The sequence below is a fragment of the Halocatena pleomorpha genome (genome assembly GCF_003862495.1).
In the GTDB taxonomy this organism is placed as follows: Archaea; Halobacteriota; Halobacteria; order Halobacteriales; family Haloarculaceae; genus Halocatena; species Halocatena pleomorpha.
The window spans coordinates 229275-275506 of the sequence record NZ_RRCH01000028.1 but is presented as its reverse complement, the minus strand read 5'-3'; the positions used below and the strand labels follow the sequence as shown (position 1 = coordinate 275506).

Below are 46232 nucleotides of genomic sequence, written 5' to 3'. Positions count from 1 at the left end.
TCGGTCGTCGGCTTCGCGGTGAACAGAACGTGAACGTGGTCTTGCCCGCCGTTGACGCTCTGTATCGAGACGCCGAAGTCCTCCGAGAGGTCGTTCGCTATCTCACCGATACGTTCGCAAATGTCGTCGGTGAGAACGGTTGCGCGGTACTTCGTGACGGTCACAAAGTGATATTGGAGTGCGTAGACCGTGTGCGACCCGGTTTGGAGGTTGTACTTCATTTGGCCTCATCGTATTCAAGGGGACCAATTGTATTAAACGTTACTCCGTGGGGTATTCAGACGGCTTTCGACGTGGTTTGTGGAATGAAGCTTACGCGATTCACGCCCGCCGTGAACGGCGGGATTCTCTCGCTGTTTAAAGATAGGTGAAGAAGAACTCTTTCAAGAGGAATTCGAACAGCGCTAGGAAGACCTTCGCCGGTGAACGCTCCTGCCACCACAATCCGTTCTCCGAGATCTATGTCGTTCCCAGCGTTCGGTGTCAGGGCAAGCGAACGTTCACGAAGAACAGCACTTTTTTCCGTTCTCAAGGACCGTTACGAATCGCCGTTCGTTACTTGCTGTCCAAACTATGGATTGTACGAGTTGTTCCACGTATTACCAGCAACGGCTCCGACAACAGATCCGAGGAAACCAGCGATCATGTCGGCGTGTTCGGGGCTTCGCTTTGGAACCCATTGTTGTATTGAGTTAGTAATAATACCGTAGGTGGTTGAGCCGGTGATTGCAAGAAGTACTGCAGTACGCTCGCCGTGTCGTTCGGTTTCAAGCGCGTTCACAAGTGTCGTTGCAAGACCGACGTGGCCGACAAAGTGAAGAAACTTGTCCGGTCCGAGTCGTCCGAATTCTGAATACCGGGGGAGCGGCAATGGGATCACTGATCCAATCAACAAGAGAACTGCAACAGTCACGACCACGGTCCAACGAGATCCCGATGAGCAGTGCTGTAATTCGTCCATGGGACGTTTACGGACGGCGGTCTCTTGATGCTGTGGTTTACCTGTTGATGACTTCGTAACCGCGGCCACGGAGAGGATGAGACCATTGCGTTCGTCGAATCGTTTGACGAGACGCCGTTTGCGGTGTGGTCATATTCCACAAAGCCAGACACAGGTTCGGGCATTCTCTGGGACTAAAACCATCCTGCGGTCGAATCAGGTGTGTATCAAATGATGATTCCGTTCCAGCATGAGGAATATTAACGGGTAGCGATGCTGTCTGTTTACCCATGGCAGACCAGACCGACGATCTCGTAACGATCCCAGTCGATGGGATCGAACTCGAAGGTGAACTCACCCTTACAGATAGCGCGACCGGTCTCGTCGTATTCGCCCACGGGAGCGGCAGCAGTCGGAAAAGTCCGCGCAACAAGTTCGTCGCGGAGATGCTCGAAACGCATGACCTGGGTACGTTGCTGTTCGACCTGCTCACCGAGAAAGAAGACCGGACGTACGAGACCCGCTTCGATATTGATCGCTTGACCACGAGGCTGCTTGCAACGACGGAGTGGCTTCGTCAGCGCGAGGAAACACGAGCGATGAATCTTGGTTACTTCGGATCAAGCACGGGTGCAGCGGCCGCACTGCGGGCAGCAGCTCGTCGCGGTGATGACATCGGTGCCGTTGTGTCGCGCGGGGGGCGGGTAGACCTCGCATCGGAACAACTGCCAGCGGTGAAGGCTGCTACGCTGTTCATCGTTGGTGGTGCAGATACAGACGTCCTCGACCTCAACCGCGAGGGATTGACCGAACTCACGTGCACGAAAGAACTTGAAGTGATCGAGGATGCTGGCCACCTCTTCGAAGGGCCGGGCGAACTTGAGGAAGTTGCCGACCTCGCCGTGGCGTGGTTCGAACGGGCACTATTAGATTGCGGTTGAACTGAGTGAAGTTTGGCGACAATCGTTCGCTGTCAGCCGGTCAGTTCGAGGTCGTATTGTTTTGGACGATTTGAACGGATTCGTTGTCGTGGATGGTCATGGTTCCGACAACCGTTCCGTTTGGTGCAACACGCTTGACGATCATCGATGGGGGAGCAGTCGACTCTGCGTTATTCTGTTCTCTCGTTTGGTTCGCTGGGACATCGGTGTTTTCGAGGAAGTTCGTCACTGCAGCAGTCGATTCGACCTCCTGCACGTCACTCGTCTCAGCATTGACAAACGCGATGTAGGCAAGTCCGCTGTTATCAGTTGGGACGACCCGAACCTGCCAGTAGAGTTGTTCGTCGATGACGACAGGGAGTGGTTCAGACGGCGTGAACCGATCCCAGTCTGTCTTTCGGGCGGCTTGGCGGACATAATCGGTCGCCTTCCGTGGTCCAAACAGCGATTCGTCCGGCGTATATCGGTGCGGCTGGCCCGTGCGGGCATCAACGAGCCAAATCTCGGTAAGTCCTTGGGCGTCACCGTAGGGTTCAGCAGCCACTGCGTAGATCGGCCCGTCGGTCGTTGACATGAGGAACGGTTGGTCGTTTCCATCCCCAGGGACAGGGGCGAGTTCGATCTCCTCCTCGTGTGAGGTGTAGGTGTTGGAGATGCCATTGCGGTACTTCGTTGCTGTAACCCGTTCACGAGTCAGCTCGAACGGGTAGAGTTTTTGATCTTTCAGTGCTGGATGGTTACGAGCCTCCTCTGGCGAGAGATCGGTGGACTCGCCTGTCTCATTAACGAGCATCACGCCACCCCACTTGGGTGTCGTATGCGGCAGAGGTGTCCAGTGGAACTGGGGTTTCGTATACGGAACAGCGATGTACTGGTGGTTCTCGTGAAGGACCATGAACGGATCTGCATAATCAGCGAGGTATTGCTCGTGTTTGAGAAGATGCCATCGATAATTGTTGTAGAAGGCCGTCCCGATGCCGTTCTTGAGATCTCCCGTAGTCGTCGACACTGTTGCGTTCTGGCTGGTCATATCGATCATGACGGTCCCGTGTTGCTGCCTCGCTAGCTGATTCCAGGTCCCATCCGGCGAGAGTGCATACGACCAGTGGGGTGTTCCGTTGTGGATGGTAATGTCTCCATTGGAGGTCTGATATTTGGGAAAGTTCAGCGTGTTCGAAGCATAGCGACCGGCGACACTTTCGGGGAGGATACGGGGCTGGGTCGGATCCGTGTTGTGGAGTTGATCTATCGATTGACTGTCGGCCATCGTCGCTTGCCCGAGAGTATTGGCGGCGAACGTACCAGAAACGGTGGACAGAGCGAAGAGACCGATGATGCAAATAACAACTATCGATGATGTCGATCCGCTCCCGATCTTGGCTCTGATAGTCACTCCGAATCCGAGACAGATGGGGATACCGAGCCAGAGGAGAGGCGTCGTATACACCCAGTACACGATTCCGTGGAGCCAAGGACGGATGAACCAGATACCCCCACTAAGAAGCAACACAAACCCTATGCCAACGAACAGTGCTGTGCTGGACGTGCTGCCCGAATCATCGGTTGGAGTGGAAGACATCTATGAACACCTTCTCATAGTGTGTGATTCAACGACCAGTCTCTCGGTAACCGAACGAATGAATCTTCTCTCCATAGTTCAGTATGTATATGAATATCAAATAAATCGAGCAGTACATCTGTTTCGGTTGACGGGTCACTCTGATTTTCTACTCGTTCCGGAGAGGGCGGCTCACTGAGCAAGTGAGTGCAAGCGCCACTGACGTTTCTGGGAACAATGCGTTCTCCAGCAACTGTTTGCTCACGAAAGGGTATTTTGCAGGACATACAACCCTTGATCATCGCCCTTCTAATGCTCATCGACCGCGGCTGTATCATCTCCGGTGTCAATACTGGGTGATTCTTTGAGTGAACCCTCCAAGATCCGTCCCGAGATGCTAGTTAACTAATCAGTTCCCAGAGCGTGCAGCATCGATTGCACGCTCTAGATCTGCGACAATACGGGCAGGATCTTCGATCCCCACTGAGAGACGAACGAGATCATCCCTGACGCCGGAGGCCGCTCGTTCAGCCTCAGTAAGTTGTTGATGGGTAGTGCTGGCCGGATGAATAATGAGGGTCTTCGCGTCACCGACATTGGCGAGCAAACTCGCAAGTTCCGTTGACTCAACGACCGTTCGAGCAGCATCATAGCCACCGTCGACGCCAAAGGTAATCATACCGCCGTAGCCGCCGTCCAGATACTCACTCGCCGTTTCGTGTGTCGGATGCGAGGGTAGTCCGGGATAGTTCACCCACGAGATATCGTCATGGGCTTGGAGGTGCTCTGCCACTGCCATCGCATTTGTAGAGTGACGTTCCATCCGGAGAGGGAGCGTTTCCACTCCCTGCAGCGTCTGCCACGCGTCGAACGGTGCTTGTTGGTTACCTAAATCGCGCATGCCACGAGCGATTGCGGCGTACGTGAACGCCGCTTCACCGAACGTCTCTGCGAAATTGACACCGTGATAGGCGGGATTGTCCTGAGCAATCTCAGGATATTTCTCGGCGTGCTCCGCCCACGGGAACGTTCCACCGTCCACGACGACGCCACCGACGGTCGTCCCAGAGCCGTGAAGCCACTTTGTTGTCGAATTCCAGACAAGATCGGCACCGTGTTCGATGGGACGGCAGAGTGCCGGTGTTGCGAACGTATTATCGACGAACAACGGTACCCCATGGTCGTGAGCGATATCAGCGATTCGCTGGATATCCGGTGTGTCGAGTGCTGGATTGCCGATGGTCTCGAAATGAACGTACGCAGTATCCTCATCGATGGCTTCTACAAATGCCTCAGGATCTTCCGGATCAACGAACCGAGTAGTAATCCCTCGGCGCTCGACTGAGTGGGTGAAGTAGGTGTACGTGCCCCCATACAGGGAGGACCCGGTAACGATGTTGTCTCCTGCTGCTGCGAGCAAAAACGTCGTGAGATCGAGAGCGGCCATTCCAGACGCAGTAACGGCCGCTCCGACACCCCCTTCGAGCGTCGCAAGGCGTTCTTGGAGTGTTTCAAGAGTCGGATTCATCAACCGAGAGTAGATGTAGCCCGGTTCTTCAAGGGCGAACTGGGCAGCGGCATCGTCGGCATCATCGAAGACATATGAAGTAGTCTGATAAATCGGCGGTGCGCGAGCACCGGTAGCGGAGTCTGGTTCCTGACCAGCATGCAATGATTCAGTCGCAAGAAAACGGTCGTCGGTATTGTCGGTCATAAACTGTTAACCAAGACAAACCATATGACGATACCCATTCAGGTGAATATTGTGCCAGTGACTACAATGCACTGCCCTTGTAGGTGAGGTGTCGGATGAGAGGTCTCCAAGGAGATCCTGCGCCCTGTTTCGTGTCGTCAATTACAAACATCCAGCCTACCACCAACTGTAGTCGGCTGTCGTTCACGCCAGCGATCACGACCTCCCATCGACGAGAGTCCACCTAAGAATCACTGTTTGTGGTCTATTTGGGTATGAGACAACCTCTAGGGATTCACCGCCGTTCATCGATTCCACTGAGGCTACGTCGGCACCGTTCTCACCTCCTCAGATCTTGGATAAATGACGAACTGCTGTCACGAGCAGATGTCTCACTTTTACCACTAGCCGTCAGTTTATACGTTGAAGTAGTCTAACAAGCGAGCACACTCTCGCGTTTAAGAAGTGGCTTGGTGGTGCTTGGCACCCGACGTAGCGCTTTTATATATTTCACTCTGTATGACGCCACATTTGCATATTCCATAATAATATATAATCTAATATTTACCAAAATTATTTTATATGCATACATCCAATCTATATTTGCATTATACTATGACCTTGGAGGCAAAAGAAGTAAAATTCGATATCAATTCGAAAAAGGAGAAGTATAAAGACACCAAACAGGTTGAATTCGATGGGTACATCAAGGATGATGCTGTTTTCAGCTCGCTCGCGGGATTCGATCTCCACTACGACGGTGGGGACACGTATACTATCAACAAAGTAATGGCTGATACGTCGATCGATGACACGAGACACCAATCGGCCACAGTCAGAGTGACTGCTGATTTTGCCTGGAAAGAGGGGCACCCTGGCCCTGACGATGTGTTCACCGGACAGGTGACGGTCGTTGTGGTGGCTGACACTACCGAGTGATGCGCCGTAGGGGGGAAACTCCCCCTACTAGTCACACAGCAAAACTCCTGAGATTCGACGGGCTAGTTGGTGTTTGTACAACCTACACAATCAAACAGAGAGCGTCTGCTACCCAGACAGCGATCAAGTGGTGCGAAGAAGCAATCTCATTTACCACACAAATCAATTACAAGAAGGAACGCAAGCAGTTGTCAGAACGTTAATCAAAGCCGATTAGCCCGATAAGCGGTCACACGCAATCGTATCCACGGGCGTTTGGAACCCGAAACGTACACCCCACCAACCCCCACAGTGACACAGTTCTCAGGGCAGTCCAAGTAAGTGGTCGCAGTGAGTTAGATTCCGCTGTAGTCCTTTGGAATCGCTTCGCCTGCAGTGACGTTCTGGCCGTCGCTACCCGGAATCGATCGATGTGTCTGATTTTGCTCGATGGTAAAGTGCAGATGCGGACCGGTCGAATTGCCTGTATCGCCCATTCCCCCGATCTTCTGCCCCCTTGAAACGTTCTGTCCTTGTGAAACGTCGAAGCTGTTTAGGTGGCAGTACATCGTCTGATAGCCGTTTTCGTGGCCGATCTTAAGATAGTTGCCGCAGCCTCCCGATTCGAAACTTCTGATGTCTACAACGCCGTCCCGCGCGGCGTAGATCGGCGTTCCAATGATGCCATCGTTGCCGAAGTCGACCGCGTAGTGACCGGGACGAGCACCATACGGAGAGGTGATATACCCGGTGATCGGCCACGTGAAATCCGCCCCACTGCCGCCACCGCCGGCCGGTGTAAGATAGCGTTCGACCGACCAACCCCAAATATTATCCTCCAACCAGTGAATGCCCCACCACGTGTAGCCGTCCTTGTTCTCGGGCCCGTTCATGATCTCACCGACGGTTCCCGGCTCCATCGTGGCGAGGATCTCTGAGTCGACGCCCGGGCGATGGCGTGTATTTAGTCCTGTTGTCGGTTCGACGCGGTCATCCATTGCGAAGGCGCTGGCTGAACCGCTCAAGATTGTTGGGGCTGCTAGCGCTGTCGCCGCGGTACTGAGTAGCTTCCGTCGTGTGAATCTGCGTGTCATCGTTTTTTGCGTTGGATCTATTTCTGATCGGTTCTCATTCTGTGCGTCAACTATGCGCGGGTAAGGTAGCGTTCGACCGACCAGCCCCAGATGTCGTCGTCCAGCCAGTGAACGCCCCACCACGTGTAGCCGTCCTTGTTCTCAGGCCCGTTCATGATCTCACCGACGGTTCCCGGCTCCATCGTGGCGAGGATCTCTGAGTCGACGCCCGGACGGTGACGCGTGTTCAGTCCTGTTGTCGGCTCAACTTGATCGCCGTCGTTGAATCCGCCACCACCGCCGCTACCGTAGCGGTCGCGGTAGACGGCTGCGGTGTCTTTGACGTGGTTGACATAGTTCCAACTGTGATTGTAAGCGTACAATGCGTCGTCCCAGTTATCGGGCGCGCCCGACGCAGTGAGGTAGTTAGCCGCGCTCGGAATCGCGTCTCGATAATCACAGATGTCCGTGTCTCCGTCGCCGTCCCCGTCAACACCGTACGCATCCCACGTCGCCGGCATGAACTGCATTGGTCCGCGTGCGCCCGCTGAGGATTCAGCACAACCGTCCACATACTGACCGTGGTGGGTTTCAACCCACCCGACCCCGGCTAGATACGTCCAGTCAAATCCCCAGTTATCCCCTGTTCGGCGGTATTGATCGAGATAGTGTGACGGAATGTCGCCAGTAGAATCCGCTCTCGAAGGATCGGTCAGTGTCGAAATGAAACCAACTGTCGCGATACCTGTGCTGGCAATACTCTTCAGAACCGTTCGTCGCTTGGGTGTATCGTTCATCGTTGTATCATTGGCATCCTCAGGTGTTGCATATCGTTACTCCCGCCCCACTAATTGACGGAGTTGTTTCAACAGCCACATTTCCGTAGCTGACCGGGCATCGACGCTGACAGCCGTATCGAAGTTGCTCGTGCAACCGCTGGCAACGTAATCCACCCACCTGTGATCAGGATGAATCTGGTGTTTGTGGCGTTCGAGTTTCTGCAGCCGTCTCGATTTTCGAATATCCTCGGAGCTGGAAATTACATCTCGTAATTTCGTCCAGTTCGTCCACAACTTCCGGCGCAAGAGTTGTGTATCGATAGCAGTGGCTGATGGTGTTGATTCACGGTCTGCTGTGTGTCCTCTGGGTTTGCAGCCGAGCGTTAGAACCGCTTGTGGCTCCCTGCCTAGTTGAGGCTGTCTTAGTTGCTTTTGCTCTTCTGCTTCACCCATACCACTTATGATTTCTAATCACTATTAAACCTTAATACTAGTAGTATATTTCTATTATTGGTTTCTATAGATAAAATAATAGTTTCAAGATTCGTTTCGCGGTGGATACCTGATCTCCAGTGAGGTATAGCTCATCGCATCACACTGTCTGTAGCTCATCAAGGCCATCTCGACGCTGCGTGAACCTACTTCGTGGGCCCACTCGGCTGGATTATTGTATCGACGTTTGATCAGCCTTCGTTCATGCCTTGGAATTCTGACGCTCTTTTTGAATGACGAACTCCTGAATCAGTTCTTAATCGACTCGATGATTCCGGATTCCGTTTGCATCGATCTACGAACCAACAACCGCCTACGTCACATGTAGTGAGCATTCCATTGATCAGTCCATGAGTTACGCCGTTGATCCCTGTAAATTATTTGCTAGCTATCCACGACCAAATCGATGATTTCCACCTTCGAAATGCCACTACACAGCTGTAGATATTATTACAGTGACAGGTACTTCTCATCGGTCCATCAGTAGACACCAGTGATGAACGATGCTTCTCTAACAGGAGAGCAACAGAACCCCATCAGCCACAAAATAATATATTAGTAATTTTACACCTTTCTTAATACGAAGTTATAATTTGTAAACTAATTTTTCACAAGAGGAGGTTAAAATATCTAAAGCGAGAATCGATGCGTGGTAAATGATGTCCAGTGATTCACTGTGTGACCGGTGTGGATATAATCCCGATGTTACATTAATACATGAAAACATACCACAAATAACTTGTTATAGGCCAGTCTGGAAGGACCACAATCGTTGTGTTTGGCACGTGAGAGAGGCAGGAAAATCAGCCACCGATCTCAAAGAACTGAAACCGAATCCCGGAGAACATCTTGATGGAGCCTACCTCAAAGGAGCAAAACTTAGAAATATCGATTGGTTCAGAGACGTATCATTGGCCAATGTCGACTTTACTCGTGCAGATGTCAGGGCGACGGACTTCTCGGGGGCACAGTTACGATTCTCGAAGTTTAAATATACAAACGCAATATATGCTGATTTCAGTGGTAGCGACCTCGAAGGAACGATTATGTCGGAGACGGACCTCCGAAGTGCAACACTCGTCGAAACACGTCTGAATGGGGCAATATTTTCAGATGTGTATGTGAATAGAGAGACCGATTTCGGAGAATATTCAGTGTATGAAACGGAGGTGACACCAGAAACCCTGTACGAAACCCACCCGCTTCAAGCCGCTGCATGGGTGTATCGGGAACTTCAGGAGATTTATCGTGATAACTCACTTCCAACGCTGAATCGGCACAGCTATCGACAAGAGAAGGATGCACGCCGCCGTCTGGCATGGCAAAAAGGGGAGTATGGTAATGCAATCAAATATGAACTTTCACGATGGGTAATGTTGTATGGAACGAGCCCTTACCGGATTCTCACAGTATCTATAATGTTGATATTATCGTGTGGTGTTCTATATCCATTGGCTGGAGGGGTTCGGATAACAGGTGACGGAGGACCGACCACGTATACGTTCGAGCGCATACAGACCGCTCCGTTATCATGGACCACAGAAGTTTTGCTTCAAAGCATCTATTTCAGTGTAGTCACCTTTTCTACGCTTGGCTATGGAGATATCAAACCAGTCGGCTACTGGGCACAGCTCTTATCCGGGATTGAGGCGATTCTCGGCACGCTGTTTGCGGCGTTGCTAGTGTTCGTCTTAGCGCGCAGTGCCACATGGTAATACAGAACTCAAATCCAGAGCCAGACAAAGGAACGGTCCTCCGAATTCGGGAGAATACGCTGTCGGATTCATCTCGTCTATTTTCCGGTGTTTAACGCACTCTTGGCCCTGAATGACTTGGAATGAAAACGATTCGATGAATATACTCATCCCGATTTCTTGGGTAGCCGAAGCGCGAGGAGGGTGATGGCTCCAACGAGCACCGCTAACAGGAGGTATCCAGCGTCGAAGAAGCCACGATCGGCTATCGTACCGAAGAGGACCGGACCCGTGGCACCTAACATCGAGGCAATCGATCGTATAACCCCCAGTCCAGTCCCTTCTATCTCACTCGGGATCGTCTCCGAGAGGTACGATTGGGTGATCGCTCCCGAGCCAAGCATGGTACTGATGAGAACTGTGTCAGCGGTGAGTAGCCAGAACCCATCAAGCAGTGGGAGGAGCGCAAATCCAATGACCGCTCCGCTGAGTACGATGGGCAGTGACCGACGAATCCCAACGGTGTCGTAGGCCACACCGGCAAGGGGTTTGGCGACGATACCGACAGCGAAAAACAGGCTGAATAGCCCGCTCGCAACTGTTGGGGAGAACCCCTTGCTGTTGATCAAATACGTGGGATAGAACGCCGAGAACGTCTGTAAAACGCCGATATACGATAGCAGAATGACACCCATACGCACGAGTGTTGGCTGTCGCAATTCCCCCATGACGCGTTTTAGTTGTCGTATCGACAGATCAGACGTGTTATCAGTCGCAGTGTTCACTGGCAGAAACACTTGAAGAGCGACCGCGAGTATAACAAGCAGAGGAACGACGAAGACGAGTCCAACCTGCCACGCAATCACCACCAGTACGCCCGCACTCAGTGGAAGAAGCGTCTGGCCAGTATCACCGGTCGCCATGGTCACACCCAAGACACGCCCGATCCGGTCGGGATACAGATCCGACAGGAGCGTGATCCGTGCGACTGGATACAAGGAGAGCCCGAGCCCAACGAATCCAGTTGCAGCGAACAATGCTGCTGGCGTTGCGGCAAGAACAACTACGACCAACGCGCACGCGACAGTCGTTACGCTCGCCGTCAACAGTTGGCGTTCCCCGTATCGATCGGCAAGGACACCACTGGGGAACTGACCGATCGCGTAGCCCACCCAAATGAGAGTTACTAACAGTCCGGCGGTGGTGTGGGTGAGATTGAACTCCGTACTGAGAGACGGAAGCAAGACTGGATAGATCATTCGCGTCCCGTTCAGTACGCCCCATCCGAGTGCGATCACGGCCAGCGCTTTCCCTTTGCCCCCCGCCCACAATGCGCTCAGTTCGTGACGCACGGTGCTCACATATTCCATCTAGTCAGTACAGGACAAGGGACTGCTCCGGTGAAGAAGGCTTTCGTCCAGATCGCCACGGAAGCCAAAGCCTTCCCATAGCGGTAATCAACGGGGTTCAAACCACCGTTGGACACAGCGCGACCAAGCACGGATCTGGATACACTCACGACTGACGACGGCGTCAAGGTCCGTTTATCTCGTCTTAGAGATGGGAAAGCAGCGATATCATAAGACAGATTTATGTCGTGCTGGAGCAACTAATTCAACAGTTATGACAGGTTCTCCTGGTGAGTTTGCGGGGTATGGTGGGCGTCACGTTCCTGAGGCCCTGAAGGGCGCACTCGAACAATTGGCGAACGACTACGACGAGATCAGCCAAACGGACGCGTTTCGGGATGAATACCGTACCCTTCTTGAAGAATACGCAGGTCGACCGACGCCGCTGTACTTCGCTGAGAATCTCAGTGATCGGTATGGCGCTGATATCTACCTCAAGCACGAAGACTTACTCCACGGTGGCGCTCACAAGATCAACAACACGCTTGGTCAAGGATTACTCGCAAAGAAAGCGGGAAAGGAGCGGCTCATTGCCGAAACGGGCGCTGGCCAGCACGGGACGGCGACAGCGATGGTCGGGGCCTTGCTCAACATAGATACGGAGATATACATGGGGAAGAAAGACGTTGAGCGGCAGAAAATGAACGTCTTCCGGATGCGTCTCATGGGCGCGACGGTTAACGAGGTCACCCAAGGTGGGGAAGGTCTCGCTGATGCGGTTGATGTCGCGCTTGAAGATCTGGCCCAGAACATCGACACCACCCATTATCTCGTCGGATCGGTTGTTGGTCCCGATCCATTCCCTCGCATGGTTCGAGACTTTCAGTCCGTCATCGGTCGAGAGGCTCGTGAACAGATCCTCACAAAGACGGGAGAGCTCCCGGACGCGGCAGTGGCCTGCGTCGGTGGTGGATCGAACGCCATTGGACTGTTCGATGCGTTCCGTGACGACGATGTCGACCTCTATGGGGCCGAAGGCGGTGGCGAGGGCTCTTCATCAAAGCGCCACGCAGCCCCTCTTGCGAGTGGGAAAGACGACGTGATTCACGGGATGAAAACCCGAACGATCGACGACGATGTCGAAGTTCACTCCGTTTCTGCGGGGCTTGACTACCCCGGTGTCGGTCCTGAACACGCTATGTTCCGCTCGATGGGACGGGCTGATTACACAGCCGTTACCGACGAAGAAGCCCTCGCTGCGTTCAAAGAGCTCAGCGAGACCGAAGGGATCGTCCCAGCTCTGGAATCGAGCCACGCGATCGCTCGGGCGCGCCAGATCGCAGAGACAAGCGAGTACGAAACGATTGTTGTGAACCTCTCTGGACGGGGCGACAAGGATATGAAGACTGCAGCAGAGAAATTCGATCTATAACGGAAGATGGCAGTTCAAAGCGGAGCGTTTCCCTCGTGCTGATTGATGCAGGAACTGCAAACCACACGAAAAACGGTAAACGATCGGTACAAGGCACACATGACGGTCAGACAGGGAACTGAACGTGTTGTTACGGTGCTTGCGTTTGTCCCTCAGCGTCAAGCAGTTCTTGGTATCGGTTTCGGATGGTCACTTCACTGATGTCGGCTACCTCGCTGACCTCGCTTTGAGTGATCTGCTCGTTGGTGAGCAGCGGCGCAGCATACACCGCAGCAGCCGCCAGTCCGACGGGACTCTTACCGATGTGGACAAGCTGCTCTTTACCGGTTTCGAGCAACTCGTGAGCACGGCGCTCGGCCTCGTCCGAGAGATCAAGCTCCGAGGCGAACCGGGCGACGTAGCTCTCCGGATCCGCAGGCTCAATCTCAAGTTCAAGTTCGCGAACGATATAGCGGTAGGTCCGCTTGAACTCCATTTCGTCGATTCGGCTGACGTTCACGACCGTGTCGATGCTTCGGGGCGTTCCTGCTTGTCTGGCTGCACCGTATATCGCAGCCGAGGCGACACCCTCGATCGACCGCCCAGGGAGGAGGTCCTCATTGAGTGCACGGCGGTAGATCACTGACGCGGTCTCACGAACGCTTTCTGAGAGTCCGAGCGCACTGCCCATACGCTCAATCTCACCGAGTGCCTGCTTGAGATTGCGCTCTTGAGAGTCACGGGTGCGAAAGCGTTCGTTCCATGTGCGTAGGCGCTGCATCTTCTGGCGCTGACTCGCGTTCAGCGAGTTGCCGTAGGCGTCCTTGTCCTGCCAGCCGATGTTCGTCGACAACCCCTTATCATGCATGAGGTTCGTCGTTGGTGCGCCGACGCGACTCTTCTCGTCTTTTTCCTGCGAGTTGAATGCACGCCACTCAGGACCATGGTCGATGCTCTCATCCTCAACAACGAGTCCACACGCCTCACAAACGGTTTCGCCGTGGACTTCATCAGTAATCAGCGACCCGCCACACTCGGGGCAGACAGTCTCTTCGTGTTCCGTGTCCTCTGTTTTCGAAGTCGTTGCTTGGCTCTGTTCGTCGTTGGTTCGAATGTGTGCTTCTGGCATGGGAATATCACCTGCGAACAAGGCAGGGTGGAGGGCTGCGGCTGCCGGACGGGAGGATCCGAAAAAACCCGGGAGCCACTGAACCTAACATTAGGTAAGGCATACTACCATTTAAATGCTTCGCTAATGCACTCTCTGGTCAGCGTCGAAGGGGGCTAGTAACGCGCGAGGTGGTATACGGCGACAAATCCCACGCATGTTGAATCCTTCGTCGTGTAGTCGCCTATTCATTCATGAAGACACTGTCATGCTCCAGAAAAGTTACTCCCTATGCAGAGTATGGCACGAGCACAATCTTCGTTTCTCCGCCGGTGCAGCCACCGTCATCGATCAACTCAATTTTTTTCATATCGCCATCTGCGTCGACGCTAAGTAAACAGGGATTCAATACACAGGTGGCATGGCGACCAAAATATTCAGCACAGCACCGAACTACGTGCAGGGCCGTGGCGTCACAGCCAACATCGGAGACCACGCCGAACAGTTGGGTGACTCGGCGCTCCTCATTGCCGACGAGATCGTCCTCGATCTCGTTGCGGGAACAGTGACGGAGTCCTTCGAAAGCCGTGGAATCGACGCAACGTCAGTCACGTTTAAGGGGGAAGTATCGACAACCGAAATTGAGCGAATCACCGACGAGGCAACCACCCAGGGTGTCGATACTGTTGTCGGCGCCGGCGGCGGGAAAGCGATCGACACCGCAAAGAGCGTTGCTGACGCGGCGGAGCTAGCGACAGTGTCGATGCCGACGGTCGCCTCAACGGACGCCCCAACAAGCAGTCTGTCAGTCATCTACTCGGAGCAAGGAGAATTCGAAGAATACCAGTTTCACGAATCGCATCCAGAGCTTGTACTAGTTGACACCGAACTGATCGCAGCGGCTCCAACTCACTTTTTCGTTTCCGGTGTGGGTGACGCACTGGCGACGTGGTTCGAAGCCGATGCCGCCTACCAAGCCACCAACGGACAGAATTTCTTTGGTGGGAGACCAACGAGAGCCGGTCACACGTTATCAGAGCTGTGCTACGAGACGATACGTGAGCACGCTCACGCAGCGATCCAAGCCGTCGAACAGAACGCAGTCACTGAGAGTGTTGAGGCAGTCACAGAAGCAAACACGCTGCTGAGTGGACTGGGCTTCGAGAATGGCGGTCTCGCGGCAGCCCACTCGATCCACAATGGACTGACGCAGTTAGAGGAAACACACGACGCGTCTCACGGTGAAAAGGTCAATATCGGGACGATCGCGCAACTCGTACTGGAGGGACGATCCAATGCATTCATCGAGGAAATCATCACGTTTTCCCAGACAGCCGGACTTCCAGTGACTCTCGGGGAGATTGGTCTCGATGATCCAAGCGATGAACAACTCGGCCAGGTCGCCAAAGCCGCGTGTGCTGAGGAAGAGACGATACACAACGAGCCGTTTGCAATCACTCCAGCAGCAGTCGCCGACGCGATCCGGACAGCCGACGCGGTCGGTCACACAGTCTCAGAGTGACATCCCCAAGCCACCCGCGTCCAGCGACACTGTGTGACGAGGAATCGAATGATTCAAGCTGCATAGTAGATGTTAACAATTATTCTAAGTATAATAATTTAATTTATATTATCTATATTATTAATTTCTTATATTGATTTTTATCTATGATATGCGAAAATATTTCCTGGGTAGGTCCCTATGTGTAGCCTCCTCAGCGTTAACCAATGACTGACGACGAGTCGGATTCTCACGGCGGGGACATTACCGCCACGGAGGTCAAGTCGCGGGTATCGCATATTTCGGGCAGGACGATCCTCTGGACGGAGCAGTTCGTGCACATAACAGAGGTAGCGGCAGCAATCGTCTTTGCTACCCTCTTTGCGATCGGCGTCTTTGATCTCGCCCGTCAGATCATACAAGCAACACTCACGGGCCGGATTGCGAAGCCGTTGGTTGTGATCGGATTTCTCGATATTGGCCTATTACTACTGGTCATCATTGAAGTGTATCAGACCGTCATCGCCTACATGAAAGGCAGCGAAACGCGCGAAATCGTTCGGCTTGTCATTTATGCCGGCGTTATAGCAATGGTTCGAAAATCCATCATTTTCCGCACCGGGGCATATGCGACAACACAAAATGCGTTGTTCGCCGCTGCTGCGTACACGGTGATTATCCTCGGGTTAGTTGGATTACTCCACGCTGAGCGTGTGACTGAACAATAAATCAGTTATCCATCGGGATTTAGCTGGATATAGGCGCTGAGTCCCCGTCCTCAAGGAGCAAGTAAGGAAGGGTCGTTCACTGATGAGACTCGGAGAAGGGACGCATCGCACGCCGACTACCGGAGAACCAATGTTCAACGAAATTACAGACAGTTCTGACAGCCAAGCCTCCCAGCACGCATGCTGATCGGGTTCTCTGTCGAGAGTTGCGTGTGACAATTATCACACTGGACTTCGTTGGTTACGCCAGCACCGATCGCGTACGGTGTCCGGACGACAGCAGTTCGATCGCCAGTGCCCACAGAGAATTCGATTTCCCCGCGCTCGTACGTTACGATCGTGAACGTAATGGGTTGGGTGTTCACTTCTATCGCGTGTCGTCGATAGATGTCCCGTCGCTTCTGTGTATATCCTTGCTCTTTTTCGTGCAGAAGTTCCTCCAATTCCGCTTGGAGACCTTCTTTCTTGGTTTTGAGTTCTTGGCGCTTCTCAAGCGCCTCAACTCGTTGTTGCTGGGAGTTTGCGCCGTCAATATCCGTCGAAGCGTTCTGAAGACGGTTCGAAAGTGACGCTAACTCGTTGTGGTAGTCGTTAATTCGTTGTTCCTGAAGCTGCCGGTGTTCTTGAAATTCTGAATCAGCAGCGCGGGACGCCGACCGACGGATCTCATCGATTTTCTCCTGTACGTCCTTCGTCGCTGCTTTCTGTCCAGCAACGATAGCGTCAGTCAGCGTATCGGAAGCGATCGTCTCATCACCCGTGCCACCCCCTTCAGTTACGCCGCCACGCCAATCCGTCGTTGGGCTGAACAATTCATCAACGAGTATTTCTGTCACACCGGGAATTCGATCCTTTGACTTGGTGTCGACCGTCACCGCTTCTAAGAACTGCGTCTGGTACTCGCTGACCGTCTCGATATCGATTCGAACGAACACACAGACAGCTGTCCGGTCGTAGTACGGACTGAACGTCGCGTCGTCGATTTCGATATCGCCTTTCGAAATCCACGGTGGATAGCGATAGTCGCTGTCCGTCAGCGAGTCTGTCAGGGCGAATCGTCCGACAGGAACTGAGACTGACAGCCTCGATGAGTTGAGAGTCCTCGGTGGTGGTATCTCCCAAAGTTCCCTCACCGAAACCAGAGAGATCCAGATGGCCCTGATCTGTGGTGTTGGTTTTGACCGCACTTGGATCGTTGACTAACGAGTCAATCGACAAACCGCTCTTTAGGCTGGGAAAGGTGACTTGAACTGGATAGTGATGTCGATGTTTGTGGCAGATTCGGGGACGTTCTCCAAAATGTTCGCTGTGGTCTCGTGAGATTGTTCGAGTTCGAGTTGCAGATCCGTGTGTGCCTGCTGGAACGCGGCGACGCCTTGGAGTCCGCTCGGTGCCGCGTCCTCGCCGTCGGCGTTGAACGAGAGCGAGCCGTAGGCGACGGTGCCCGATTCGTGTGATTCGTGCCACTTTTGGCGCATCTCGGCGGGGCTGTCACCCTGATATTCGAAGGTCCAACCTGTTTCTGGCGGGATACGGAAGCCAGCGCCAGAGAACCAGTCCGTGGGATCCTCCGATCCCGTCGCGCCGACGACGTAGTGGGGCTCTTCCGTTCCGAGGTTGGCGAGCAGGAAGTGCTTGACTGCAGCTTCGGGCTGGCCCGCAGCACACTCTTTCTGGATCCGTTCTACTTTGAACGTGTCTTCCTCACTGAGATCGCTGATGTAGTGCAGGATCCGCTTGCCGATGTCGTTGGAAACCATCGGGGCGACGACGACAGATGTCGGATCACGATTCCCGAAGCTGCTGACGTAGTCGCCTCCGGTTTTGAGTTTGTACCCTTCGGAGAGAAGCGTACTCACTGCGCTGCGGAACGCAGATTCGGTACTATCCTGTGAGAGATACACCTCGGCGTCCTCGCGAATCGTCGTGAGCACTTGGCTGGTGTCGGCCGCACCAGCGGCATCAACCGACTCCTCAATGCGGGTACGAACCTCGCTTGGACCGATCGTCTCGGCGTCCGTGACATCGCGGAGTATCGTGCCTAAACGCACTTTGTCGAGGATTTCATTGCCGCTGGTGAGGACGTACTGATCGTCAGTCGTCAGTCGCCCAGCAGCCATCTTGATGGCGTCGTCTGGGTCTTGATCGTAGATCCACACATCGGTCCGCTTGCGAAGATCAAGGTTGAACGACCCGAGATCGACTTCCTTCGTTCCACTGCCGAATCGACCCCGGAGTTCCGATTCGACGTTTTCGATCGACCACTTCTCAACGTCGCTCTCCAAGACGAGCACCGTGTCCTGATTCAGACCACGGAGTTCGTCCGTGAAGCCGTTATTGTCGTAAGCCAAGATCGGTTTGTCCTCAAGCCCGTTCTCGACGGCGTCGACGACTTCCTTGACATTCCCTGGAATAGGACACGTCGGGTCCATCAAGAACCGCTCGTAGATAGCATTGATAGTCGTCTCGGAGCGACTGTCGAGGCGCTCGCGGACGATATCCCAGACGTGGCGCTGGAGATCAAAGGGATCAGCTTCCGCCGCCGCAGCGATGTTGCTGGCGTTCAGGACGGGCTGGGTGCCGACGAAGTTCTCCAGTGACATCTCGGCCGCATAGTCGAACTCGTTGAGAAGGTCGTCGCCGTCGATGATTTCCCCGTAAGCACTTTTTAGACGTTCGAAGAGGTCATCCTCGTACTCATCGTGGAGCGTAGTGATCTTCTCACGAATTTCCTCGGCCAAGTTTTCGTCTTCTTTTCGGATCTCTGCTCCGATGACCTCCTTTGCCTTCCCGAGGAATTTCTCTTGCTGGGCGGTAGGAGAGATCGTCTTACCGCTTTTCGGCTGCACAAATGCGAGCGTGTTCCGCCACTGCCGACCAGTGGGCTGGTTCTTGATGATCTCACTGACAGCGTCCGCGTCCCACGGACTGTTCTTCACGACTGTTTTGATATTTTGGGTATCAGGAACGCGTTCGAGTTCATCGGTGGCGTTGAAACCGACCGTATGCGCCCCCGAACCAAACAACGTTTCGACAGTGTCACCGATTCGTTCTATCGCGTCTCCGTCATCGACATCGCGGGCGGCGTTCTTCACGAGCGATCGCGGATTTTCATCTTCGCGGATAACGTAGCGGTCGTCAGAGCGCCAGAGGTGGTATACCTCGCCCTGAAGACGTTCGAGGTCAACGATGATGTCGTTAATGCGGTCGCCGGCGTGATAGGTCCCGACAACGATGTCAGAAGTAGTTGCCCCTTCTGCGAGACCGGGAGTGAGCGAGTAGATGAGAACGGTACTGAGGATGGATCGGCCGTAAACGATGTTTGCGCCGGCGAGGCGCTCTTGACTGTCGTCGTAACACCGGTTCGGCCGGGAATGTTCGACGTTGATGCGGGTGAGTTCGTCGTTGTACTCGACGGCGTCGACTGTGCCGTGGGTGATGAGATCGGTGTTCTGGTGCTGATCGAAGAGCACCTTCGCGAAGAGATAGAGCATTCCTCGGGTCGCACCCGACTCGGTCTCCGCGAAGTAGCGGGTTTTCAGCGAATCGATGAGAATCGGGTGAAACGGGTAGGTGTCGTACATCTCCTCGCGGAGACCGTCAGGAAGGTCAACGTAGTCCGTGTCCGCGTAGGCTTCGATGTACTGATCGACGAGCGTGCGCATCGCTGAGCGATCGTCAATGGAGTCGACGAGTCGGTGACGGAGAACATCCTGAATGTCGACTTGGTTGGACATATTAACTTGTACGCGTTCGGGTTCCCGGGACAGGATGTCGTGGACATCTGATCCTTCACGGAGCACGGAGACAAACGCGAATAACTCCGTGTCCGGGCGAGAGGTTGTCTCGAAAAGCGCTTGTAGAAATCCGCGGTTCGCGTCCTTTCGTCGTCCGCTGAGCGACCCGAACCAGTCTTCGAGTTCGTCCATGAAGAACGCAACAGTGCGATCACCGACCGCGTCCTGAATGACATCGATCGTCGGGTACCCTCCATCCTCGTCGTACTCTTGTTCGTCCGATTCGTAATCCAACTGTTCGAACAGCGGTTCCCAGAGATACTCGTACTGCTCTTTTTGGAGGGAGACGACGACCGGGAGGGCGTCATCGGGAAGCGCATCTCCGAGTCCCTCAATGCGATCAGCGGCCCAATCGCCCACCACATCGGGCGAATTGAAGCAGTGGTACAACGCCACCATCTGATGGGACTTCCCGGTCCCATAGGGACCGTACAGCTCGTGGAGGCGGTTGTTGTCCTTGCCGTGACGTGTGTCACGGAGTCGCTTCAGGGAGTCCCCCAGTCCCCCAGTCAAGAGCGTCCGATTGAAGAATCGCTCTGGGTTGGATTCTAGGGTATCGGTATTACTGTCAACATCGTAGAGACGAATTTGACCCTTGATGAGGCCGTCGCCCTCGGTGAGCTCGGGACTGAGCGACAGCACGTCGTCGATTTTGGTTTTGAGAGTTCCTTCTGTGCTCATGTATGCACGACACGATGAGCGACTATCATATATAGGCATGCATTATAGAGAACAGTATTTAATATTAATTGAGATTAATATGAATATTCCTTCTCAATGTAGGTTGGATAGCTGTCGGGTAAAGATCTCACCGGACGCCGTCGCAAGCAGCGGGGTTGCGATCATCAGCGAACTCTCAGCGTAGTAGGCGGCGCTATCGAACCGGGTCATCCAACACAGGGCACACAAAATCACACCAGTTTTGAGTATTGGATTGACCTCCGCGAATCCCCGGTTGTGCCACGCTGTCAATACGAAACTGTACCAGCCGATAATGAGTGCGTGGCGCTGTCCAGAGATAGTCGCCCAGATCTCTGCCGGGTCAGTTTCGAGCCCGGTCCATGTTAACTGTCCGTGCCGGTCGCTGTACCAAAACAGATGTGTAACGATATCTCCTGGTTGGAACACTAACCCCAGAAGAAACAGTCCACCGACGCCCGCCGTCACGGTCAACTGTTTGAACCGTCGTTGCAGTCCGTATGTGAGAAAGATCGTAGCCACAGCGTACGCGGTGAGCGAAAACTGTTGTAAGCCCGCTACGCCGAGAAGCGCTCCTGTCACTACTGGCCACCGAAACCGATCCGACCGATCACAAAGCGCAAGATGGGTAGTGATGAATGCGGTGAGGATGAATGGCAGCACGAACGGATATTGCCACATTTCGGTGGCATAGCCGTATAATGGGATGGCAAATTGGATCGATACAGTCACAAAAACGACCGCGATAGCTCCAGCCATCGGTCCGCTGATCACGCTCGCGAACCCGTATATTGCTACTGGAATCACTACATAAAGGATAAGGATGGTGTACACCACGGCTGTATGAGAAGTAGCATGGCCGAGGGCCGTGTACACCGTCGCCAGTCCGACATAGCGCAACAGTGGGTCCCACGTTGTCCCGAGAGTTGTCCAATCACTAGCTAACCGCCGGGCCTCTTTGACGATAACTGTTGCATCACTCTGCGGTAGTCCAGAGGACAATTCGGAAAAGTGCTCCAAGCCGGTACCCACGAGTATTGTCGCCGCCATGAGGAGGAAGATGGATTCGACGAGATAGCGACGGTTGCTACTCGGTGTAAGAAATGACATCAATAATGCATCAATAAGTGAAAGGCATATTAGTTTCGAAGACGAATCAACAATTGTGATTTACTGGTCAGTCGAGCGGTGAGCTTGACATAACCCATTATTCAACAACAGTAGTTTCGAATTGAATCGAACGTCCGACACATGGGCAACCAGAGCCCGTAGTTTGCATATGAGTCGCGGAATCTGAGTAGGGAATCAGGAGAGGATAGAGATCTTTTGTATCCAGTAGATCGCTCTACAATTTTCACGATCCCGTTACCAGAACCATCGATTTCCGATGGTATTCTCGACCGCGAGTCTGCAGACGAGCGGCAGGGTGGGATAGCTCACTGAAGAAGCACAGTGATATCTTCTCACAGAGAAACTCCATGAGATTCTCAGTCCCCTGTGTCATGCTATTTCAAACTATCCATATGTGTGGAGATCTCAATTCACACAAACAAGAAGTTGTCTGAAAGTACAATTATGTAGATATATACTCCAACCTATACGAATTCCCTAATAGATATCTGTACAGATATCTGACTATGTACCTATGTAGATACCCTCATATACAGCTGTATATCCTGAGATATACCTAACTCAGAATGTTCGCTGGATCACTCGTACACATATTTATTTCTTTATTGTTCAGTAGCAACCAACGTCTGACGCAATTATATGTGGATGCATATCCACCCACGTCATATGGTCCGGGCTGTAACCATGACTAGCGAATCTGGCGGTGAGGGGAAAACATTCATTGCAACCAATCTATCAGCAGCATTGGCTCGCCGGGGAAATGATGTCCTTGCTATTGATTGTGATCCCCAAAACGGATCACTCACATCACATATCGGCGGAGGAGAATGGAAGAACCTCAAAACGCAGGACGACGCCAACATCGTCAACTGTCTCACAGGTGATGAGGAAATAACGAACTGCATCTACGAAGGGCCTGGCTTCGACTTCGTTCCGGGTCACGAATCACTAGCCAATCTCGAACAAATGACGGCTGTCGACCGCAGTATTCAAATGCCACAATCATTGCTTCGTAATCAGATTGAGAAACTAACTGATGACTATGACTATTTTATTATCGATCCACCTGCGACACTCTCATTGCCATTAGACAACGCACTGTTTGCTGCGCGGAACGTACTCGCGCCAGTGGAACTCTCCCAAAAAGGTATCGACAACATTCGAGGATTGGAGCGGACACTTGACTCCATGGAAGACGGTCTCGAAGAGGCCGGTATCGATATCAATATCAACATCCTTAGTGTTATCCCAAACCTCATCGGCGATTCGAACATTTACGATGCGATTCGGGATGAGCTCACAGACGACGGTGCCCTTCTCACACCATTCTCATTCAGAAATAGAGATGTGCTGAAATACGCGTGGAGAGAACGTGTTGATCTCTTCACGTACAATCAGATGAATGAATCAGAGTTCATACACAGTGAGTGCCGACCGATGTACGATTATGAAGTGGACCTACTCGTCAAAATCGATCGATTAGCACAACTGATCGAAGAAGAGTGGACGCCGGCCGACGGCTACGATGATACTGATGTCATCGATCAGTGGAACGCAATCGTCAGCGAATATCCTGGCTATGAAGAGCGAATAGCTGTGGGGGCGAACTGATCATGGGCAAGAACGATCGTTACAGTATCGAATCAGCTGATGATGGACTCGGTGAACGCAACACCGAAAGTGAAGACACAACCACGGACAGAACCGGTGATTCGGCATCACAAACACATGATGCAGAGCAGGACAATAAACCATCTCTCACTCCCGATAACCTTCCGTACGCCCTTCGTCGCAACAGCCCCAGTGATGACCGCGAACAGCTCAGTGTGAAAGTCCGCGACGATGTCCGATGGAGCATCGAAGACTTTGAGCAAGAAGCAAAACGCGAATTCAAGAACGACGCCGTGTATGATATCGATGTGCGTGAGTATCTCATCAAAGCTGGACTGAAAAACACAGATGATGCATTCAAAGCCATGCGCGAAGATGGCTTCGGGATCAAGTGACGTTGAGAAATGACACAGCCGTCGATGCCCTGAACCACGTCACCGTGAAAGACACACAATTCATAGCAGGTAAAATATATTAAGTGGTGCAAAGATAGCGATTCAACTCCGGTTTCAGTCGCTGATTTTCCCACTACGACCGCATAACTATCCTCGTTTGTGAAGAACGACACATCTATAATATTGTGATCAAAAGATATCATGTTGGGCAATGAAGCTGAAGATCCACCGTGTCGGTGAAATGTGTACTTGGTTGGTCCCCTCCTCCAGTATCTCTGGCAGTGTCTCAACAGCGCGATAAAATATGCTATTACAGGAGTGAAAAAAGTAGTTGCTGGGCTCAGCCTGATCGCGCTCGGGTGGCTTGGCATACTGATGTTCGAACATTTCGTACAGCCGGCCTTGATTAGCATCCATCCGATGTTCGCTGACCAGCCAGCAGCGTCAGCGGTATAAGTCGACGAGCAGATTCTCCTGCCGAGTTTGCGCTCTATGCAACCATTTTCATTACCATCACTACAGCGTATTCACTGAAGTTGGGAATAAGAGAGGCTTTCAATTCCGGTATCAGAGCGGGCGTCGCAGAATTCATCCTGATGGCCCTTCTGGCACCGCTCTTTCCGTACCTCCCATCGCTGATTACTCTTGGAGAAATCGCCGTGTCGATCCTCCCAGCATGGATGCTTCCTGGAGGGTACGGGGACGAATGATTTACTGTAGGGCCAATCGTCAGCGGTTGCCTGACTGCGGCAGTTGTGCCCGTGTCGTGGTCGATTCGACCAGAAAACCGATATTCAATCATCGCATTGGCTAGCCCTACACCCTCGAAGACTTCAGCAGAGATAGCGACAGACAACGGGCAGCGTCTGTAACTACCTACTTAGCAGTTCCTGAAGTAAGAGATCCCAGAGTTTGCTCTGAATCGCCACTCTGGGGGGCCGTGCCCCAGCGAAAGAGAGCTGCCCCGAGAACAGTGAGGACACCCAGCGTGATGAAAGGAAAAACGGAGCCGCCGACTACGCGATGGAGCGCGCTTGCCGTGAGCGGTACAAGGAACGCGGAACCGGCCGTGGCAATGTTGATCAAGCCAACCGTCGCGGTTGCATTCTCAGAGCCAAAGCGGGTGAGGACGATCGGTGACCAGAGCGAAGCGAGAGGACCAAGAGCAATACCAAATCCAAAGAGAACGATGTAGATGAAAAGGTTTGAGTGAGCAAATGGGAACACGAACGCACAGACACTGGCGAGTACTCCACTTGCTACAAAGGTCTTACGCTGACCGACCCGATCTCCGATGACCCCACCCCCAACGCGGGTGAAAACACTGATCCCGCCGATGATGCTGAGCCCAGCGGCAGCGATCTCGACATCGATACCATTCGCCGTGAGAATCCCAGTGAGATGGGACGAAAGAACGTAGTACCAGCCAAACGCAAGGGCAAACCCGATCGCCGTGCACAGAAACCGTGCGTCACCGATCCTCGCGTGGAGCCACGCCGTGTCGACCGTGGTTGCGTTCTGCGAGCCACCAGACGGTCGATGGTAGACGATGCTTGATACGAATACGAGAACGGCGGCCACGCCGATGACGACAGCGAAGGCGGTACGGAGACCGGTCCGGTCCAACAGCCAAAGCCATGCAAACGGCAATACGAGCGGACCGAAACCGATTCCCGTCATCGTGAGACTCGTCGCAAGCCCTTGATAGGCGTCGAACCACTGTGGCACGAGCGAAATAACGATCGTGAACGCCGTACCCCCCGCCGTACCAAGGAGTGCGAACGCGACAATGACGCCGACGTACGAGTTGACGATCTGAAGGAGGGCGGTGGCAACAGCGAGACCGACGCCAGCCGTTGCGAGAACAGGACGAAGGGGGAACCGGGCGGCGAACACGCCAAAAAGCCCACCAACCATGAGGAAGAATGCAGTCGTGATTGAAAAGATCGACGAGGCCTGCAATGCAGAGAGACCGAAGGTCGCGGCGAGGCGGTCGGCGTAGACGGTGAAGGTGAAGACAGCCCCCCAGATCGTTGTGAGGATACAGATGCCGAGTCCGACGATCAGCCACCCTTGCGCGGAATCGAGGGCCTCCTCACGTGCGGTCGACAGCTCGGTTGCCGTCATTGTCTGTCTCTCCTAGTGCCGCTGTGGCACGCTGTCTGTCTGTAAGGTTCGATCGTCCTTTGAGAAAGTTGTCCGTCAACGGTAATAGCTAGATCATTCATTATCAAAGTATTCATCCGTATCACAAAGTTCACCTCTAGTTACTTGTACTGAGAAGGCACAGCCCATCGTTGTTTTGGTTGAATATTGAAGCGGATGGTGCTTGAACAACTGGTAAGGGTCTGGTGGTGTCACTCACTAGATGTCCCTGAAACAGTATCTCTAATCCGGTTGCTGTCCAGCGCGGCCACTGATTCTTCCCTCACTTCGCTATCTCTCATTGCACCATTGGAGTCGAGATTCAAGCAACATTCAAGCACGAACGCTTGAATATTGAGGTCAACTGTCGAGTCGATACGCCAGTCGCTTCGAGAGTGTTACAATTGTACGCGCGTAATGAATTTCAGAGTACATCCCCCTTCAGGGTGGCAGTAGCTCGCCCCTGAACGGAATCTAACGACAAATAGGAACACTAAATTATTCATATTAGTATTATCTAACATGTGAATATTATACTATAATCTTTTACACTTCATTATTTCCATTTGGAAAGTATTATCTGTCCTACAACGGTATATTTTACTATGCGAGGTATCGAGAATGGCTGAACACATTCTTTCGGAATCGGTTGTTCTACGGATAGCGGAGAGTACTCCAGAACAAGAAGTATTGAAAGCAGTTGCATCAGCAACGTCGATTCCAGTCGTGAAAGTGGGGACGACTGGCTATCCCGTTCTCGAACCGCTCGTGCTCCTAACAAAGAACGGACAGACAGCGTTCTACACGTCGTGTTCTCCGGAGGAGGCAGCCGAGATAGCTACCACCCTTGACAATGGCAATCTCCGTATTGAGGACGCTGACGCTATTGTTGAACATCCTCCTGAGCGTCCGTACCTTCCGGTCCCTGATCTCTGGCCGCTTCAGACCGGTGCGCGAACCGTATTGCGCCGGTGTGGCTGGCTTCGACCGACACATCCCGAAGATTACCGAATATCCGGAGGGTTCGAGACGGTTGATTCAGATACTGACACTGTAATGAGTGCAGCACACAGTGTCACTGGGCGCGGCTGGGGTGACGCTATGACCAATACTCCTGTCGGTACCTCATGGAACCGTAGTATCGACGCAGACGGCGATCCGGCGGTCGTCGTCAACGCTCATGGCTCTCCCGGAGACAGACTCTTATTAGAATCAGTGCCGTTCCTTCCACTCGAAGGAGCACTCGCAGCGGCGCAAGCCGTCGACGCAAGCGACATCATCGTTTATCTCTCGGAGGCTGATGAACAGGCTCTCGAATGCGTTACTGCAACAGTCGAGAACCTGCCGACGACAGACACGATGGTACATGTCGTGACAGGGCCTGATGAGTATCGCGCTGCCGAACCGACAATGGCACTCGAAGCCATTGAGGGGAGTCAGCGGTTGGAAGCACGCCTACGACCTCCGACTCCGGATATCGAAGGAGTGTACAGTCGACCGACGCTCATTCACACGCCACGGACGCTCGCACAGATCGTTCACGCAGCATCCGGTGCTTCCCCCACGCGCATCGTAACGGTTCGTGGTGATGTCCAGCACGAAGCGACCATCGAGATTCCCGAGGACGGGTCACTTGCGACTGCACGTACGGCCGTCACCGTTGATGGTGTGTTCAAGGGTGCGTGCGTCGGTGGTCAGTTCGGTGGTTTGACACCGGATCTGGATATCGCCCCGACACCCAACGCGCTTGATGCTGCCGACTTAGGGACAGAGGGCATCATCTCCATACTCAACGAAGATCGGTGTCTCGTCGCCCACGTTGGTGAACAATCACGGTTCGCACGGGACGAAAACTGTGGGCGCTGCGTTCCCTGTCGTGAGGGGACAGTGCAACTGACGAAGCTACTGCGTGAAGTGTACGACGGCTCATTCCGACCGGACGATATTGAGGAATTACTCCGTGTTATGCAGTCGTCGAGCATGTGCGCGTTCGGCCGTGACGCCACGCGACCCGTAGCGACGGGGCTTGATCACTTCGAAGATGAGTTTGTCGCCCACGCTGACGGTCGGTGTCCGACAGGAACGTGCACTACAGAACCACAACACGAGGTACCACAATGAGTTCCGAATTCGCGCGCGACGACGTACCGCCACTGACTGAAGCGATACAACCAGGGACAGCGACTGATCCTACGGTCGGAAGTACGGACGCGGCGACCCTGACTGTTGATGGCCACGAAGTGACGCTAGAAGCAGGAGCGACCCTGCTTGATGCCGTTACGGCCGTCGATACTAACGAAGATGTTCCGGCCTTGTGCTCATACGACCGAGAGGACAACATCGGCCCGCGAAGCGAGTGTCGCACCTGTATGGTCAAGACGGATGAACACGGTCTCGTCCCATCGTGTAGCTTTCCCGCTGAGGACGGACTCAACGTCAGGACCGACGCTGTGGCGGCGACTGAAGCCCGCGATGTCAACCTTGATCTCGTGCTGTCGAACCACAACCTGCGATGTACGACGTGCGGGAAGAATGGCCGCTGTGAACTGCAAGACGCTGCCATTGCTAACGATGTTGCGGAGCCCCGCTACGGCGTGCTTGATAACCGCGGAGCCTACGAGCCGATCGACGATTCTTCGTCGTTCATCCAGATCGACCGCAACAAGTGTATTCTCTGTAATCGGTGCGTCGAAGCCTGCAACGATGTTCAGGTTGAAGGGGTTCTACGGCTAGAAGGTAACGGCCAAGACACGCGTATCGGATTCCAGAACGACGCCGAGACAATGGCGGACTCAACCTGTGTCTCCTGTGGTCATTGCGTGACTGTCTGCCCGACTGGCTCGCTGGTTGAAACGGGAATTGTAGACGCAGCGACCCTCCCCGTTCCCGGATTCACCCAGAAGAACAGTATCGGACGATCGATCGAACCATCAGACGAAAATACGGAGCTGATGACGCCAATGAAACAAGACGATTGGTCAGAAAAGGACGGACAGACGAGCACAGAGGCAGCGACTGAGTCCGAATCGGAGGACTGGCCATGAGTAACGATACAAACGGCGTTGCCAGCTACATGCAGCAGGCAAAAGAGCAGGCTTGCAAAAACATCGAACACGTTGCTGAGGATGTCGCTGCCGGAACAATGCCGGAGGGCAAACTGTTCGATATTGCGCAGTCCATCAGCGACAAGCGACTCGACGAGCTAACAGTCGACACGACAACATGTGGTTACTGCGCTGTTGGCTGTCGATTCGACGTGTATTCCGATGGCGATGAAGTTCTCGCCACACGGCCCGCTGATCCCGAGGAGACTCCCGTGAACGGTATCTCCACGTGCGTGAAGGGAAAGTTCAGCTACGGGTTTGTGAACGCCGATGACCGACTGACGAAACCGCTCGTCCGCAATGAGAGCGGTGAATTCCGCACGGCGTCCTGGGATGAGGCTTACAATCGCGTCGTAGCGGGATTCGAGGACATTATGGACAAACACGGTGGCGAGGCGCTGTCCGTCATCGCTTCCTCGAAAGCGACGAACGAGGAGAACTATCTCATGGGGAAGTTCGCCCGGCAAGTGCTCGGGACGAACACAGTCGATAACTGTAATCGGCTCTGTCACTCCTCAACAGTTACAGGGCTCGCAAAGACGTTCGGATACGGGGCCGCGTCGGTGAGTATTGAGGATCTCGAAACGACCGATTGCTATCTCATCACAGGGTCGAATACGACCGAGGCACACCCCGTCATCGGCACCCGCATCAAACAGAACGTTCGTGACGGTAGCGACCTCATCGTGTTCGATCCGCGTGAGGTCCAAATCGCTGAGTACGCCACGCAGTACACTCAGATCACCCCCGGGTATGACGCTGTTTGGATCAATGGCCTTATCCGGTATATCATCGAGAATAACCTCCACGACGCGGCGTTCATTGAGGAACGGACAACGGGGTTCGAGGAGCTAAAAGAGGCAGTGCAGGAGTTCACACCCGAGCTCGTCGAGGAGATTACGGGCGCCCCGGCGGCAGAAATCGAATCTGCTGCTGAAACTGTTGCGACCGCCGATAGCTGTGTATTTGGCTGGACGCTCGGCATCACAGAGCACTCTCATGGGACGGAGAACGTCGCCGCACTGGCGAACCTTGCTGCAGTTACGGGGAACGTCGGCAAACCGGGGGCAGGCGTTTCGCCGTTCCGAGGTCAGAACAACGTGCAAGGTGGTGGCGGTGACATGGGACCCCTCCCAGACAATCTCCCCGGCTACCAGAAAATCTCGAATGACGACGCCCGTGAAACGTTTGAGAACGCTTGGAACTGCGATATTTCAGCCGAGCGCGGCTACTACACGACGGAGATGTTCCATGCAGCGGACGCTGGGGAGCTTCACGGAATGTACTGCATCGGTGAAAATCCCTCACTTTCCGAGCCTGGGAAGGGCCATGGCGAGACGGTCTTAAAGAATATGGAGTTCCTCGTCGTACAGGATCTCTTCCTGAATGAGACCGCAAAATACGCGGATGTCGTATTGCCAGCGTGTTCGTTCCTCGAAAAAGAAGGAACGTTCACGAACACGGATCGGACTGTCCAGAAGGTAAACCCAGTCATCGAACAGCGTGGCGACTCGAAGCCGGACTGGGTGATCTTACAGGAGCTCGCAAATCGACTGGGACGCGAATGGGATTACGAAAACACGGCTGCAATCATGGAGGAGATGCGCCAACTGACCCCGATCTACGGCGGCATCTCTCAAGAGCGCGTCGAGCGCGAAGGAGGTATCCAGTGGCCGTGTTTCGATCTCGACCATCCTGGCACGCAGCGCCTCTATACGGAGTCGTTCAACACCGAGGATGGGAACGCCCATCTCACGCCGGTCGGCTACAGTGAACCGATGGAGACGCCCGGTGATGACTATCCGCTGACGCTCACAACCGGTCGCGTCCTGTATCAGTATCATACAGGAACGATGACCCACAGAGAAGAGGGTATCATGGAGTATAACGATCAGAACTTCGTTGAGATCAATCCGGAGACTGCGGCGGACGACGGCATTATGGATGGTGAGCCAGTTCGTATCGAATCACAACGCGGTGAGATCACCGTACCGGCACAGATAACCGACCGCGTTGGGACGGATACCGTGTTCGTGCCGATGCATTTTGCGGAAAACGCGGTGAACGAGCTAACAGATTCTGAACGCCTCGATCCGGAGGCCAAGACACCCGAGTTCAAGGTGTCTGCGGTCCGCATCAGCTCTGTCGAAGACGAAACAGGGTCCGTTCGCTCCGCGGACGCCGATCCGACTGTGGGGGATGACTAAGATGGCTGATCCCACAACAACCGTCCCAGAGACCGCGATGAACCGGCGCTCGGACCGCCCTCAGGAAGGGACCGAAGCGCTCCGCGCAGTCTTAGAGGAATACGGCAGTGACTACGCGGCCGCCGCCGAGTACACGGACGAACTAGAGGATATCCTCGAAACGGCGGTACTCGTGCTCGCAAGTGCGGACGACGAGGAAGTCGAGTATGTGACGGATTCAGTGGTCACACTCATCGAGGCAGCGGACGCCGTCTCAACTGACGGAACCGTGGCACTCGCTGACGGTGTCAGCGAGAATGCTAGCGAGCTCACGGAGCTTCTCGAAACTGTCGGTCGCCTCCAGCGACAAGGACACGTCGATACGTTCGTTGCTATCACGGAGACGCTGTCGACGTCACTTACGGAGGAAGAAGCAGAGGAACTTGCTGTCGTTCTCGGTGAGAACGGGTCCGAAGTCACGGCGGCCATCGACTCCATGATGGAACTCCAGCGGGAGGGCCACCTCGACGATCTCGTGGAGCTGTCGAAGACGCTGTCCGCTCTTGAGATCGACGAATCGACAGTGACCGGCCTGAACCGTGTGCTAAACGCTGTCGGAGAGGCCGAGCATGATCCAGAACCGATCGGCCTGTATGGATCTGTTCGCTCGCTCACTCGACGCGATGTACGCACCAGTCTCGGCTATCTCATGAATGTGCTAAAAGCTCAAGGTCGTCGACTCAGAAAAGGCCCGTAAGAAACAGATGACTGACCACCCCGATCGATCCGTTACCGCAACCGAGTCGGTGTGTCCGCTCTGTGCGGTGGGATGTCGTCTTGCCCACAGTGAAGGGGGTCGTGCAAAAGGTCGTGAAGGCCCAGCGAACCCGAACGGCCGCCTCTGTCAGAAGGGGGCAACGGCGTTCGAAGCCGTCCACGCTGACGATCGCCTCACGACACCACTCGTGCGACACAACGGTGATCTCGTCCCGACTGACTGGTCGACGGCGCTCGATCGAGTGGGTAGTGATTTCGAGACCGTGTGTGACGCCAACGGGCCGGACGCACTCGCATTCTTCGGCGCGCCTCGTTGCACGAACGAAGAGAACTATCTTCTCCAGAAACTCGCCCGCACCCTAGGAACGAACAACGTTGATAACCGCGCCCGGCTCTGTCACACCTCAGCGGCGACCGCGCTCGAAAATCGCTTTGGCTGGCCAGCCTCGACGAATCGCCTCGCTGATCTGACGAGCGCCGATCTCCTCCTTGTCGTCGGTGCGAACCCGGCCATTCAACAGCCCGTGGCGTTCGACGCGTTTATCCGGCCGGCCGTTGCCGATGGGACGACACTCATCCATGTCGATCCTCGGCGGAATGAGACGACACGCATCGCTGATCAGCATATCACACCCAGGCCAGGTACAGACGCGCTGTGTTTCCACCTCATCTGTGCACTGCTTGTCGAGCACGGATACATCGACGCGTCGTTCATCAACGACCGCACGAAGGACTACGAAGCATGGAAGGCGTCTCTCAGCGATATCGATATCGACGCCGGGAAACGGACAACTGGCGTTGATACTGAGACGCTTTTCGAACTTGCCGATCGCATCGGAACAGCTGATCGGGTTGCCGTTGCCGGGGGAACCGGCATTGAAGACAGCGGTGATGCGTCCTCGACGGCGGACGCGCTTCTTAACATGCTGTTACTCACCGGCAATGTCGGACGGCCGGGCACGGGGTTCACGCTCCTGCGTGGCCTGAACAACGAACAGGGTGCCGTTGATATGGGCTGTCGACCCGATACACTTCCTGGCCACCAGTCGCTTACGAACGACGCTGCAAGGCGCAGAGTTGCGGACGTTTGGGGGGTCGAGCCACCGTCTACCCCGGGGCATAACGAGCATGAGGCGCTTGACGCGTTCGGTACGGCAGTTCACGGGGCGCTCGTCGTCGGTGAGAATCCAGCGATCGAAAAACGCGACGCTGATTTGGTGACAAGCCAGTTGGACGCACTGGAGACACTCGTTGTTCTCGATGTGTTCCCGAGCGAAACGATGGAGCACGCCGACATTGTCCTCCCAGCAGCGATCGGGTTGGAGAAAACAGGAACAGTGACGAATCTCGATCGGCGTGTGCAGTGGCTGTCGGTCGCTACGTCGCCACCCGGCATGGCGAGAACGGATTATGCGATTCTGGCAGCACTCGGAAAACGACTCGTCGGCAGCGGATTCGCACCCCCCGATCCGGAGGCTGCCTTTGACGAGCTTCGGGCGGTGAATCCGTTGTACGAGAAACTTCCTGACACGGCCGACGAACGCTGGCCGGTAGATAACGATAGTCCCCTTTACGCGGATGGGTTTGCGACCCATGATGGCAAGGCCCCATTTATGCCTCTCACTCAGGTGGTCGCGCTACCGACTGACGACGAACTCGTTCTCGTCGTTGGCAGCCGAGCAGGGGGCTTCGAGGTCGAGCACACAGTTGACAACCGGATACGGCTGAACGTGGATGACGCGACAGTGCGGGGCATCGAAGACGGCGACCGTGTTGTCGTCGCCACTGGCGACAGTACGGTCATGACAACTGCTGCCGTCGGTGATGCTGTCCGCGAAGGGACAGCGTATCTCCACGCAGATGTGGCTGATCCGCTTGTACGGTCAGCGACGGGGACGCCCACCGTCACCGTTGCACTCGCTAAGAATACTCGACACTCCTGACGGACGGCACCGCCCGGCGTTCATCAAATTGTGTTCTGTTAGGAGGATTTAGAACCGAGGAACGTTCTATGTCTACTGAGAAGGTCGTAGACACCACCCAAAACGAGACCGTATAGCAAATACGCGACCAACGTGATGAGTAACAGGAGAGACCCGCCACTACCGTTTTGGCCACCGAGTCCGAACCCGTAAAGAGCACTAACGTATCCAACCCACAGGATGAAACTAAAGACAGCGCCGTGAGTGAGTCCGGTTTCGCCAGGGAGTCCCCAGGTAAATCCACCGAAGAAAAGTGGCCAGGCGATAGCGAATAGGACGATGTACCAGAAGAACGTTATCGCTGCCGCCAGTTGACTTCCTACCTCACAGAAGGGAGGACCTCCGATGGCACACAAACTCGTGAATGTAGCGAACACGAACGGGTTGGTTGTGAGCAGGAAATCAGTGATGAATAAAAACGCTGTCAGTACGACTGTAGCAGCTATTCCACCACCGATGCTGCTTCTGACGGGTTCCATAACTTGTTGTACATTATCTATAGTTATAAAGCATAGTGTCGCTTGGAGGTATCGGGGACTGAATAGATAATAAAAATTAATCACATACTAACAAACATTAATGAACATATATTATAAATATGATAGTGGTCGTCAGAGATAACAATATGTTGATACGGTCCGGAAGGCGGACGCAGCCGTACGATCCGCTGTTCTTATGGCTTCGTACTACCTGGAGACAGACCAGATTCTTAACTCCGATATGATTAGGAGCCGTTACTCGGGTTGTTCACTTCGCGTGGAGTATTTTCTGGTCCGTGCACAGGGAGCAACACGGACCGCAGTAGCCGTCGTTGTTCTTCATCCCAATTATATTCTCCCATACATTAGATGTATATTAGTGGCCTTCGATTAAGATAGGACAGGAGTTACCGATGCATTACGATCAATTCATGGGTCAGGTCCAGAACAGACTGCAACTGAGTGAGGGGGGAAAGGCAGTGCGGTCGACACGCGCTGTCTTGACGACCCTCGGTGAACGACTCCAAGCCGGTGAGGCGAAGGATCTTGCCGGACCGTTGCCGATGGAAGTAGATCGGTATCTCTTAGAGGCGGAGTCTGGTCAACGGTTCCCCCTTAACGAATTTTTCGACCGAGTGAGCGAACGTGCGAACGTCGAACGATCGGATGGTGTTTACCACGCAAAAGCGATTATCGCGCTACTCAATGAAATCGTCCCAGCCAACGAAATGCAACAAGTCAAAGATCAGTTGCCCGCAGGGTATGATCCACTATTCGAGTTGACCGACCGGGAACAATCGTAAACGGGATCACTGTCTCTCTGAGCGCAGCTCGTCGTCAGTAAAGCGCAAAAACAGACCCACAGCCTTGGCGATGGATCAGTTGCGGCCAATTGTGGGACACGACAGACGACCGCGATAATCAGCTCGGTGGCCCAACGATTGCCAGTCGTACGTTCGATCTCCACTGCACCGGGGTAACTAATCTCCCGATCGCGGTGGTGATATTCATTTCACTCATCACTAGTCTAGTGGATCGTGGGGCCACGAAGCCTATAATTTTCTCTTGGTTACGCAACCATATTATTATGATACAATTATTCATATTTTGTTTCTATTTAATAATATATAACAGAGAAATTGAGCAAACAACTTTAGACGGTGATACCGACCCCTACAGTATGAGCGATAGCTCCCTGGAGGAAGAAAACATTCTCGTGCCTATCGATGGGTCGAACGCTAGCAAACATGCATTCGACTATGCGCTCAATTTTCCCGCCGTCAGTATCACAATTCTAACGGTGATCAATCCATTCGACATCGATCCTGTTGCGTCTGGACTGCAATCTCCGAGTGGGAGAGCCGGGATACCGGGGTACTCGCAAGAGTGGTATGAAGAAGTAGAAGAGAAGATCAAATCCTTACACGAACGAAAGCGAGAGCGTGCTGCCGATTCCGATATCACCATCCGTAGTGAGATCCGATACGGATCTTCCGCCCAACAGATCGTGAAATACACCCAAGAACAAGAGATAGATCACGTCATTCTCGGTCGACACAGTAAAGACCCGCTTTCGCGCATGCTTCTTGGCAACGTCTCCGAGTCTGTAGTGCGCCGGGTTCCAGCTGTTGTTACCGTCGTTTCTTGAGACAATTCGCTTCAACCGTGCGGTTCGCACCTCTTCAGCGTTGAAAAGATGATTTACCGGGAACGCGAGTGAGATATCGACTTGCGTACGAAACACGAGAGTCTCCGTGCTTAAATTGGTACAAACACCGTCGGAGGAGCAGAAACAACCTAGGAACGAGACAGACCACACCGATAGCTCGCCACAGAACTATTATATTCATATAAATTTATACATAATTGAATAACTATCTATGATTTAAGTAGGAGTGGACGTATTGTGAATCATGTCGATAGAGGCAATAGCAGAATCAAGTGCTGTTTCAATGACTGACGACCAGATCAAGGAATTTCTGACAGAGGAAGGCGTTGGGATACTTGCTTTTCCAGATGAAGAACTTCCATATCTTGTGCCGATGTCGTTTGGATTTGATGGAAGCTCCACACTGTATTTTATATTTCTGCTGTTCGGTTCAGAAAGCAGAAAAGAAACGTTAGCTACACACGCGGAGAAAGGGCGTTTTCTTGTCTATCGCGCTGAGTCACTCCACGACTGGCAGAGTGTGAGCATCAGCGGTCGTGTCGACAGCGTGGATGATGACGAGTGGGACGCTCTTCGGAACGCTATGCAGAACGCTTGGCACCCTGATATATTCAGCTCTGCCAGTCCGATGCGTGGTGTAGAAGGATACCACTTCCAGATCGATGAATGGACAGGCATCCAACATGGGAGCCCTACTGCTTGACTGCAGTGGTAGTAAAGTGCCATCACGTTGTCTCAGACTGACCTGCTCCGCTATACGCTGATAGACAAATAGTACAATAAACCATATGTCCAACTGATAAACGCTATCCAGATAACAACTACTGGCGAACGTTTTTTTCTGATGCGAGCGAATGAGAAGTGATGGACGATGAAAGTCCAACACAAATGAACAGCGAAGAGCGCGACAAGTTTCTTGAGACTCGGGAAACAGGTGTTATCTCCTTTTCTCGGGGGATCGACAGTCCTCCTCAATCAATCCCAATCTCCTACGGTTACGACCAAGTCGAGCATGATTTTTACTTCCGACTCGCTCCCGGAACAGATAACGTCAGAGCAGACGTCACGGGTCAGGCAGTCACGTTCGTAACCTACGAGCAGACGGACGACGGCTGGCGGAGTGTTATTGCTAGTGGTCAGCTTGAGGATGTCGAGGAAGAATCAATTGCCACCGAAACGCTTGCAGGTCTCGAACGGGTCCATATACCACTCATCGACATGTTCGGCGTTCCGCCTGGAGAGATTCAGTTCGGATTTTATCGCCTTGATCCTGACTCTCTCACCGGACGAAAAGAGTTAAAAACAGAAATTTAAAACAAATGATATTTTTCAGCGAAGTACAGCAACTGGAGACAGATACTCAGCTACCTTCCGATCAGGTGTACCAACCGGTATCCTGCCGGGGATCAAATATTTGCGATTCGAGGACCCTACAGGAGATCGAGCGGCATCAATAGACCACAAGAGTCAGATAAATCTGTCCAATTACAGATATTATCATTACAATACCAGTAAGTTGTTTCAGCCGACCCGAATACGTTGTAAGACGAGAGGCACCCCTCAGCAGCCCCATTCCCGTCGCAACTGTAACCGAAACCATAAGCACGGACACAACAGTTGCGTATGTGAGTACGACGAAGGAAGCCGTTCCAGTCGGTAACGCCATCGAACGCGCAATCACTGCCAAAAATATCGGAGCTACACAGCCTGCACCGGCCAACGCATAGCCCGCCCCGAAGACTCCGAAGCCGAGTACGCTTGATCGTCGCTTTGGGAGTGACGCTGAGATCGATGGTGCGTACCCCGTCACGGCGAAACCCCCAAATATTATTAGCAACACACCAACAAGTGATTCGAAAAACATGATATTCGAAAGAACAGACCGTCCGATCCAAACCGTCGTACCTGTGAGAATACCGAACGTAACAAGAACGCCGGTACCTGCTGCGATACCTCGAACACTCGTGCTGGCAAGTGAAATCTCATCCGAGTCCGCTCGTTTTATATAAAACCCAACATATCCGGAGAGCAGGGGATATGCGCATGGAGAAAAGAACGTTGCTACGCCAGCAGTGAGCGCGAACGAGAGATTTGTGAGTAATGCAGCCTCACTCATATATTTATAGAGCTTGTCGAATGCCAGCGACGAGTTGATCAGCTGTCTTGACCCCAGCTTTTGACCACTGTACCTTCCCAGACGCATCGATCGCCACAGCAGATGGATAGCCCCCCTCAAGGTACCGGGCTGCCAATGCAGCTCGCTGATCAACCCCAAGTAACCAGTTTCCGTCGTGTGTTTTCCACCAGTTGACGAGTTCTCGTTTCGCTACAGAACGTCCAACGGCCTCTGTCGTCACAGAGATAAATAGCACTGAGTTACCGACACGCTTGTTCGCTTCCGCTAGTGCAGGCATCTGCTCGACACACGGTGGACACCATGTTCCGAAGAAATCGATAAAGGTCGACCGATCTGACGCAGGGATTGTCACCTGTCCGTCTCGGCTACCGGGTGCAGTGATAGTCTCAATCGTGATGGGATCAGTTTCTGTTCTATCAGCTGCCTCCCCGTTAGCCTGATGTTCGGATCGATTCTCTACTGAAGGAACCCCCTCGATCGCGACGAGACCGGCACCACCAAGAACACCGATACTCCCCAGTCCAGCAAGAAGCTCCCGTCTGCGCATCTATGCGGTCACCACCTGCTCGAAGTCCTCAACGACACGTGTAACATCAACAGTCGCTCCGTCTGGATACGCCCGTTCGATCACACCCTGGTCGTTAACGAGCAGGATCAGTGTATAGTGAGGGAACGCGTAGTCAAGGTCCTCGTACTTGTCGACATCGGTCTTTTCGATATCGAACCCGAATTTGTCGTTGAGTAGCTCCTTTCCGGCTTTGTACTCGGTTGGCCGTAAAAAGTGCCAATTCCCGGTATCGAGATCAACACCTTGTTCTCCGGCATACGTACGGAGCGCGCCGGCTGTGTCTCGTTCGGGATCAAACGTCACGGGAAGAAAGGCGACCGCCTCACTATACCCGTTCGTCTTGGCAATCTCCTGAGCACGCCGTAATCGTAGTATTAGTGCTGGACACATCCCGTCGGGGCAGTTCGTATAGAAGAACGTCATCATAACTGTCGGTTTCCCTCAAACCGCTCTGTCGAAATTTGCTTGTCGAGTAGCGGATCTGGGAGACTGAGTGCTGGAAGGTCATCGCCGTGGCTTGGGTGGGCTGCGCTACTCAGATCCTGCTCTGGAGGGGCAAGTACCGTACGACCGCCTCCAGAACTCGGCAGCGCGTCGAGACACCCAGCAGTGGCGACGACACTGGATGTGGCAACCGATTGTAGATAGTGACGGCGGTCCATACACGAGGATTGTAGTCGGGTTGCTATACCAAAGTCGGTGATTCACTGAGGTCCGTTGCTGTCCGTGGCTCCTGATCGGCCGCAAGAAGAATACGCCGTGAGTAGTCATCCGCGAGGAGTTGGAAAATAGTCGCAGTAGTTGCGTTCTCTCCACGTTCCATGGGGGCTGTAAACCAGACATCGGCAAAGAAGCGGCGATTTCTCCGACAAAAATAAGAGCCTCTATTGGACACACTAACCAAATAAATAAACATACATTATTACATTCAAAAAGCGTTGTAACTATTTAACTATATTTAGCACTCATGTCTTTTTCACCTGTTGGATAGCGGCTTCGAATCGATCGTAGGGTTGCGCGCCGATGAGTTTCCCCGTCTTCTCGGATTGGCGATTGTAGAGGACAAACGCGGGTGTGCCATTGATACCAAGTGATCGTACCTGCTGGCTATCACTCTCGATTTCTGTCTCGATGGCTTGGCGGTTGGCGCTCATGCACTGGTCCACTGTGTCGGCCGATACGCCACCGACCGCTCGACTGATGTCAAGGAGATTTGCTTTTGAAGCCCACCCGGAATTTGTCTCCCCTTGAGCTTCGAACACCGCCGAGTGCCACCGCCAGTAGGCACTCGGGTCCGATTCTTTCACCTGCCGCCAGACACACTGGTCCATCACTGCAGCCGTCATCGAATCAGAACCGAGATACGGGTATTCGATGAAGATCAGCCGTACCACACCAGATGTGACGTAATTCTGGATAATCTGTGGGAGTGTCTCTGATTCGAATTGCGCACAGTATGGGCACTGATACTCGCTCCAGTAGTACATATCAAGTGGAGCGTCACCCGTTCCCATAATCGGATGGCCGCCCAGTTGGATGCCGAACGCTCCCGCGCCGCTCGCTGCGTACAGTTCACCCGAGACGGATGATGAGTCATCCGATGAGGGAGTAGAAGCACCGTTATCCGACGAGAGGGTAGAAACACCGTAGACACCACCGCCAACGGTAAGCGTAGCCAGTCCGCTAAGGACTGCGCGTCGTCTCGTGATTATCTTTGAGTCACTCATTTTTCTATATTAGTTCGACTTTCGTTTCCGTACGGAGAAATTGTGTGTACAGATCGTCGCAGGAAGGGGAAATCGCAGCGTCATCAGTATTCTTACTCACGCTTAGATTCCCGAGACTGGCTACTAAACACCTAGGCTCATTCTCAGAGCCAGCAAATCCCTCCCTGTAGTTAAGTACCCCACACATCTCATTCGAATCAATGTCGCTATCACGAAAGACTGTTGTGAAGGGAGCGACGGTCAGCATTGGGTCGTTCCTCCTATTCGGGATTGTTACAGGGCTTCTCCCGAATCCATTGTACGTACGAATGGTTCCACGGACCCTGTTCGATTACATCTTCCTCGTCGTTACATCACTGTTTGCCGGTGCTTACGTCGCTCAACAGCCCACGACTAACCGTTCTAACGACGACCGTCTCGCGTTCAGTAGTGTCATCGCTGGCTTTCTCGCCTTCGGTTGCCCTATTTGTAATGTTTTCCTGCTGGCACTGTTCAGCAATTCCGTGCTGATGACGTATTTTGATCCGTACCGGCCCGTCTTGGGAGCGGTTTCGGTCGTACTCTTTGCGGGACTGCTCTACTATAGACAGCGCTACGACTGTCAATCATGTGCGTAGATCAGCCCCAGCGTGTGTCACGTCGTGTTGTCGGTAGCAACCGTCACCAAGGTGAAGGATCCTGAGGCGACTTACGCTTACTCAACTGCAGCGACCAACAGGAACGTCTCCTGTCGAGTAGCCGTGTGTTCAATGACAAATCCATGGTCGCGGAGAGAGTCCGCAGCTGCGTCGGCGGTGTACCGTTCGTCAAGAGGTGGACCGTTCTCGCCAGAGCCAGTGGCAGCCCAGTCAATGATGACAAGCCGTCCCCCGGGCCCGAGCACCCGGTGGATTTCCGTGAGTGCGTTGTCACTCACGAATTCATGGTAAGTCATCGTCGAGAATGCGCTGTCAGCGGTAGCATCCTCGAACGGGAGATCATCAATACCAGTCGTCACGAGTTCGACGTTCTCTGGAACGCCCTTTTCTTCGTAGTAGTCATGCATCGCCGCCTGCACGTCAACGGCGTACACCTTGGCGGCGTGGGGGGCGACATCGTCTGTATAAAATCCTGTACCGCTGCCGAGGTCAACAACGGTCTGGTTGGACGAGAGCGAAAGTGCCCACAGCAGTTCCTCAGCCGAGAGGTATCGGTAGCGTCGCTCGGCTTGTTCTAACTTGTCGGCGCTGTCGGCGTCGAAGGTGTGATGACCCATCGTTAGAGTTCCTCAAACGCTTTGTCAACGAGTTCGCCGGTGTCGCCAATGATATCAGCCATCGCGTCGTCGTCTGGGGCTAGTCCGACGAGTCGTGCGATGCGCATGATACTCACGTGATAGACTGTTTGCACACCAGGGGCTTCCTCCCAGACAACGACGTTACACGGGAACAGCCCACCCAATTGATTCTCCGAGGCATCGAGCGCCCGGTCGGCTACGGACGGATTGCACGCACCCAACACATAGTAGGGATCGCGGTCGGCGTTGACCTTCTTATTGAGCAGTTCAGAGGGTGAGAATTCGGTCGGGACGCCAAACCCAACATCGGTAAACACCTCCCGAACATGTTCGATAGCGTCCTCGTGGCTCATCTCTAGAGTAGTTTGCTTTGCGCCGATATCGTCCGGCTCTAACTGAGTTGGGTCGATAGGTAGTGCCATTCGTGTAGTGTATTGTGCTCACAGTGAAATATTTTTCGAGAGCTCTATTAACTACCCAGCTAACCGCTGAATCGTTCGAGATCATGATATCGAGGGATTCGTTTTACCTCACGACAGTGCCTCCTCCGAGGGACTCAGAAACTGCTTTGTCAGTAGTGACGTTTCTCGTGATGATCTTTGTTAGTTCCTTGCGTATTCTGAACCGGTTGACCGTGTTTCAGCACCGATCGTTCTTATGGAACAGTATGTCTACTTAACGGTTTAGTACCGTTCGTGTCCGGTTCGTTGCGAACGCTGATGTCAGTGTTCGTCCTCTCATGGAGTAGGACACCTATATAAATGGACGTGGTATTTCTCGCGTAGAGAAAACGAGAAGTAGATTCAAGAAATTCCCACATCTCTACAATATTGTAATGCCTACTGATGAATCGTCTTGTTCACGGCGAAACGTGATGCAAGGCGCAACGCTCATTCTCGGTACCAGTATTGCTGGCTGTCTCAATCAACTTGGAACTGGGACCGACGACAATCAGTCGTCCACACTGACACAGACGCGAACAACTAGCAACGTTTCGAAAAACAATGGCCCTACACAGTCTACCTCGTATGAGGTTACAGTTTCACAAGATTCACCGACGCCGGCATCGACACCGGCATCGACGCCGACACCCACCAAAGAGATCTCGTCGTCGCTCGTGGCACTCGCAGGGACAACGGAGTACGGTATCAAGTTGGCCGGAACACCAGTACTGGGAAAGGAGGACGCTCCGATCGATATCTACTACTGGTATGATTATCAATGTGCATATTGTAAACAGTTTGAAAAGAAATATCTGCCTGATCTCGTCCAAAACGAGATTAACAATGGCACCGCCCGAATGATCTTGCTCCAGTATCCGAACTACGGTGAGCATTCTTGGACAGCAGCGGTGATGGCCAAATGTCTCTGGGAGTCAGTCAAAGATCGAGCACCAGATGTGTTCTGGAAGTGGCATCATTCGGTGTTTGAACACCAACGCTTACCCGAAGAGAAGTGGTCATCAAAAGATAGTCTTCTCGGCTACGCCCAGAGTATTACAGGCATTAATGAAGATAGTATTAATGAGTGTATAAAACAAAACCGGAAGAAATTCGAGTCAGATATTAGAAATGAACGAAAGCGTTCCCAAGAAGAGGGATTCTCTGCGACGCCGGGGTTCACGCTGTATGTTCGCAAAACAGGCAAACAGGTCAAACTCACCGGAGCACAGCCGTACAGTTGGTTTCAGAGCCATATTCAGTCACTCCAGAATCAATAATCTATGAGTAGTGGTATGTTCACTGGGATCAGTGTAAACCGTCTCAAACGATTCAGAGAGGACTTGTTTGCAGCACTCTCCTATCCGTATCGGTCACTGCAGCGCGCACTCCTCGCAGTTGCATTAGCTATCCTTACATTCGGAGTTCTCATCTTGGCCTCACAGCCACTTGCGTCGTATCAAATGTTTATTGTCGATATATTTAACTATCCTACCATTACAGCATACTTCCATGCTATTGAGCAAGTATTGCTGATGAACTTTCAGGTGACGCTCATCGAGTATGGTTGGGATGCGATTGCGATGAACGCCGTGTATGCCGTTTTGACGGGAATTGCCCTCGTGAATATGATCGCCCAGTTACGGATGTTACAGGTTGGAAGTCTGGCCAACATCGGCGGGATTCTCCCAGGGCTGTTCGCCGCTGGCTGTGCAAGCTGTGGTCCTGGTCTATTCGCTCTTCTCGGCTTTACTGGAGCTGTGACCTTCGTTCCATTTCAGGATACAGTGTTACGGATTGCCGGAATCATTCTATTTCTGTTTTTTCTCGGCCTGTCTGGCGATCCTCGTAACTGCCGGATTGCGTGAGACTCCTTTACTGCAATAGGAGTGACACGACAAACGAGAACTACTGTAGCCGTGAGACAGACCAGTCATCATGTTATTATAAATGCCTCAACATTATTACTACACAACTCATTGAAAAAGCAGCACCGTGACGGTAACGAATAGGATTTCCTTGTGGTGTTTCGACCAATAGACTTAATAATCGCTATTTCATAGTATTGGGTGCAATGGGCAATACTACGATTATGCCTTCGGAAGTCGCTCGCCGCGTCCACGAAGACGACGCCGAGAACTTGCTCGTCCTTGATGTCCGCAACAAGGACGACTACGACGAGTGGCAGATTCCCGAGAGTATGAACGTCCCCATCTATGACGAGTTGCTGGAATACGATTATTCTACACTGGAGACCCAACTCAATGATCTACCGGAGAATGAAGAGATCGCAGTCGTCTGCGTTGGGGGTGTCACCTCGGCGCGCGCCGCTGAGTTCCTCCGAGAGCATGGGTTCGACGCGAAATCGATCACTGGTGGGATGAACGGCTGGGGGCGTGTCCATCGTCAATACGAGATCAAGGATGTCGCCGGGTTGCGTCCGATTGCTAACCGAACGTCACTCAATGCTGTTGATGGGCTCATTCAGATCGTTCGCCCCGGAACGGGATGTGTTTCATATCTTGTCTATGACAACGGTGAGGCCATCGTCGTCGATCCAAGTCAGTATATCGACCAGTATCTGAACGCAGCAGACGAGCGTGATCTCGAAATCGTCGGCGTTGCTGACACCCACGCACACGCTGACCACGTGTCGGGGGCTCGGCAACTCGCCGGTGAACTCGATGTTCCGTATTACCTGCACGAAGACGACACTGGTGATCTCAAAGGCGTCACAGAACTCAAAGACGGTGAAGCGATCACTGTTGGGGACCGACAGCTTAACGTGATCTACACGCCTGGCCATACTCCCGGTAGCGTCTCATTCCAATTCGACGACGCACTCCTTTCTGGAGACACGTTGTTCCTCCGAAGCGTTGGCCGACCCGATCTCGAAGACAGCGCTGAAGACGCTATCCGAGAGGCGGCCGATCAACTGTTCGATAGTTTAACTCGGTTGACGAACTTGGGCGACGAGACTATTGTTCTGCCGGGCCACTTCAGCGATGAAGAGATTCGCCCGCTCGCCACCCCACTCGGAAAACTCCGAGAGGAAGCGACGAATGAACTTCTGAGCTACGTCGAAGCCGGTGACGAAACGGCGTTTGTCGAAACGATCGTTGAGAATCTTGCTGACGAGCCAGCAAACTACAACGAGATTAAGCAGATCAACTGGGGGAAGCAACAGCCAAGCGGTGACACTGAGGCGCTCGAACTCGGCCCGAATAACTGCGCCGCTAACTAAAGTCAATAGTATTTGCGGTCAGACCAACCATCGGAGCGAAAGACCAAGCTGCATGCTGATACAGAAGTAGTCACGAGGAGAAGTGGTCACGAGGGTAACTTACCTTTTAGTGAAGACCGAAGCACGCGACGTACGGCGACCAGACGTGTTTCGCTACGGCGCAAGCTGACAGATACATACACTGACTCGGTGCTGCCACGATAGCAACGGGGGGAGGGGAATCAGAGTGTAACATGCACGAGCATGGCAACGGGGGAGGGGTATCAGAGTGTAAGGAGCTATCCTATTCGAGTTGTTCGGTGATCTCACTCAGTCGGGCATCCTCACCAACCTTATCGATCACGAGTGTTGGATCGACTGCAAGACTATACAGATTCGTCATCCCACGTCCTCGACCACGTCCATGACGATCACCCTCAAGAATGTTTCCATGTACTAAATCATTCAGCTTTTCTCGGAATGTTCCCTGCTGGTAGGTATCTGTTCCAATCAGCTTCGTCAACCGCTTGTACCGACAGTAGAGTTGTGTTGTCCCCTCAGGAGTTTCTCCAGCCAGATCTGCTTCGAGAACGGTCAGTAACGCTATTTTCCGCTGTGTGGTTTCACCACGGATTCCTTTCCCGATCGTTTCCTCCTGAATCTCTTCACGAGCGTTCCGTACGTGGGTCTCCTCAACAGTC

General features: G+C 53.3%; 42 protein-coding genes and 1 pseudogene (1 of these 43 only partly in view). 21 read left to right on the top strand and 22 right to left on the bottom strand.

Features of this window, described 5'->3' with window-relative positions; all coding sequences use genetic code 11:
* Both tnpA and EIK79_RS13235 read right to left on the bottom strand, forming a co-directional pair.
* Window positions 1–221: IS200/IS605 family transposase (gene tnpA / locus EIK79_RS13240; RefSeq protein WP_124955581.1), on the bottom strand; the 221-nt coding region annotated here is incomplete at its 3' end.
* A 350-nt stretch (window positions 222–571) separates the two neighbouring features.
* A complete protein-coding gene (locus EIK79_RS13235) occupies window positions 572–961 on the bottom strand; it encodes a VanZ family protein (protein WP_124955580.1) in 390 nt (129 codons plus the stop codon).
* Between the two features lie 269 nt (window positions 962–1230).
* Here EIK79_RS13235 and EIK79_RS13230 point away from each other — a divergent pair, with 269 nt between their 5' ends.
* Complete coding sequence (locus tag EIK79_RS13230; RefSeq protein WP_124955579.1) at window positions 1231–1881, top strand: dienelactone hydrolase family protein; 651 nt, start codon at window positions 1231–1233, stop codon at window positions 1879–1881.
* 40 nt (window positions 1882–1921) lie between these two features.
* Here EIK79_RS13230 and EIK79_RS13225 read toward each other — a convergent pair whose 3' ends face one another.
* Both EIK79_RS13225 and EIK79_RS13220 read right to left on the bottom strand, forming a co-directional pair.
* Window positions 1922–3460 (bottom strand): VanZ family protein, encoded by a 1539-nt coding sequence (locus EIK79_RS13225; RefSeq protein ID WP_124955578.1) that lies wholly within the window; start codon window positions 3458–3460, stop codon window positions 1922–1924.
* 388 nt (window positions 3461–3848) lie between these two features.
* Window positions 3849–5153: an O-acetylhomoserine aminocarboxypropyltransferase/cysteine synthase family protein gene (locus EIK79_RS13220; RefSeq protein ID WP_124955577.1), complete on the bottom strand. Its 1305-nt coding sequence runs from the start codon at window positions 5151–5153 to the stop codon at window positions 3849–3851.
* Between the two features lie 594 nt (window positions 5154–5747).
* Here EIK79_RS13220 and EIK79_RS13215 point away from each other — a divergent pair.
* Window positions 5748–6071, top strand: a complete 324-nt coding sequence (locus EIK79_RS13215) for a hypothetical protein (RefSeq protein ID WP_124955576.1) — start codon at window positions 5748–5750, stop codon at window positions 6069–6071.
* A gap of 335 nt (window positions 6072–6406) precedes the next feature.
* On the opposite strand, the gene EIK79_RS13210 is transcribed toward EIK79_RS13215, so the two are convergent.
* Window positions 6407–7144 (bottom strand): M23 family metallopeptidase, encoded by a 738-nt coding sequence (locus EIK79_RS13210; RefSeq protein WP_124955575.1) that lies wholly within the window; start codon window positions 7142–7144, stop codon window positions 6407–6409.
* A 50-nt stretch (window positions 7145–7194) separates the two neighbouring features.
* A complete protein-coding gene (locus EIK79_RS13205; protein WP_124955574.1) occupies window positions 7195–7920 on the bottom strand; it encodes a lytic transglycosylase domain-containing protein in 726 nt (241 codons plus the stop codon).
* A 1259-nt stretch (window positions 7921–9179) separates the two neighbouring features.
* Here EIK79_RS13205 and EIK79_RS13200 point away from each other — a divergent pair.
* Complete coding sequence (locus tag EIK79_RS13200; RefSeq protein WP_185715636.1) at window positions 9180–10109, top strand: pentapeptide repeat-containing protein; 930 nt, start codon at window positions 9180–9182, stop codon at window positions 10107–10109.
* A gap of 146 nt (window positions 10110–10255) precedes the next feature.
* Here EIK79_RS13200 and EIK79_RS13195 read toward each other — a convergent pair whose 3' ends face one another.
* On the bottom strand, window positions 10256–11458 hold the full coding sequence (locus tag EIK79_RS13195; RefSeq protein WP_185715635.1) for an MFS transporter: 1203 nt from the start codon (window positions 11456–11458) through the stop codon (window positions 10256–10258).
* A 253-nt stretch (window positions 11459–11711) separates the two neighbouring features.
* On the opposite strand from EIK79_RS13195, the gene trpB reads away from it, so the two are divergent.
* Window positions 11712–12869 (top strand): tryptophan synthase subunit beta, encoded by a 1158-nt coding sequence (trpB, locus tag EIK79_RS13190; protein WP_124955572.1) that lies wholly within the window; start codon window positions 11712–11714, stop codon window positions 12867–12869.
* Window positions 12870–12999: 130 nt separating this feature from the next.
* Here trpB and EIK79_RS13185 read toward each other — a convergent pair whose 3' ends face one another.
* Window positions 13000–13977, bottom strand: coding sequence for a transcription initiation factor IIB (locus EIK79_RS13185; protein WP_124955571.1), 978 nt, complete (start codon window positions 13975–13977; stop codon window positions 13000–13002).
* A 400-nt stretch (window positions 13978–14377) separates the two neighbouring features.
* Between EIK79_RS13185 and EIK79_RS13180 the strand changes: the two genes are divergently transcribed.
* Together EIK79_RS13180 and EIK79_RS13175 are read left to right on the top strand one after the other, a co-directional pair.
* Complete coding sequence (locus tag EIK79_RS13180) at window positions 14378–15478, top strand: glycerol dehydrogenase (protein ID WP_124955570.1); 1101 nt, start codon at window positions 14378–14380, stop codon at window positions 15476–15478.
* A gap of 206 nt (window positions 15479–15684) precedes the next feature.
* Window positions 15685–16185: a phosphate-starvation-inducible PsiE family protein gene (locus tag EIK79_RS13175; protein ID WP_124955569.1), complete on the top strand. Its 501-nt coding sequence runs from the start codon at window positions 15685–15687 to the stop codon at window positions 16183–16185.
* Between the two features lie 143 nt (window positions 16186–16328).
* Here the strand turns inward: EIK79_RS13175 and EIK79_RS13170 are convergent, their stop codons facing one another.
* The 3 genes from EIK79_RS13170 to EIK79_RS13155 form a co-directional block, all read right to left on the bottom strand.
* Window positions 16329–17318, bottom strand: coding sequence for a hypothetical protein (locus EIK79_RS13170; protein WP_221621753.1), 990 nt, complete (start codon window positions 17316–17318; stop codon window positions 16329–16331).
* A gap of 93 nt (window positions 17319–17411) precedes the next feature.
* Window positions 17412–20663, bottom strand: a complete 3252-nt coding sequence (locus EIK79_RS13165) for a DUF499 domain-containing protein (protein ID WP_185715634.1) — start codon at window positions 20661–20663, stop codon at window positions 17412–17414.
* A gap of 93 nt (window positions 20664–20756) precedes the next feature.
* Window positions 20757–21791 carry a hypothetical protein gene (locus EIK79_RS13155; protein ID WP_124955567.1) on the bottom strand — a complete coding sequence of 345 codons (1035 nt, stop codon included), beginning with the start codon at window positions 21789–21791 and terminating at the stop codon, window positions 20757–20759.
* A gap of 705 nt (window positions 21792–22496) precedes the next feature.
* Here EIK79_RS13155 and EIK79_RS13150 point away from each other — a divergent pair.
* Together EIK79_RS13150 and EIK79_RS13145 are read left to right on the top strand one after the other, a co-directional pair.
* Window positions 22497–23423: a ParA family protein gene (locus EIK79_RS13150; RefSeq protein ID WP_233738154.1), complete on the top strand. Its 927-nt coding sequence runs from the start codon at window positions 22497–22499 to the stop codon at window positions 23421–23423.
* Window positions 23424–23425: 2 nt separating this feature from the next.
* Window positions 23426–23818, top strand: a complete 393-nt coding sequence (locus EIK79_RS13145; RefSeq protein ID WP_124955565.1) for a hypothetical protein — start codon at window positions 23426–23428, stop codon at window positions 23816–23818.
* Between the two features lie 490 nt (window positions 23819–24308).
* Here the strand turns inward: EIK79_RS13145 and EIK79_RS18500 are convergent, their stop codons facing one another.
* Both EIK79_RS18500 and EIK79_RS13135 read right to left on the bottom strand, forming a co-directional pair.
* Window positions 24309–24674, bottom strand: a complete 366-nt coding sequence (locus EIK79_RS18500) for a hypothetical protein (protein ID WP_124955564.1) — start codon at window positions 24672–24674, stop codon at window positions 24309–24311.
* Window positions 24675–24694: 20 nt separating this feature from the next.
* Window positions 24695–25945 (bottom strand): MFS transporter, encoded by a 1251-nt coding sequence (locus tag EIK79_RS13135; RefSeq protein WP_124955563.1) that lies wholly within the window; start codon window positions 25943–25945, stop codon window positions 24695–24697.
* A gap of 639 nt (window positions 25946–26584) precedes the next feature.
* Between EIK79_RS13135 and EIK79_RS13130 the strand changes: the two genes are divergently transcribed.
* The 5 genes from EIK79_RS13130 to EIK79_RS13110 are packed head-to-tail and all read left to right on the top strand — an operon-like array spanning window position 26585 to window position 33973.
* Window positions 26585–28084, top strand: a complete 1500-nt coding sequence (locus EIK79_RS13130; RefSeq protein WP_124955562.1) for an NADH-ubiquinone oxidoreductase-F iron-sulfur binding region domain-containing protein — start codon at window positions 26585–26587, stop codon at window positions 28082–28084.
* Window positions 28081–29007, top strand: coding sequence for a 2Fe-2S iron-sulfur cluster-binding protein (locus EIK79_RS13125; RefSeq protein WP_124955561.1), 927 nt, complete (start codon window positions 28081–28083; stop codon window positions 29005–29007). Before EIK79_RS13130 ends, EIK79_RS13125 begins: the two co-directional genes overlap by 4 nt.
* On the top strand, window positions 29004–31274 hold the full coding sequence (gene fdhF, locus EIK79_RS13120) for a formate dehydrogenase subunit alpha (protein ID WP_185715633.1): 2271 nt from the start codon (window positions 29004–29006) through the stop codon (window positions 31272–31274). Before EIK79_RS13125 ends, fdhF begins: the two co-directional genes overlap by 4 nt.
* A gap of 1 nt (window position 31275) precedes the next feature.
* The gene (locus EIK79_RS13115) at window positions 31276–32010 is read left to right on the top strand and encodes a DUF1641 domain-containing protein (protein ID WP_124955559.1); all 735 of its coding nucleotides are present in this window, start codon (window positions 31276–31278) and stop codon (window positions 32008–32010) included.
* Between the two features lie 7 nt (window positions 32011–32017).
* Complete coding sequence (locus EIK79_RS13110) at window positions 32018–33973, top strand: molybdopterin oxidoreductase family protein (RefSeq protein WP_124955558.1); 1956 nt, start codon at window positions 32018–32020, stop codon at window positions 33971–33973.
* A gap of 38 nt (window positions 33974–34011) precedes the next feature.
* Here the strand turns inward: EIK79_RS13110 and EIK79_RS13105 are convergent, their stop codons facing one another.
* Window positions 34012–34491: a DUF6789 family protein gene (locus tag EIK79_RS13105; RefSeq protein WP_124955557.1), complete on the bottom strand. Its 480-nt coding sequence runs from the start codon at window positions 34489–34491 to the stop codon at window positions 34012–34014.
* 413 nt (window positions 34492–34904) lie between these two features.
* On the opposite strand from EIK79_RS13105, the gene EIK79_RS13100 reads away from it, so the two are divergent.
* The 4 genes from EIK79_RS13100 to EIK79_RS13085 all read left to right on the top strand — a co-directional run bounded on the left by EIK79_RS13100 (window position 34905) and on the right by EIK79_RS13085 (window position 37474).
* The gene (locus EIK79_RS13100) at window positions 34905–35294 is read left to right on the top strand and encodes a DUF2267 domain-containing protein (RefSeq protein WP_124955556.1); all 390 of its coding nucleotides are present in this window, start codon (window positions 34905–34907) and stop codon (window positions 35292–35294) included.
* Window positions 35295–35671: 377 nt separating this feature from the next.
* Entirely contained in the window at window positions 35672–36139 is a 468-nt protein-coding gene (locus EIK79_RS13095) for a universal stress protein (protein WP_124955555.1), read from the top strand.
* A gap of 265 nt (window positions 36140–36404) precedes the next feature.
* Entirely contained in the window at window positions 36405–36863 is a 459-nt protein-coding gene (locus EIK79_RS13090) for a pyridoxamine 5'-phosphate oxidase family protein (protein ID WP_124955554.1), read from the top strand.
* Between the two features lie 161 nt (window positions 36864–37024).
* The gene (locus EIK79_RS13085) at window positions 37025–37474 is read left to right on the top strand and encodes a pyridoxamine 5'-phosphate oxidase family protein (protein ID WP_124955553.1); all 450 of its coding nucleotides are present in this window, start codon (window positions 37025–37027) and stop codon (window positions 37472–37474) included.
* 136 nt (window positions 37475–37610) lie between these two features.
* On the opposite strand, the gene EIK79_RS13080 is transcribed toward EIK79_RS13085, so the two are convergent.
* The 5 genes and pseudogenes from EIK79_RS13080 to EIK79_RS13060 form a co-directional block, all read right to left on the bottom strand.
* A complete protein-coding gene (locus EIK79_RS13080) occupies window positions 37611–38276 on the bottom strand; it encodes a cytochrome c biogenesis protein CcdA (RefSeq protein WP_124955552.1) in 666 nt (221 codons plus the stop codon).
* A gap of 4 nt (window positions 38277–38280) precedes the next feature.
* A complete protein-coding gene (locus EIK79_RS13075) occupies window positions 38281–38844 on the bottom strand; it encodes a TlpA family protein disulfide reductase (protein WP_124955551.1) in 564 nt (187 codons plus the stop codon).
* Window positions 38845–39527 (bottom strand): annotated as a pseudogene (locus EIK79_RS13070) (SCO family protein).
* A 23-nt stretch (window positions 39528–39550) separates the two neighbouring features.
* A complete protein-coding gene (locus EIK79_RS13065) occupies window positions 39551–39688 on the bottom strand; it encodes a hypothetical protein (protein ID WP_185715632.1) in 138 nt (45 codons plus the stop codon).
* A gap of 142 nt (window positions 39689–39830) precedes the next feature.
* Window positions 39831–40592: a DsbA family protein gene (locus tag EIK79_RS13060; RefSeq protein WP_124955550.1), complete on the bottom strand. Its 762-nt coding sequence runs from the start codon at window positions 40590–40592 to the stop codon at window positions 39831–39833.
* 200 nt (window positions 40593–40792) lie between these two features.
* Here EIK79_RS13060 and EIK79_RS13055 point away from each other — a divergent pair, with 200 nt between their 5' ends.
* Window positions 40793–41209 (top strand): hypothetical protein, encoded by a 417-nt coding sequence (locus EIK79_RS13055; protein ID WP_124955549.1) that lies wholly within the window; start codon window positions 40793–40795, stop codon window positions 41207–41209.
* Window positions 41210–41286: 77 nt separating this feature from the next.
* Here the strand turns inward: EIK79_RS13055 and EIK79_RS13050 are convergent, their stop codons facing one another.
* On the bottom strand, window positions 41287–41847 hold the full coding sequence (locus EIK79_RS13050; RefSeq protein ID WP_124955548.1) for a class I SAM-dependent methyltransferase: 561 nt from the start codon (window positions 41845–41847) through the stop codon (window positions 41287–41289).
* 2 nt (window positions 41848–41849) lie between these two features.
* Entirely contained in the window at window positions 41850–42290 is a 441-nt protein-coding gene (locus tag EIK79_RS13045) for a DUF302 domain-containing protein (RefSeq protein ID WP_124955547.1), read from the bottom strand.
* 413 nt (window positions 42291–42703) lie between these two features.
* On the opposite strand from EIK79_RS13045, the gene EIK79_RS13040 reads away from it, so the two are divergent.
* From EIK79_RS13040 to EIK79_RS13030, 3 genes are all read left to right on the top strand, one after another.
* Window positions 42704–43588: a DsbA family protein gene (locus tag EIK79_RS13040; RefSeq protein WP_124955546.1), complete on the top strand. Its 885-nt coding sequence runs from the start codon at window positions 42704–42706 to the stop codon at window positions 43586–43588.
* 15 nt (window positions 43589–43603) lie between these two features.
* Entirely contained in the window at window positions 43604–44176 is a 573-nt protein-coding gene (locus EIK79_RS13035; protein WP_221621750.1) for a hypothetical protein, read from the top strand.
* Between the two features lie 206 nt (window positions 44177–44382).
* Entirely contained in the window at window positions 44383–45552 is a 1170-nt protein-coding gene (locus EIK79_RS13030; protein ID WP_124955544.1) for an MBL fold metallo-hydrolase, read from the top strand.
* A 283-nt stretch (window positions 45553–45835) separates the two neighbouring features.
* On the opposite strand, the gene EIK79_RS13025 is transcribed toward EIK79_RS13030, so the two are convergent.
* A protein-coding gene (locus EIK79_RS13025; RefSeq protein ID WP_124955543.1) for a Cdc6/Cdc18 family protein crosses the window boundary here: on the bottom strand, window positions 45836–46232 show its final stretch. 857 nt of this gene lie beyond the right edge of the window; only the last 397 of its 1254 coding nucleotides appear in the window; the start codon falls outside the window, past its right edge; its stop codon occupies window positions 45836–45838.

Bases quoted from the DNA above. Each gene is read 5' to 3' on its own strand.
- EIK79_RS13235 (WP_124955580.1), bottom strand. From the start codon at position 961: ATGGACGAATTACAGCACTGCTCATCGGGATCTCGTTGGACCGTGGTC.
- EIK79_RS13230 (WP_124955579.1), top strand. From the start codon at position 1,231: ATGGCAGACCAGACCGACGATCTCGTAACGATCCCAGTCGATGGGATC.
- EIK79_RS13225 (WP_124955578.1), bottom strand. From the start codon at position 3,460: ATGTCTTCCACTCCAACCGATGATTCGGGCAGCACGTCCAGCACAGCA.
- EIK79_RS13220 (WP_124955577.1), bottom strand. From the start codon at position 5,153: ATGACCGACAATACCGACGACCGTTTTCTTGCGACTGAATCATTGCAT.
- EIK79_RS13215 (WP_124955576.1), top strand. From the start codon at position 5,748: ATGACCTTGGAGGCAAAAGAAGTAAAATTCGATATCAATTCGAAAAAG.
- EIK79_RS13210 (WP_124955575.1), bottom strand. From the start codon at position 7,144: ATGACACGCAGATTCACACGACGGAAGCTACTCAGTACCGCGGCGACA.
- EIK79_RS13205 (WP_124955574.1), bottom strand. From the start codon at position 7,920: ATGAACGATACACCCAAGCGACGAACGGTTCTGAAGAGTATTGCCAGC.
- EIK79_RS13195 (WP_185715635.1), bottom strand. From the start codon at position 11,458: ATGGAATATGTGAGCACCGTGCGTCACGAACTGAGCGCATTGTGGGCG.
- trpB (WP_124955572.1), top strand. From the start codon at position 11,712: ATGACAGGTTCTCCTGGTGAGTTTGCGGGGTATGGTGGGCGTCACGTT.
- EIK79_RS13185 (WP_124955571.1), bottom strand. From the start codon at position 13,977: ATGCCAGAAGCACACATTCGAACCAACGACGAACAGAGCCAAGCAACG.
- EIK79_RS13180 (WP_124955570.1), top strand. From the start codon at position 14,378: ATGGCGACCAAAATATTCAGCACAGCACCGAACTACGTGCAGGGCCGT.
- EIK79_RS13175 (WP_124955569.1), top strand. From the start codon at position 15,685: ATGACTGACGACGAGTCGGATTCTCACGGCGGGGACATTACCGCCACG.
- EIK79_RS13165 (WP_185715634.1), bottom strand. From the start codon at position 20,663: ATGAGCACAGAAGGAACTCTCAAAACCAAAATCGACGACGTGCTGTCG.
- EIK79_RS13155 (WP_124955567.1), bottom strand. From the start codon at position 21,791: ATGTCATTTCTTACACCGAGTAGCAACCGTCGCTATCTCGTCGAATCC.
- EIK79_RS13150 (WP_233738154.1), top strand. From the start codon at position 22,497: ATGACTAGCGAATCTGGCGGTGAGGGGAAAACATTCATTGCAACCAAT.
- EIK79_RS13145 (WP_124955565.1), top strand. From the start codon at position 23,426: ATGGGCAAGAACGATCGTTACAGTATCGAATCAGCTGATGATGGACTC.
- EIK79_RS13135 (WP_124955563.1), bottom strand. From the start codon at position 25,945: ATGACGGCAACCGAGCTGTCGACCGCACGTGAGGAGGCCCTCGATTCC.
- EIK79_RS13130 (WP_124955562.1), top strand. From the start codon at position 26,585: ATGGCTGAACACATTCTTTCGGAATCGGTTGTTCTACGGATAGCGGAG.
- EIK79_RS13125 (WP_124955561.1), top strand. From the start codon at position 28,081: ATGAGTTCCGAATTCGCGCGCGACGACGTACCGCCACTGACTGAAGCG.
- fdhF (WP_185715633.1), top strand. From the start codon at position 29,004: ATGAGTAACGATACAAACGGCGTTGCCAGCTACATGCAGCAGGCAAAA.
- EIK79_RS13115 (WP_124955559.1), top strand. From the start codon at position 31,276: ATGGCTGATCCCACAACAACCGTCCCAGAGACCGCGATGAACCGGCGC.
- EIK79_RS13110 (WP_124955558.1), top strand. From the start codon at position 32,018: ATGACTGACCACCCCGATCGATCCGTTACCGCAACCGAGTCGGTGTGT.
- EIK79_RS13105 (WP_124955557.1), bottom strand. From the start codon at position 34,491: ATGGAACCCGTCAGAAGCAGCATCGGTGGTGGAATAGCTGCTACAGTC.
- EIK79_RS13100 (WP_124955556.1), top strand. From the start codon at position 34,905: ATGCATTACGATCAATTCATGGGTCAGGTCCAGAACAGACTGCAACTG.
- EIK79_RS13095 (WP_124955555.1), top strand. From the start codon at position 35,672: ATGAGCGATAGCTCCCTGGAGGAAGAAAACATTCTCGTGCCTATCGAT.
- EIK79_RS13090 (WP_124955554.1), top strand. From the start codon at position 36,405: ATGTCGATAGAGGCAATAGCAGAATCAAGTGCTGTTTCAATGACTGAC.
- EIK79_RS13085 (WP_124955553.1), top strand. From the start codon at position 37,025: ATGGACGATGAAAGTCCAACACAAATGAACAGCGAAGAGCGCGACAAG.
- EIK79_RS13080 (WP_124955552.1), bottom strand. From the start codon at position 38,276: ATGAGTGAGGCTGCATTACTCACAAATCTCTCGTTCGCGCTCACTGCT.
- EIK79_RS13075 (WP_124955551.1), bottom strand. From the start codon at position 38,844: ATGCGCAGACGGGAGCTTCTTGCTGGACTGGGGAGTATCGGTGTTCTT.
- EIK79_RS13065 (WP_185715632.1), bottom strand. From the start codon at position 39,688: ATGGAACGTGGAGAGAACGCAACTACTGCGACTATTTTCCAACTCCTC.
- EIK79_RS13060 (WP_124955550.1), bottom strand. From the start codon at position 40,592: ATGAGTGACTCAAAGATAATCACGAGACGACGCGCAGTCCTTAGCGGA.
- EIK79_RS13055 (WP_124955549.1), top strand. From the start codon at position 40,793: ATGTCGCTATCACGAAAGACTGTTGTGAAGGGAGCGACGGTCAGCATT.
- EIK79_RS13050 (WP_124955548.1), bottom strand. From the start codon at position 41,847: ATGGGTCATCACACCTTCGACGCCGACAGCGCCGACAAGTTAGAACAA.
- EIK79_RS13045 (WP_124955547.1), bottom strand. From the start codon at position 42,290: ATGGCACTACCTATCGACCCAACTCAGTTAGAGCCGGACGATATCGGC.
- EIK79_RS13040 (WP_124955546.1), top strand. From the start codon at position 42,704: ATGCCTACTGATGAATCGTCTTGTTCACGGCGAAACGTGATGCAAGGC.
- EIK79_RS13035 (WP_221621750.1), top strand. From the start codon at position 43,604: ATGTTCACTGGGATCAGTGTAAACCGTCTCAAACGATTCAGAGAGGAC.
- EIK79_RS13030 (WP_124955544.1), top strand. From the start codon at position 44,383: ATGGGCAATACTACGATTATGCCTTCGGAAGTCGCTCGCCGCGTCCAC.